Below are 55169 nucleotides of genomic sequence, written 5' to 3' on the forward strand. Positions count from 1 at the left end.
CGCTTCTCCAGCAGGCACACCGCGGGCCGCTCGCTCCCGCTGTGTTCGGGCGGCGGCTCCCAGCGCACGACCTCCATCGGGTCGTCGAAGGCCAGCCTCCCGAGCCCGGTACGCGCCACGAACCGGGTCCCCACGCCCGAGGGACCGGGGGTCAGCACCCGGGTCCGGGTCAGCGGCACCCGGGCGCCGTGGGCCGCCCAGTCGGTGAGCCGCCGCCACGCCTCCGAGGCCGGCAGAGCCGTGGTGCGTTCGATCCGGAAGACGCTCACCCGCTCACCCCCTCACTCCCGGTCCTCGCCCGCCACGACGAGATCCGGCAGATGCTCCGCCATCTCCGCCCGGACCCGCGGCGAGAGCCCGCGATCCGTCACGAGCGTGTCCACCTCGTCGAGCCGGGCGAACGAACTGAGGCCCACCGTCCCCCACTTGGTGTGGTCGGCGACCACCACCACCCGGCGGGCCGAGCGCATCAGCAGCCGGTTCGTCTCGGCCTCCGCCAGATTCGGCGTCGACAGACCCGCCTCCACCGAGATCCCGTGCACCCCGAGGAACAGCACGTCGAAGTGGAGCGAGCGGATCGCCTGGTCGGCGACCGGGCCCACGAGCGCGTCCGACGGCGTGCGCACCCCGCCCGTCAGCACCACCGTCGCCGCGCCGGGACGCGCCTCGCCCGTCGAACCGGTGCGCTGCGCCGCGTGGAAGACATCGGCGACCCGGACCGAGTTGGTCACCACCGTCAGATCCCGCACGTCAAGCAGATGCCCCGCCAGCGCGAACGTGGTCGTACCGCCCGACAGGGCGATCGCCGCACCGGGCGGCACCATCCGCGCCGCCGTCCGGGCGATCTCGTCCTTCGCACCCGACTCCAGGACGGACTTGGCCTCGAACCCCGGCTCGTGCGTACTCGCCTCGACCACCGGCACCGCGCCGCCGTGCACCTTCTCCACGACGCCCTGCCGCGCGAGCGCGTCCAGGTCCCGGCGGACCGTCATGTCCGAGACGTTGAGCCGTCGCGTCAGCTCGTTGACCCGGACACCGCCGCGGCGCCGGACCTCGTCCAGAATGAGGGCGCGCCGCTGCTCCGCGAGGAGATTCTGATGGTCGCTCACCGCCGGGGCCGTTCCTTCCGAAGGGGACAGGGGGATTGGTGACGGATTACGCGAGAGGCCCTGCGCAGCCGCACGGCCTTCCGCGATCCTGATGCTGCCGACGAATACTCCCATCCAGAGAGCGAGTCACCGAAGTGTCCCCTGCCACACCCGTCCCGCAGAGCGGTGGCGCGGCGCTCGAACTCCTCGTCCACGGTGTCGGCGGAGCCACCCCGCAGGACATGCTGGACGACCCGCGTACGGTACGGGTCACCGGGGACACCACCGCCGCCGTGTACCGCCGCGCCGACGACCTGGACGCGGAGGACCACCCCGAGCGTTACGCCGAACGGCCGGTCCCCGAGGCGTACTGCTGGTCCAACCTCACCTCCGGCAACGGAGCCCGCGCCCTGTGGCTGCTGCTCCTGCCCTTCATGGTCGCCAACCTCGCCCACTGGATGCGCCCGCCCGCCCACGGCCGGCCCGGCCTCGTCCGGACGTACGGCGTCCTGGTGCGGCTGGTCGCGCTCACCCTCACCGTGCTGCTCACCGCCGCCGCCTGCGAGGTCGCGCTCGATCTGACGGCCTGGCAGTGCGCGGGGGTCACCGCCTGCGCGGAGGACCGCTCCTGGCTGGGGTTCCTCTCCGCCGAGCGCGGCGGCTGGTGGTCCCAGCCGGGCCGCCGGCTCGCGCTGGCCGCGGTGGTCCCGGCGGCGCTGGTGGGCCTGCTGTGGTACCTCTCCAACCGGACCTGGAGCGCGTACGAGGCGCAGCGGCCGCCCGCCGGGTACGACGACACACCCGAGGCGCTCGCCGAGACGCCCGGCACGGCCGTGGCCGAGGTCCCGCCCGCGCCCGAGGTCCCGCTCGCGCCCGCGCCCGACGCCGACTCCGCCGAGGACGAGCTCGCCACCATCGACCCCGCCGAGGCCGACGCGGCGCCCGGCACCGAGCCCCCGCCCCGGCTCCGTCCCGCCCTCGGGCGCCCCGGCTTCTGGTACGGCCGCCGGCTCGTCGCGCGCCTCCGCGCCGCTCACACGGCCGCCGGCCTCCTGACCGTGGCCGCCGCCCTCGACGGCGCCGCCGCCCGCCACGACCGCGAGACCGCCTCCTCCCTCGGCGAGCCGCTCGGCTGGGCGCTCCAGGGCGCCTGCGCCGTCTTCGCCGCCGTCATCCTCTGGGTGGTGTGCCGCCGCGGCCGCAGCGAGAAGCGACTCGACCTGCGGATCGAACGCGCCCTCGTCACCTGGCTCCCCAGCGCCGCCCTCGTCCTGCTCCTGCTCTCCGTCCTGTACGCCGGATGGTCCCGCCCCGCCTGGCGCTCCACCGGCACCCTGCCGGGTGACATGACCTTCGGCGTGCTGACGCTGGCCCAGGGCGGCCTCGTCGTCGCCCTCGGCTTCGTCGCCCTCCTGCTGCACCGCCCCCGACGCCACCCGCGCACCGCCATGTTCGGACTCGGCGGACCCGCCGTCGCCATGCTCGCCTGCGCCCTCGCGGGCGTGATGACCGGCGGGGTCGCCCAGCGCGTCGCCGACTGGCTGGACGGGCCCGCCACCCCCGGCATGGGGGAGGGGCCGCTCATCGGACCGCCCGTGCTGCTGAGCTGGCAGGCGTCCGTCATCCCCGTCCTGCTGCTGATGCTGCTCGCGCCCGGCGCCTTCCTCGTCCTGCGGACCGCGCGCACCGCCCGCCGTCTCCGATCGGTCGTCGAGGCCGACTACGGCACGGAGGACCCGGACCCCGTCCGTACCGGAACGATCTCATCCGGCCGGGCCCGCGCCGGTCTCACCGACGCCGCCCCCGCCCTCGTCGGCATCGTCTCCGGCGCCACGCTGCTCCTCGGCGCCGTATCCGTGGCGGGCGCCTGGGCCAGCGAGAACGTCCCCGGCCGGGCCTTCGACGGCGCCCATCCCGCGATCGAGTCCGCCGCCGACACCGCCCAGGCCCTCGGCTCCTGGATGATCGGCTTCGGTTTCATACTGTTCGTCACCTGCGGCCGCCGCGCCTACAAGGACCGCGCCGCCCGCCGCACCATCGGCATCCTCTGGGACGTGGGCACCTTCTGGCCGCGCGCCGCACACCCCTTCGCCCCGCCCTGCTACGCCGAACGGGCCGTTCCGGACCTGACCTGGCGCATGCGCTCCTGGACCCGGCACACCGGCGGCCGGCTCGTCCTCTCCGGCCACTCCCAGGGCAGTGTCCTCGCCGCGGCCGCCGTCTGGCAGCTCCCGCCCGCCACACGCAAGCGGGTCGCGCTCCTCACCTACGGCTCCCCGCTGGAGCGCCTCTACGGCCGCTGGTTCCCCGCCTACTTCGGCCCGGACGCCCTGCGCGGACTGCATCGCGCGGTGCACTGCTGGAGCAATCTGTACCGCGCCACGGACCCCATCGGCGGCCCGGTCCGGGTGCCCGCCGAAGGGGACAAGCCCGCCGTGGACTGCCCCGCCCTGCTCGACCCGATCGTGTACGGCCGCACCCACGCCCACCCGCTGCCCGAACCGATCCTCGGCCACTCCGACTACCGGGCCGACCCGGCGTTCGCCGACGAACGCACCGGCCTCCTCGACCGGTTGCCGCCCGCCCTGCCCCGCCAGCGGACCGACGGCGCCGACGAGACCGTACGTCAGGGGAGTTCGGGCAGGTCCTCCGGATAGAGCAGGGTCAGCTCGTCCGTGCTCGCCTCGGCGAGCACGGCGACCCGGCCCGCGTGCCGCTCCACCATCGACTCGAACGTCTGGCGCGCCGTACGGCCGTTGCCGAACGCCGGCCCCTTGGGCAGCTCGGAGAAGTACTTCCGCAGGGCCTCGTCCGTACCCGGCGCGAGCCGGTACTCGTGCTCGTCGGCCTGCTGCTCCACGATCCGCACCAGTTCGTCCGGGACGTAGTCGCTGAAGGTGATGGTCCGTGAGAAGCGGGAGGCCACACCGGGGTTGACGGTCAGGAACCGCTCCATCTCCGCGGTGTAGCCGGCGACGATCACCACCACCGCGTCGCGATGGTCCTCCATCAGCTTCACCAGCGTGTCGATGGCCTCCCGCCCGAAGTCCCGGCCCGAGTCCTCCGGGGACAGGGCGTACGCCTCGTCGACGAACAGGACCCCGCCGCGCGCCCGGTCGAACGCCTCCTGGGTCCGGATCGCGGTCGAGCCGATGTGCTCGCCGACCAGGTCGACCCGCGACACCTCGACCAGATGGCCGCGTTCCAGGACGCCGAGGGAGGCGAGGATCTCGCCGTACAGCCGGGCCACGGTCGTCTTGCCCGTGCCGGGGTTGCCGGTGAAGACCAGATGGCGGCGGACCGAGGCCGCCTTCAGCCCCGCCTCCTGCCGTCTGCGGCCCACCTCGATCATGTTGGTCAGCGTCCGGACCTCGTGCTTGACGCTCTCCAGGCCGACCAGGGCGTCCAGTTCACCGAGGACGTCATGGGAGGACCGCGCGGCGACCGGGGCCGGTTCGGCGGCCGGCCCGGGCGCGGAGACGGCGGGGGAGCGCGGCGCCGGAACCGTCCCGAGCAGCCCCGCCGACCTGGTCGCCGTCAGCACGGCGCCCGGATCCGAGGCCGGGGCCGGACGCACCCCGCTCTCGTCGCTCGTGCAGTCCTCCGCGACCGGCCCGTCCTCGGGAAGGTCGTACCCGCCGCGCGCGCACCGTTCCGTACGGCACTTGCGCAGGGTGGTACGGCAGCCGTCCATCACATGGAAGCCGTACCCCCCGCTGCCGGTCACCCGGCAGCCGTGGAAGGTGCCCCGCCCCTCGGCCGAGACGTAGAACCCGGCCTCGGCGGGCGAGGTCACCACGCACCGGTCGATCGTCGGGTCGGCGCCCTTGGTGACGATCACCCCGGTCTGCACGGCGTCGATGGTGCAGCCGGCCAGCGTGCCCCCGCTGCCGTGGTCGCGGAACCAGGCGCCGGTGGAGGCCTCGCGGATCCGGCAGTCGTCCAGCTGCGCGGTGGCCCCGTCGCTCACCGAGACGGCCGTGTTCCGCACCTGCGACAGGTCGCTGTCGACGACATCGGCGCGTGAGCCCCGGTCGAGGACGAACAGCGCGTCGGGCACGTCGTGCACCCGGCACGCGTCGAGCACGACCGTCGCCCCGTCGCTGACCCAGACCGCCGGATAGTCGCCCGTACTGTCGTGGATCTCGCACTGGTTGGCGTCCACCCGGGTGCCCGGGTCCCACACGGACAGGCCGTTGCGTCCGAAGCGGCGCACGGTGGAGCGGGTCAGCGTCAGGACGGAGCGGGAGCGCAGATCGACGGCGTTCTCGGGGATGTCGTGGATGTCGCAGTCGGACAGGGTCAGGACCGCGTCCGTGTCCAGCGTGATGCCGTCGGCCGACGTGCGGTGCACGGAGGAGTCGGAGAGATGGACGGTGGCCCGCGCCGCGATCTGCAGACCGGCGCCCTTGACCTCGTACACCTCGCAGCCGATGCCCTCGAGGCCGCTGCCCTCGCCGTTGACGGTGATCCCGGCGCCCGAGGCGTGATGGACCCGGCAGCGTTCGAGCCGCGGATGCGCGCCCCCGCGCACGGAGACGCCGGACTGGCCCGCCGAGACGACCTCGCACTCCTCGAACACCCCGCCCGCGCCGTCCAGTACGGCGATCCCGACCCCGGCCGGATTGTCGACGGTGCAGCGCCGGACGGTGGGCCTGGCGGCGCCGCGGACCTCGATCCCGGCGGCCGAGCGGGTCACCACGCGCAGGTCGAGCAGCTCGGGTGTGCCGTCCTCGACCAGCAGCGCGGGGGCGGCCGCGTCCTGGCCCTCGACATGCAGGTCCTGCACGGTCGCCGAGGCGCGGACGGTGAGCGGCACGCCGTCCGCGGGCGCGATCCGCACCGAACCGATCCCGCCCTCCGGTCCGCGCAGGGTGACGGCCCGTCGGATGACGAGGTTCTCCCGGTACGTGCCGGGCGCGACGGTCAGGACGTCGCCGTCCCCGGCGGCCTCCAGGGCCGCGGCGAGGGAGGCGTACTCACCCGTGCGCCTCCGCCACCGGGATGTGCCGGTGTGCGTCACCTGGACCGTGCCCTGTGCCATGGGTGTGCTCTGCCCCCGCCTCATGCGTCGCCGCTGATCCGATGCCCCACCGTAGCGCGCGCGGCGGGGCGGAGTTGACGAGTCAGCCGCCCGCGCCCGTACGTCCCCAGTCGGGGCCCGCCTCGGCCCAGGCGCGGTCGAGCCGTTCGTACCGCCGGTGTACGAGACGCCGTACGATTCCGCGCCTGGCGGTCTCGATGAACACCGAGACCAGGGAGGCGGCGAGCAGTCCGACGAGGACCGCGTGGGCGCGGGCCGTCTCCGCCCGCATCGGCGGGGCCACCGGTCGTCCGCTCCGGTCGGTCCAGAGGCGGAAGGTGTCGCCGGGGTCGGAGAGGTCTCGCCGCACGGCCACCGTCCCGGTCCGGGGCGCGCCGTCGGGCGCAGTCCAGCGGGCGACGACGGCCCGGCGGAGGTGGGGTGCGCCGGCCGGCTCCGGGTTCCGCGGGCCGGCCGTGGGGGCGGCGGCGAGCCGGAGGACCTGTGCCGTCGTCTGCTGCCGCTGCTGATGCTGGGCCAGGACCGCGCTCCTGAGGGAGGCGTCGGTCCGTGCGCCGGAGATCCAGCCGACCGCGGGGACGGCGAGCGCGAGCAGTACGACGGCCGTCAACGCGACCCATGCCTCGATCAGGTCCGTCGTACGGCACAGGGGATTGTGCCTCCAGCGCCAGACTCCGGTGGCAGCTCGCACGCCTCGCACCCCCTCGCTCTCGTCGCTCTTCCAACGAGTCTGCCGGGGAGGGGGGTTCCCGCCGGTCGGGTGGGAGGTGCGGGGCGTCCCGTGGGCAGGGGTCAGCCGAGGATCTCGACCGGGTCACCGACCCGGATCGTGCCGGTGTGCTCGGGCACGAGGTTCTGGCCGAAGATCAGCCGGCTGCCGTCCTTGCGGTGCCGGGCGAGGGTCCGCAGCGGCTCCTTGCCGCGCTCGGCGGTCTCCTGGTCGGTGGTGGTCACGACGCACCGGCCGCAGGACTTGGCCACGCGGAAGGTGACCTCGCCGAGGGAGAGCCGGGTCCAGCCGTCCTCGGCCCAGGGCGCGGTGCCGTCCACGACCACGTTCGGCCGGAAACGGTTCATGGGCAGGGGGCCCTCGTCGGGTTGATCGCCTTGGGCGATCAGGGAGTTGAGGGCGTCGAGGGAGGACACCGTGGTGACCAGGAGCGGAAAGCCGTCCGCGAAGCTCACCGTCTCGCCCGGCAGGGCGTAGTCCGGGTCGATCGGACGACGGTGCGCGGGATCGTCCATGTGCACGAGCCGGACCTCGGTCTCCAGATACGCGCTGAACCACGCGTCCGCCGCGGGATCCGCCGGGACCGCCTCCACCGGAGTCTCGAAGACCTCCACCCGGATCGTGGACGACGGCCGCGGCACCTCGATCGTCAGCGGTTCGCGGCCGGGCGCGGACACCGTGATGCCACCGCCCGGCAGCGGCGCGGCCGAGGCCAACGCCATGCGCGGGTGACGGCGTTGGGTCACGACCTTGCCCGAGGCGTCCACGACGGTCCAGCGGCGGTCGCCCGCCAGTCCCCATGGCTGGACCTCCGCCTCGGCGGGCGCGACCCCGCGCATCGCCTTGACCGGGTGGACATGGACGGAGCGCACGACAGGATTCGGCATACGGTCATCCTGCCAGCCGCCCATGACACCGTGGCGGTCAGTACCCCCCGCCCTGGTACGGCCGGTTGTACGGGTCGTCGTACGCGGCGGGGGCCGGGGCGGGCCGTGCGGCCGCCGGGCGCATCGCCTCGTACCCCGTGGCCACCGGACGCTGCGGCTGCTGGGGCTGGACGCCCGGGTAGCCGCGCGGGCCGGTCGGCTGCTGCGGGATGTAGGGCGCGGGAGCGTGCTGCAGCGGCACCGGGGCCATCTGCTGCGCGGGCTGGGGATAGCCGTAGGAAGCACCGCCGCCGTAGGACGGCGTCGGATGGCTGGGTGCCGCCGGGAGGGCGGGCAGAGCCGGCAGGTAACTGTTACCGGTGTCGTACGCGGAAGGCACTCGGATCGGGGCGATCTGAGGCGTGCCCCGCTCCGCGACCAGGGAGTCGTAGATCGGGGTGTCGGGGAACGACGGCGCGGTGTAGTAACCGCCGCCGTAGGTGGAGCGGGGGGAGGTCATGGCACATAAGTTAAGCCCACGATGTGCTGGTTGGGGAGACCGATAAGAGGGTTGTTTGACGGGTTCTGAGGGACCGTCGATCCACAATGCGAGCGAACGCGACAAATGCGGTCGCCCGATGGAACATGGATCTTGAAAAGCCGAGCTGGGGAGGGGTTACCGGCGGGTCACCCTCGGAGCGCCCCGGATGCCCGGCATGAAGTCCGCGTAAAGAAATCCCCGCGTCCCGACGGTCATGATCGGGACGATCATGTCCACGCTAAAGAGCCTTAACTTCCGCGGGCACGCGCGGCCCGCGCCGGGAATTGGCGAGGCGTTCAGTCGCGGTGCGCCGGAAGTCGACGCTTCGTTGCTACTCCGTGTGCCGGAGAAATCGCGCTCCGGCGCGGACGTCGCATTTCCGCGGCCGGCGGAGCACCCTCGACACCTCGCGCCGACGCCTATCGGTCGGGTGCGGCCTCGGGGCGTGCGTACACGCGTCCCTTCCAGGCCGCCCCCCGGCCGCGGTAGTGCTGCACCGCCGAATCCACCGTCATCAGGAGGTAGAGCAGCGCGGTGAAGGGAAGCGTCACCGCGAGCCGGAGCGGCTGGCGGTAGTAGCGGAGCATCGGAAGGTACGTTCCGGCCATCACCGCCCAGGCGAGCCCGCCCGCCGCGCCCGCCACCGCGTCACCCGTCAGAGCCCCGGCCGCCACCGCGACCGGGGGAGCGAGGTAGACCACCGCGAGCCCGGCCACCGTGCCGGCCAGCACGACCGGATGGTGGCGCAGTTGGGCGTACGCGCTGCGCGACACCATCCGCCACAGGTCGGCGAGGCGGGGATACGGCCGGACGCTGTCGACCCGGTCCGCGAGCCCCAGCCAGATCCGCCCGCCGGTCCGGCGCACCGCCCGGGCCAGCGACACGTCGTCGATCACCGCCTGCCGGATCGCCTCCGGGACCCCGGCCCGCTCGGCGGCCTCCGCCCGCAGCAGCACACAGCCGCCCGCGGCCGCCGTCGCGCGGGGGCGGCGGGCGTTGATCCAGCGGAAGGGGTAGAGCTGGGCGAAGAAGTAGACGAAGGCCGGGACGATCAGACGCTCCCACCCGCTCGCCACCCGCAGCCGGGCCATCTGGGACACCAGGTCGAGACCGTTCGCCGTCGCCGCGGTCACCAGCAGGCGCAGGCTGTCGGGCTCGTGCGCGATGTCCGCGTCGGTCAGGAGCAGGAACTCCGGTTCACGCGCGCGTGCCCGCGCCATGCCATGGCGCAGCGCCCACAGCTTCCCCGTCCAGCCGGCCGCGGGCTCCCCCGGAACGACCACCGTCAGCGGCAGCCCGCCGTACCGCCCGGCCAGCTCGCGCGCGAGCTTCCCGGTGCCGTCGGTGCTGTTGTCGTCGACGAGCAGTACCTCCGCCTCACCCGGATAGTCCTGGGTGAGCAGCGACGGCAGGCTGAGCGGCAGCACCTCCGCCTCGTCCCGCGCCGGTACGACCACGGTGACGCGCGGCCAGCTCCGCGGCTCCACGCGCGCGTGGCCGGCGTTCACGGGGAGGCGCTGGTCGGTACGCCAGAAGAACCCCTGTCCCAGCAGCAGCCACCCCCAGGCGGCCAGCGAACCCATGGCGATCCAGGCAATGGCGCTCATTCGTCGCAGTCTGCCCCAGAACGGCGGCGACGCAAGGGTGGTCGGCTAGGGTGACCGGGTGAAGATCGCGCTCATGGACTCCGGAATCGGCCTGCTCGCGGCAGCGGCCGCGGTGCGCCGGCTGCGGCCGGACGCGGATCTGGTCCTCTCCTCCGACCCCGACGGCCTGCCCTGGGGCCCGCGAACCCCCGAGGACCTCACCGCCCGCGCGCTGGCCGTCGCCCGCGCCGCCGCGGCGCAGCGGCCCGACGCCCTCATCGTCGCCTGCAACACCGCCTCGGTCCACGCCCTGCCCGCCATCCGCGCCGAGCTGGAACCGACCATTCCGGTGATCGGCACCGTCCCCGCGATCAAACCGGCCGCCGCGGACGGCGGGAAGATCGCCATCTGGGCGACCCCGGGGACCACCGGCAGCCCGTACCAGCGCGGACTCATCCGCGAGTTCGCCGAGGCGGCCGAGGTCACCGAAGTGCCCTGCCCGGGCCTCGCCGACGCCGTGGAGAACGCCGACGCGGCAGCCGTCGAACGGACCGTCGCGGCCGCCGCGGCCCTCACCCCCCGCGACATCCGGGCCCTGGTGCTCGGCTGCACGCACTACGAACTCGTCGCCGAGGAGATCCGTACGGCGGTCCAGCACCCGGACCTCCCGCCGGTGGTTTTCCACGGCTCGGCCGGGGCAGTCGCCGCACAGGCGCTGCGCCGGATCGGCGCCGGACCCGCACCCTCCGCCGACCCCGTGGGCGGTCTGACCGTCATCCACAGCGGCCGGCCCTCCCGGCTCACGGCCGCCGCCCTGAGCTACCCGGAAGGCCGTCTGCTCTCAGTCGCGGCCGCGGCCCGCTGACAGGACGGACGCGGTGCGCCGACGGGGCGACAGCGGGCGCCGCGCGAGCGGAACGTGAGTAGGCTGCGAGCCATGAGGGACCTCTCTCGTCATCCCCACCACCCCCGGCCGCTGGACACCGACGTACCGGTACCGGAGGTGTGGACCGGCCGCGCCACCAACCGCGTCCAGTGGGTGCTGGCCACCGCCGGCGCGCTCTTCGTCGCGGTCGGCATCGCGCTGGCGGTCGACGCCCCGTGGACCTCGGGCATCATCCCGCTGCTCATGTCGGTGATCGGATGCGTGGCGGCGGGACTGCTGATGATGTTCGGCACGCTCGCCTTCGTCCATGTGGCGGTGAAGGTCGACGACCGGTCGCTGGAGGTCCGCTGCGGCCCTCTCGGACTGCCGCGCCGCAGGATCCCGCTGTCCCACGTCGTCGGCGTCGAGGCCGCCCCCGTCACACCGCGCCACTGGGGAGGCTGGGGGTACCGCTGGCGCCCCGAGAAGGGCACCGGGGTCATCGTCCGCCGGGGCGACGCGGTGGTCCTGGAACTCGGTGACGGGCGCGCCTTCACGGTCACGGTGGACGACGCGGAGACCGCGGTCCGGGTCATCCGCGACCGCCTCGGCCGAGCGAAGGACGGCACAAGGAACGGGTCGCCGGCGTCCACCCCGCCGGCGGCACACTCCTCTCCCACCCCGCCGACCTCACCTCCGGCGCCTCCCGTGCCGCCGACGACGACGGGGCCGACGAGCGCCTGACTCCCCGGTGGACGCCTGGGTCCGTGATGAATGCGAGCCCGTGCGCCACCGCGTCCCAGCTTCACGCAGGATTTACGGCATTCACGGGCACCGGGCACGGCCTACGGCCCGCCGGTGTCCGTCGCGGCCGAGCGGGCGGTCGCCAGGCCGGCGAGAAACCCGGCGCCCGCTGTGACGGGGGAGAAGCTCAGCGCGTTGCCGACGGTGGCCAGGACGGCCAGACCCGTCAGCGTGGCGCCCGCCGTCAGGACCACGGCGTTCGGCCGCGGCGACCGCCACAGGCCCCAGAGCAGCCAGCCGTACGCCGCGCCCAGCAGGACCACGCCGGGCACACCTTGCTCCGCCGCCTGCTGGAGCGGCGCCGAATGCGGTGTGCCGTCGGCGGCGGACGTCTCCCTGGACGTCGGGCTGAGCGCCCCGAACCGGTCCGGCCCGGCACCCAGAAACGGGTTCTCCTCGGCCAGCGCCACCGCGTCCCGCCACAGCAGGACACGGTGGCGGGTCAGCACGTCCTCCGCGAAGACCGTAAGACCCTCGGGCAGCGCCTCCTCCGCCACCGCCCAGGAAGCACCGACGACCAGACCCGTCACCAGCGCGAGGCCGGCGAGCCCCAGACCCCGGCGCCGTGCCCGTACGGCGACGAGCGAACAGAGCAGCACGCCCAGCGCCGCCACGCACCCCACCACCGAACCCAGGGCCAGCGCCACCCCCGCCACCGCCGCCGCGAGCAGCCGCGGCAGCAGCCGCCCCACCGCCGAACCGGCCGCCGCGGCCGCGCAACAGGCGGCCCCGGCCGCCAGCACCAGCAGCGCCGCGGCCGCTCCCGCGTGCCCCGGCGGTACGGAGGCGGCAGGCGCGGCACCGGGAACCCCCGGACCGGAGGCCAGCACCAGGCCGAGCGCGGCGAGCGACGCCGTCGCCGCGGCGGCGACGGGGAGCAGCGTGCCGAAGATCCGGCCGCAGGCGTATCCGGCGGAGACCGCGAGGACGGCCAGGAGGATCCCCTCGGGGCGCGCCTCGCGCCCGGCGGCGCTGAGGAGCGCCCACACCGCGCAGGCACCGAGCACCAGCACGCCGACGACATCCGCTGTCCGGCCGCGCTCGCGCACGACTCCGCGCTCAGCCGCAGGTACAGCCATCCCCGTCGCCCCCCGATCAGCCTGGCCGACACCGTAACGGCGTGGGCTGCGTTTGTGGAGGGACAGCGCAGGAACGTCACGGCGGGAGGCGAGGAGTGCTCCCGGCCGCACCGCCGGAGAGGTCTGGACCGGACGCCGTCGGCCCGGGGACCGCGCCGTAGACTCCGCATGTGAGCACCACCATCGCGCCCGTCGACGCCTCCGGCCCCACCGCCGCCTCCGAGACGGGGGCCGGCCGCCGGTTCCGGCGCCTCGTGCGGCCGGGCGCCGCCGCCCTGTCCGGGGCCCTGCTCTTCCTGAGCTTCCCGCCCCGCCCGCTGTGGTGGCTCGCGCTGCCCGCGTTCGCACTGCTCGGCTGGACCCTGCGGGGCCGCCGCCCGCGCGCCGGATTCGCTCTGGGCCACCTCGCCGGACTCGGCTTCCTGCTGCCGCTGCTGATCTGGACCGGCGCCGAGGTCGGACGGTTCCCGTGGATCGCGCTCGCCGCGGTGGAGGCGCTCTTCGTCGCCGCCGCCGGCCTGGGCATCGCGGCCGTCTCCCGGCTGCCCGCCTGGCCGGTCTTCGCCGCGGCGGTCTGGATCCTCGCCGAGGCGGCACGCGCGCGTGTCCCGTTCGGCGGCTTCCCCTGGGGCAAGATCGCCTTCGGACAGGCCGACGGCGTCTTCCTGCCGCTCGCGGCTGTCGGCGGCACCCCCGTGCTCGGATTCGCCGTCGCGCTCTGCGGTTTCGGACTGTACGAGGTGGTCCGCCAGATCCGCGCGTACCGGACGACCGGCACCGTCCCGCGCGGCCCCCTCGCCGCGGCCGCCCTCGCCGTCCTCGTCCCGGTCACCGGCGCCGTGGCCGCGCTGCCCCTGGTCGACGACTCCGCACAGGACGGCACCGCCACCGTCGCCGCGGTGCAGGGCAACGTGCCCCGCCTCGGCCTCGACTTCAACTCCCAGCGGCGCGCCGTCCTCGACAACCACGCCAACCGCACCAAGGAGCTCGCCGCGGACGTCAGGGCGGGCGAGAAGCCCCGGCCCGACTTCGTGCTGTGGCCGGAGAACTCCTCCGACATCGACCCGCTGGCGAATCCCGACGCGCGGGCCGTCATCGACGAGGCCGTGAAGGCGATCGGCGTCCCGACCGTGATCGGCGCGGTCCTCACCCCCGACACCGGCAAACTGCGCAACACCCTCATCGAATGGGACCCTGCGGGCGGACCCGTCGCCACGTACGACAAGCGGCATGTCCAGCCCTTCGGCGAGTACATCCCGATGCGGCCCTTCGTACGCCTCTTCAACAGCAACGTCGACCGGGTCAGCCGCGACTTCGGCCCCGGCGACCAGGTCGGCGTCTTCGACCTCGCGGGGACCCGGGTGGGCCTGGCGACCTGCTACGAGGCGGCCTTCGACTGGGCCGTACGGGACACCGTCACGCACGGCGCCCAGCTCATCACCGTACCGAGCAACAACGCGACCTTCGGGCGCAGCGAGATGACCTACCAGCAGCTCGCGATGTCACGGGTGCGGGCGGTCGAGCACAGCCGCTCCGTCGTCGTCCCGGTCACCAGCGGTGTCAGCGCGATCATCATGCCGGACGGCAGGATCGTGGCGAAGTCGGCGATGTTCACCCCCGACGTGCTGGTCGAGGAGGTGCCGCTGCGCTCCTCGCTCACGCCGGCCACGCGGATGGGCACCCTGCCGGAGGCGCTCCTGGTGGCGGTCGCGGTCGCCGGTCTCGGTTGGTCCGCGATGCGTACCGTCCGCGCCCGCCGGAACTCCCCGGCCGCCGGTTCTTGATCCGTAAGGCTTTAGGGTCGGGACATGGGTACTCCTGACTTCATCCGCGACCTGCGGGCCAGCGCCGGCCACCAGTTGCTCTTCCTGCCCGGCGTGAGCGCGGTCGTCCTCGACGACCGGGGGCGGGTGCTGCTCGGCCGGCGGGCCGACAACGGCCTGTGGTCGATCATCGGCGGTATCGTCGAGCCCGGGGAGCAGCCCGCCGACTGCGCGGTGCGCGAGGTGTACGAGGAGACCGCCGTGCGATGCGAGGCCGAGCGGGTCGTGCTCGTCCAGACGCTGCGCAAGCCCGTCGTCTACCCGAACGGCGACCAGTGCCAGTTCGTGGACATCTCCTTCCGCTGCCGGGCGGTCGGCGGCGAGGCGCGGGTGAACGACGAGGAGTCGACGGATGTCGGCTGGTTCGAGGTGGACCGGCTCCCGGAGATGAAGCGGTTCTCCCACTTCCGGATCGAGCAGGCGCTCGCCGACGAACCCACATGGTTCGACACCACGCCCCAGGGCTGAAGTATGGGCTCGGCGCACATCGGTCGGGGGTGGAGCGCTTCATAAGGTGCGGAGCATGAGCGCCCCCACCCCCTCAGGTCCCGCGTCGGCCCAGGCACCGGCTCCCTCACCCCGTCCGGTACGGGCGCCGGGCCCAGGACCGGCCCCCGCGGCGAGGCCCGAGCCGGGCCCGATTCCCGAGCCGAGCGCCGGACCGGGCTTCGCGTCAGCCGCCGGTCCGAGGCCCGCGTCAGCACCCGCGGCGAGGCCCGCGCCCGGCTCGGTCACGCTCGACCTCGCGGGCCGGACCGCGCTCGTGACCGGCGCGGCCGGCGGCATCGGACGTGCCTGCGCGCTCCGGCTCGCCGCCGCCGGGGCCCGGGTCAGAGCCGTCGACCGGGCCGCCGACGGCCTGGAGGCCCTCGCCCACGAGGCCACCGGCCTGCCGGGCGCGGTCGAGCCCCGGCTCCTGGACCTCACCGACCTCGACGCCGCGGAGACCGTGGCGGCGGGCGCCGACATCCTGGTGAACAACGCCGGACTGCAACTGGTCCGGCCCATCGAGGAGTTCCCGCCGGACGTCTTCCACACCGTCCTCACCGTCATGCTGGAGGCCCCGTTCCGGCTGATCCGAGGCGCCCTGCCGCACATGTACGCCCAGGGCTGGGGCCGGATCGTCAACCTCTCCTCCGTGCACGGTCTGCGCGCCTCTCCCTTCAAGTCCGCCTATGTGGCCGCCAAACACGGTCTCGAAGGACTCTCCAAGACCGCGGCCCTCGAAGGCGCGCCCCACGGGGTCACCTCCAACTGCGTCAACCCCGGCTATGTGCGCACCCCCCTGGTCGAGCGGCAGATCGCCGACCAGGCGGCCGCCCACTCCATCCCGCCGGACCGGGTCCTGACCGAGGTGCTCCTCAAGGACTCGGCGCTCAAGCGGCTCATCGAACCGGAGGAGGTCGCGGAGGCGGTGCTCTACCTCTGCACCCCGCAGGCCTCCTTCATCACCGGCACGTCCCTGACCCTCGACGGCGGCTGGACCGCCCACTGACGTTTTCCACAGGCGGTCGTCCACAGGGCTGGTGCGACCACCCGTACGGCAGGTATCCCTGTGTCCATGTCCCAGGAACAGGTCTCCTACCTGGAGCTCCTCGCACGAGGAGCCGCGGTGGAGGCGTACGACAGGCCCGTGCTGCTCGCCCGTGCGAGCGGCGCGGGCCCGGAGGCGCTGGCCGAGCTCGAACAGGCCAAGCAGCTCGCCCTGCGCGTACGGGCCGAGCTGGAGGGGCGGCGGCGCCGCGAGGCCGAGCTCTCCGCCCTCTTCGAGACCGCCCACGACCTCGCGGGGCTGCGCGACCTCGACGCGGTGCTCCGCGCCATCGTCCAGCGCGCCCGCTCCCTGCTCGGCACCGAGGTCGCCTACCTCAGCCTCAACGACCCCGTCGCGGGCGACACGTACATGCGCGTCACCGAAGGCTCGGTGTCCGCGCGTTTCCAGCAGCTGCGGCTCGGCATGGGCGAGGGCCTCGGCGGCCTCGTCGCCCAGACCGCCCGCCCCTATGTCACCGACGACTACTTCGACGACCCGCGCTTCCAGCACACCCGCACGATCGACTCCGCGGTCGGCGACGAGGGCCTCGTCGCCATCCTCGGCGTACCGCTGACCCTCGGCAGCCAGGTCATCGGCGTGCTGTTCGCGGCGGACCGGCGCGCACGCGTCTTCGAACGGGAACAGGTCGCCCTGCTCGGCTCCTTCGCCGCCCACGCCGCCGTCGCCATCGACACGGCCAACCTGCTCGCCGAGACCCGCTCCGCCCTCGCCGAGCTCGAACGCGCCAACGACATCATCCGCGAACACAGCGGCGTCATCGAACGCGCCTCGGAGGTCCACGACCGGCTCACCGAGCTGGTCCTGCGCGGCGGCGGCGTCCTCGACGTGGCCGCCGCGGTCTCCGAAGTCCTCGGCGGCACCGTCGAGTTCATCGAGGGAGGGCGCGGCCCCGCCCCGCTCGCCGACGGCCACGCGATACGGGACGGCGACCACTGGGTGGCCGCCGTCTCGGCCGGCGGCGAGACCTTCGGCGCCCTCGTCCTGCGCGGCCAGCCCGACCTCGACCCGGTCGACCAGCGCACCCTGGAGCGGGCCGCCCTGGTGACCTCCCTGCTGCTGCTCGCCCGCCGCTCGGCGGGCGAGGCCGAACAGCGCGTACGGGGCGAGCTGCTCGACGACCTCCTCGACGCCCCCGACCGCGACCGACGTCTGCTGCGCGAGCGGGCCGCCCGCCTCCGCACCGACGTCGACGCGCCCCATGTGGTGCTCGCCGCCCGCATCGACCGGACCGAAGCCGCAGCCGGGAACGACACCGGGGTACGGGAGAGCGCGGACCGGCAGCGGCTCTGGTCGGCCGCCTCGCACCTGGCCGCCACCCGCCACGGCCTCGCCTCCGCGCGTGACGGCGGGACCGTGCTGCTCCTCCCGCTCGGCCCCGGCGAGAGCGCCGCCGAGCTGGCCCGGCAGACCGCCAAGCACCTCGGCGGTGCGCTGCGCGAGCCGGTCACGGTCGGCGCCTCCGCCCCCGTCGAGGCACCCCTCGCCCGCCCGGGCGAGGTCGTCACCGCGTACGAGGAGGCCCGCCGCTGCCTGGCCGCACTGCGTCTGCTGCACCGCGCGGGCCAGGGCGCGGCCGCCGAGGACCTGGGCTTCCTCGGTCTGCTGCTCGCCGACAGCCGGGACATCGAGGGCTTCGTCGAGCGCACGATCGGTCAGGTCCTCGCGTACGACCGGCGCCGGGGCACGGACCTGGTGCGCACCATGGAGGCGTACTTCGCGAGCGGCATGAGCCCCGCGCGCACCAAGGACGACCTCCACGTCCACGTGAACACGGTCGCCCAGCGCGTCGAACGAATAGGCCGCCTCCTCGGTCCGGACTGGCAGTCCCCGGCCAGGGCGCTGGAGATCCAACTGGCGCTGCGCCTGCACGCGATGGCGACGGCGGTCACCCTCTGACCGTTCATGGCGGATTCGAAGTGGGCGGGGCTCACGGCGGTGCGGGCGAGGAGCGGCGCAGCCGGTCGAGGCGCCGGATGACCGGTGTCGCGGCGGCACCATGGAGGACGACGGAGAGCAGGACGGTGAAGGCGACCACCGCCCAGAGTTGTCGGGCGTCGGCTTCGAAGGCTTCGCTGTGGCCGAGCGCGTAGGCGAGGTAGAACAGCGAGCCGATACCGCGGATACCGAAGAAGGCGGTGACCGATTTCTCCTTCGGTCCCGCGGCGAAGCCGATCAGGCCGAGCCATCCCGCAGCCGGTCTGACGACGAGGACGAGCAGGACGGCGACGAGGGCGCCCTGCCAGGTGAGGACGTGGAGGCCACCGGTGACGAGGAAGCCGCCGAGCAGGAAGAGCAGGCACACGGTGAGCAGCCGTTCGATCTGTTCGGTGAACTCGTGCAGTACGCGGTGGTAGCCGTGGCTGCGCTCGGCAGCACGGATGGTGCAGGCCGTCACGAACACGGCGAGGAAGCCGTAGCCGTGGAGCAGTTCGGCCGCTCCGTACGCCAGGAACGTGGCGCCCAGGGCGACGAACCCCTCCATGTGTTCCGACAGCCGCAGCGCGTTCGTCCGCGCGCGGAAGAACATCCGGCCCAGCAGACGCCCGGCCACGATCCCCACCGCCACTCCGACCACGATCTTGACCAGGACGTCGATGAGCAGCCAGCGCCCGATCCAGTCGGCCGACCACCCGTCGCCGGCCGCCGTGGCGAGTGCGAGGGCGGCCAGGACGAACGGGAAAGCGAGTCCGTCGTTCAGTCCGGCTTCGGCGGTGAGGGTGAACCGGACCTCGTCCTCGTCGTCCTCCGCATCCGTGGGTTCCCCGACCCTGACCTCCGCCGCCAGTACGGGATCGGTCGGTGCGAGCACCGCGGCGACGAGCAGGGCGAGCGCCGGCGGCCAGTCGAGCAGGAGCGCGGAGATGAGCGCCGTCCCGGCGATGGTCACAGGCAGGCTGATGCCGAGCAGGCGCCAGGGCCCCGCCCATGCGCGCCGGCCGAAGGGCCGGTTGAGAGCGAGACCGGCTCCCATCAGCGACACGATCACGCACAGTTCGGTCGCATGCTCGACCCAGATCCGGTCGCGTACCGGGTCCACCGTCGGCACGGGCAACGGAAGCGCCGCCACCATGGCGCCGGCCGCGAGGAAGACCATCGGCATGGAGAGGGGCCGCTTGAACACGAGCCTCGGTACGACGGCCGCGCCGAGGGCGCCCAGGCCCATCGCAAGGTAGACGGTGTCGGAGACGATCACCCCGCACATCCTGTCCGAAACGGCCCGCTCCATGCGTGCTGTCGGTGGGCGAGCCCGAAGGACAGGCCGCACACGGGCGAGGCGACGGTCGTGTCCGGGGTGCCGGCCGTCCCCGGCCACCGTTTGCCGGACCGGCAACAGGAGTGGCGGGACCGTGACGCGACAGGCGACGGTTGGCCGATGACCGACAACATCGCAGCGGGATCGCCCGCGTCCACCAGCCCCTCGCCTGCCGACGGATACGTCGGAGATCCCGCCGTGCGCGCGGAGTGGGACACGCGCTATGCCGATCGGCAGCAGCTGTGGAGCGGTCGGCCCAACGGCGCGCTCGTGGCCGAGGTCGCCGGACTCACTCCCGGACGGGTGCTCGACGTGGGCTGCGGCGAGGGTGCCGACGCGGTCTGGCTCGCGCGCGGCGGATGGGACGTGACCGCGCTCGAGGTGTCGGGCGTGGCGCTGGAGCGGGCGGCCGGGCACGCGCGGGACGCCGGTGTCGACATTCGCTGGGTCCACGCCACACTGACGGACGCGGCGCTTCCGCCGGCCTCCTTCGACCTGGTGGCCGCGTTGTACCCGGCGCTCCTGAGCACTCCCGACGCCACGGCGGAGCGCGCGCTGCTCTCGGCCGTCGCGGTCGGCGGTGTGCTGCTGCTCGTCCACCATGCGGGCATGGACACCATGCAGGCGCACGAGAGCGGCTTCGACCCCGCGGACTACATCTGGCCCTCGACGGTCGCGCCTCTCCTCGACGACGACTGGGTGGTGGAGGTGGATGAGCAGCGGCCACGCGTGGCAGCCGAGGGCGGCGCCGGCGCGCACCATACCGACGACCTGGTGCTGCGCGCCCGACGACTGCGCTGAGCCTCCCCTTGACCTCAACTTTGGTTCAGGTCTTAGCGTGACGTTTCAGCGAACACCGAGGGCCGCCCTGCAGGGGCTGGACCACCGCGACCGGGGAGAGAGTGACCGCGATGAACACTGCCTCAGAACGTACCGACGCCCAGCCGGCCGTGACCGTGATCGGGTTGGGCGAGATGGGCTTCGCGCTCGCCGGCGCCTTTCTGGACGGCGGTCACCCGACCACGGTGTGGAACCGTACGCCGGAGAAGGCCGCCCCCCTGGTCGCCAGGGGCGCTGAGCGGTCCGCGACCGTCCGCGACGCCGTTGCCGCGAGTCCCCTGGTGGTCGTCAGCGTGAAGGGCAATGCGACGGCCCGCGCGATTCTGGAATCGTCGGGCGACGCGCTTTCCGGTCGCTCCGTGCTCAACCTCACGGATGGGACATCGGCAGAGGCGCGAGCCGTCGCCGACTGGGTCGTGGACCAGGGCGGGCAGTATCTCCATGGGCAGATCATGACGATCGCTCCGGGCATCGGGGGAGCGGAGACCGTGGTCTTCTACGGCGGTTCCGACGCCGTGTTCGACCACTTTCATCCGACGCTCCAGCTCATCGGCGGCCGGGGAACGCTCATCTCCGCCGACGCCGGCGTGCCGGCCCTGTACGGCATGGCCGTGCACGGCACCATGTGGGGCGCGCTCAACGGATTCCTCCACGCGGCCGCTCTGCTGTCCAGCGAGGGCATTGAGGCGAAGCGGTTCCTGGACGACGCCGGCCCGTCCGTCGCCGCACTCCTGGCGTCCTTCCCGATGATCGCCGACGAGGTCGACCGTGGTGAGTACGCGACGCGATACGGAGCGCTCAAGCACCACCGCCCCTCGGTCGAGGACCTGGTCCGCGAGAGCGGGGCGCGGAACATCGACGTCGAACTCCCCGCCTACACGCTCGGCCTGGTGAACAAGGCCGTGGAGGACGGCCATGCCGATGACAGCTACGCGCGTCTGGTCGAACACTTCACGAAGCGGTGAGTGCGGGGGGACGAGGAGTCCATGGCCGGCGGACTGAGATACTCCGGCCATGGACGCTGGAGTGCTGGGGAGCGGTACGCGACCGGACACGACAGTGCCCGAACGGACCACGTCGGCGCAGGCCGCGGGCTGGGAGCTGCGTTCAGCGGTGGCGGCGGACATCGAGGCGATCGCGGAGTTGCGGGCCACGGTCATGCGCGCGGACTTGGAACGCCTCGGGCGCTACGACGAGCACCGGGTACGGCAGCGGCTGCGGGACTCCTTCTCCCCGCGTCACATGTCGATCATCATGCTCGACCGTGAACTCGCCGGATGCGTCACGGTCCGGCCCGCCGGAGACAGGCAGTGGCTGGAGCACTTCTACCTTGCTCCGCACTGCCAGGGCCGAGGGCTCGGATCCGCTGTCCTGCGCACAGTGCTGGAACGAACGGACGCGCAGGGCATGACCGTCGGCCTGAACGTCTTGCAGGGCAGTGCTGCCCGTCGACTCTACGAGCGCCACGGATTCGTCGTGGAGGCCCAGGACCCGATCGACGTCTTCATGACGCGCCCACCGGGCGCGATGGCGAGCGCTCCCGCGAAGACCTGACCTTTCAACGGTGCGAGCGCCGGTCTGCTGGTCCACCACATGCTCCACTCCACCGCCCTCGGCGGCATCGCCGGCCTCCTCGCTCAGCCTCGCCGGGCAGGACGCACCGGGGAGGGCCCGGCACGGTGGTGGCCCGCATCGCCGCACGCGGAACTATGGTGTCCCACCACGTACGCGGCTGACCTAGGTTCGGTCCACGTAAAGCACCTTGCGGCATATCCTGCGCGACATCCGCATCAAGATCGCAGCGGCCGAGCAGCGCCGGCCGCCTTGACGCAGCGGGCGGGCGAGGCGACGACATGGGGCCCTCTAGGGTGGCCTGACAGGGGCCGGTTGTTCGATGCCAGCCCGATGAGGAGGGCGTCAGGGTGTCGGAGTCGGAGCAGGGGCTGGCCGAGGGGCAGCGTGCGCACTGGCAGAAGACCTACGGCGAGCATCCCGGCATGTACGGCGAGGAGCCGTCCGGGCCGGCGGTCCATGCCGCTGCCGTCTTCCGGGCCGCCGGTGCCCGCGAGGTGCTGGAGCTGGGTGCCGGCCATGGCCGTGACGCGCTCTACTTCGCCCGCGAGGGTTTCTCCGTGATGGCCACCGACTTCAGTCCCGTGGGTCTGGAACAGCTGCGTGAGGCCGCGGTGGCCCAAAACGTGGCCGGTCGGGTCACCACGGCGGTTCACGACGTCCGCGAGCCGCTGCCACTCCCGGACGCCTCGGTGGATGCCGTGTTCGCGCACATGCTGCTCTGCATGGCGCTGTCCACCCAGGAGATCCACGCCCTGGTCGCCGAGGTGCGACGGGTGCTGCGGCCGGGCGGTTCCTTCGTCTACACCGTCCGCCACACCGGAGACGCCCACTACGAGGCCGGTACCGGGCACGGGGACGACATCTGGGAGCACGGTGGCTTCGCCGTCCACTTCTTCCCCCGCGGCTTGGTCGACGACCTCGCCAAGAGCTGGATTCTGGATGAGGTCGCCGCGTGCGAGGAAGGCAGCCTCCCCCGGCGGCTGTGGCGCGTCACGCAGACCGTCCCCCGGTGACCGCCGCTGAAGCCTCAGTGCCGTCCCATCACGTGTTTCGACCACGGACTGTTCCGACCCTGCGGTCCAGCCGGCTGTGGCATGTCGGCGTATTGGGTTGACTTGAGCACGGCGGCCTCGCCGGAAGCCTTGATGCGGGCCGATGACCGCGCTGGAAAGGGACTTTCTTCGTAGGTGGGGATCTGCGACTGGATGTTGAAGGTGATCGACCCCGCCTTCTCGAACCGCATGGTGAACTTCATGAAGTCACCGCCCCGGATGATCTCGCGCACGTCCCGCAGCACCATATGGGCCTTTCCCCGCTCCAGCTCCACAAGCTGGTTCGCAGGGAGATCCACCCCGCCCTGAAGCGCCTTGAGAAGGTGGCTCTATGCGTGTCACCTACGACGACGCCATCGCGGACCTGGCCGCAGGGCTGGTGGGTTCCGCGCTCGGTGGGCTCACGCCGGCCTTCGCCCGCCACCTGCTACGGCAGCGAGACGGTTCGAGCCCATAATGCCCCGCACATCGGGCACATGCTCACGGAAGCGATACGGATCCAGCCTTGGTTCATGCCCGCGGGAGGAACGGATGCGCGCTCTGACTGTCCGACCTATGTCCGCTGATTCTCTGGAGGTCAGGGAGGTGCCTGAGCCGCTGCCCGCCGATGGGGAGCTCTTGGTGGAGGGCCTGGCCGTCGGAGTGTGCGGTACGGACAAGGAGATCGTGGCCGGACAGTACGGCTGGGCTCCTCCGGGCCAGGAGCGGTTGGTCCTGGGTCACGAGTCCCTTGGCCGTGTCCGCCACGCCCCTTCCGGCAGTGGGTTCAAGACCGGTGATCTGGTGGCGGGTGTGGTGCGGCGCCCTGACCCCGAGCCGTGCGGGGCGTGCGCGCGGGGCGAGTTCGATATGTGCCGCAACGGCCGGTACACCGAGCGTGGCATCAAGGAGCGCGACGGGTACGGCAGCCAGTTGTGGACAGTGGAGACCGATTACGCGGTCGGAATCGACCCACGTCTGGAGGACGTGGGTGTGTTGGTGGAACCGGCCAGTGTGGTGGCGAAAGCGTGGGAACAGGTCGAGCGGGTAGGCGGCAGGTCGTGGTTCGAGCCCCGTCGTGCGCTTGTGACGGGGGCAGGGCCCATCGGTCTCCTGGCCGCGCTTCTGGGGGTGCGGCGCGGTCTGGAGGTACACGTCATGGACCGGGTCACCTCGGGCCCCAAGCCAGGCCTGGTGACCGACCTCGGAGCGGAGTATCACAGCGAGGACGTGGAACAGGTGACGGCTGCGGTTCGTCCGGACGTGGTGATCGAGGCGACCGGAGCGGGGTCTGTGGTGTTCGGTGCGATGGCGGGGACGGCCCACTACGGGGTGGTGTGCCTCACCGGTGTCTCCTCAAGGGGCCGCACTCTGACGGTCGACGCGGGGAGCGTCAACCGGGAGCTCGTCCTGGAGAACGACGCGGTGATCGGCTCTGTCAACGCCAATCTGCGCCACTACCGCGAGGGGGCCGACGCTCTTGCCAAGGCCGATCGCACCTGGCTGGAGCGCATGATCACGCGGCGCGTCGGCCTGGACCACGCCACCGAAGCCTTCAGCGCGCGGGAGGACGACATCAAGGTGGTCATCTCTCTGGGCTGAGCCCGCTTTTCTGATCGGCTCATCGTGGTTGTGGAGGGGGACAAGTGCTTGCCGGGCAGACGGAGGAAGTGGTGTACGAGATGGAAGCGCCCTTGGTCGTCGTCATGGGGGTGTCGGGCTCGGGCAAGACCACGATCGGTCAGGCTCTGGCCCTGCAACTAGGGGTGCCCTATGCGGAAGGCGACGACTTCCATCCACCCGCGAACGTGGCGAAGATGAGCGCCGGTATCCCGCTGACGGACGAGGACCGCTGGCCCTGGCTGGACGCGATTTCCGGGTGGCTCTCCACGCACCGTGACTCAGGGGGTGTCGTCGCGTGTTCGGCGCTCAAGCGGGAGTACCGGGACAAGCTGGCCTCGGTTGCCGGGAATGTGTTCTTCCTTCACCTGCACGGTGCACCCCAGCTCATCGCCGACCGCATCTCCTCCCGGCGCGGCCACTTCATGCCCGTCGAGCTGCTGCGTTCGCAGATAGAGGCATTGGAGCCGCTTGCTCCCGGCGAACGGGGCGCGCGCATTCCCATCGACGGCACGCCGGCTGAAACAACGGCTCTCGCCGTGGCCGCCGTACGCTCCGCAGACCGCTTCGAGCATTGACGTGCGGGGCAGCGGGATCGGAACGGCCGAGCAGCAGCCGCGGCAGGGCGCCAGGTGCGCATGGGATCGCGGAAGCGTCGCTGCTTGCGGCTGCGTCGAGCCGTCGGACAGCAGCTCCATGAACGCGCTCCCTGAGAGCGCCGAGCCGATGGCACGGCGCTCTCTCACCCCGGCTCTCCACGTTGGTGCCCCGGGAACGGCCGAGGTCACTCCTGCTCGGGAACCACCGCCACCGGACACTCGGAGTGGTGCAGCACCGTGTGTCCCACCAGGCCGAGCTGCGGGCCGAGACGGCCGCGACGCCGATGAGCCCCGATGACCAGGAGGTCGGCCGCCCTCGACCGGGCCACCAGCGCATGGCGTGCGGAGCCCTCGACGAGCGAGCGGTTCACGGTCACGCCGGAGTACTCCTCGGCGACGCCGGCCAATGCCTCGTCGAGGACAACCGAGGCGTGGTTCTCCTCGGCATGGGCCGGCTCCCCGGTGAGCAGCGGATGCGGCGCGGTTCTGTGCGCCGGGCGCCGCCACGCCCGAACGGCCTCGACCTCGCACCCGCGTACCGCGCCCTCCCGGAGGGCGTACCGGACCGCTGCCGGGGCCGTGGCATCGCCGACACCTACGACGACGCGCCCGTTCGCGGCTTGTCCGTTCTCGGCCCGACCCCGTACGACGACGACCGGGCAGGGGGCCCGGGCCGCCAGAGAGAGGCTCACCGAGCCGAGCAGGAGCTCCTTGATCGGGCCCCTGCCTCGTACCCCGGTCACGACGGCATGGGCGAGGTGCGCCTCGCGCAGCAGCGCCGACACGGGGTCCTCCGGCGCCAGGCCGGTGGTGATCTCCAGCTTCGGCGCGCGCTGCCGGGCGGCCTGGGCCGCCCGCTCCAGGACACTCTCGGCGAGTTCGTGCTCGGTCACCCCGTCCGCGACGGCCTCGGAGGTGTCCGCCGGGGCCGCACCCTCGTACCGCTCCCACAGCGAAGCGTGGATGATCCGCAGGGGGAGACCGTGGAGCACCGCCTCGTCCACGGCCCAGTCGACGGCGTGGAAGCCGGGCACGGAGCCGTCGACACCCACGACCAGGGGGAGCACCATGGTTCCCACCGCCTTCAGCGCGCAGGATGCTCTTTCATTCTCTCAAAGGCGAAACCTGTGGGGTGCTGCTCACCCAGCGGGTGCGGGGCGGCCCCGCCTGACCACATACATGCCCGATGAACGGACCTCACTCTCCGGATAACGGTCTGATCTCGCGCGCTGGGGCTTTGAAGATCACCGTGCGTTGTGTGATCTGCATCACTAAAGAATCCGTAAAGCGTGTGGTAGAACTGCGCAACTCCGCAGGTGGCACCACCCCTCGTCACAGCGCGGAGCGGCCGGCACGCACCGGCAGTACGACCAGGTGGTCACGGTCCGAGTCCGCGGACCGCGCGCCCAGGGTCGCCGATCGGACAACGGCGTTCGCTCAAAGCCCGCACCCTCACCGGCGCAGCCTCCCGCGCGCCGGTCCGTCCCCGACCCGGCCGCGGCCGAACGCATCAAGGCCGCCGTTCTCGTCGGCTCCCTCGTCGCCGCCTGCCTGGCGGCCCTCCTCATCAAGCGGCGCAACGGCATCTACCGCCGCCTCTACGAGGAGGAGACCCGCGACGACGACCACGACGGCATCCCCGACATCTACCAGCGCACCAGTGCCTCCGAGCGCTGAGGGCAGGGCGCGCCTTCAGGAGTGCGGTCGGTGGTCCCGGTCGTCGCCCGCGGGAGGGTGGTCGGTGTCCGTGGGGTTCGGGCGTGTCCGGTGCCGGCGCTCGTCGGCGTCGTCCTGCTGGTAGATGTCCGGGATGCCGTCCTCGTTCCGGTCGGCGGTCTCCGTCTCGTACAGGCGCCGGTATGTGTTGTTCCGTAGCCGCAGCAGCAGACAGGCGACGACGGCGGAGGCCAGGGAGCCGAGGAGGACGCCGGCCTTGATGTGCTCGAGTTCGGCCGGGTCGGGGTAGGCCAGTCCACCGATCAGCAGGGAGACGGTGAAGCCGATGCCCGCCAGCATGGCCACGGCGACGACGTCGGCCCATGCCAGGTCCTCGCTGAGTCTGGCCCGGGTGAAGCGCACGGCGAGGTAGGAGCCGCCGGCGATGCCCAGGACCTTGCCGACGGCCAAGCCGAGTGCCACGCCCAGGGGTTCAGGGCGCTCGACGACGTCGCCGATCGTGTCACCGGAGAGGGTCACGCCGGCCGCGAAGAGTGCGAAGAGCGGGACAGCCACCCCTGCGGACAGGGGACGGACCAGGTGGGCGATCCGTTCGGCCGGACGTCTGCCTCTCTCACCGTCCTTCGTCACCCGGAGCAGCAACCCCATGGCGACGCCGGCCACCGTGGCATGGACGCCGCTGGCGTGTGTCAGACCCCAGATGACGAGGGCCAGGGGGAGGTACCAGTACCAGCCGTGCACTTGCCTGCGGTCGTGCAGATGGAAGAACAGCCCGAGGCCGAGCACGGCGCCGATGAGGGCGGGAAGGTGGATCGTCGAGGTGTAGAAGACGGCGATGACGACGATGGCGCCGAGGTCGTCGACGACGGCGAGGGTGAGCAGGAAGGCGCGCAGGGCGGAGGGCAGGTGCGTGCTGATCACCGCGAGCACGCCGAGCGCGAAGGCGATGTCCGTGGCCATCGGTACGGCCCAGCCGTTCCACGTACCTCCCAGGGAGGTGGCGACGAGCCCGTAGACCAGTGCCGGCACGAGCATGCCGCTCGCCGCCGCGACCACGGGCAGGAGCGCGGTATCCCGATGCCGCAGTTCGCCGATGACCAGCTCGCGCTTGAGCTCGGCGCCGGCGACGAAGAAGAAGATGGTCAGCAGTCCGTCCGCCGTCCAGTGGGCCACGGAGAGGTTCAGGCCGAGGGCCTCGACACCGAAGTGGAAGTCCCGTATCGACTCGTACGCGTCGCTCAGGGGAGTGTTGGCCCACACCAGCGCGACGAACGCGGCTGCGAGCAGGATGGTGCCGCCGACGGTCTCCGTGCGCAGGGCGTCCGCCACGAAGGTGCGCTCGGGCAAGGGGAGCCGCCCGAGGAAGGTGCGGGCCTTTCGGTTGCTGCGGGGCATATGGCTGGTCTCTCGCTGGTCGGCGTCGACAGAGCCTCGGGCCGGGAGGTCGCCGGAGGCGGGGAGGCGCGCGGGCGTCGCGCGTGGTGGGCGGTTCGCCGATCAGGGTCGTGGTCGTGGGGTGCGCCAGGCGCCGTACGCGTGCGGCTGAGTTCGGGTGATCGTTGGACGGCTGTTCGGCGGGCTGCCAGGACGCGTAGGGCGCGAGGGTCGGTGTGTCCGCCTGTCGGCGGCGTCGAGCCGTAGTGCCCTCCGCACTGTGGGGGTGCGTGCGCCGCGGCCTCCGCGAGGGTGTCGGCATGACGCGACGCCGGAGGTGGAGCGAGTGTGCCGGAGTGACGCCTTCCGATGGACCCTTGTTGTCGTCGGGTGTCGTCTGCCGGCTGAAGAGGGCGGTGAGGATCATCCCGACCACCGCGAGTACGGCGCACACGAAGGCGGCCTTCCGACGCCAGTCGCTCGATGCCCCCTTGTCGCCGCTCCGGTGGTCACCTTCCTTTTCGGGGAATTGCTGGTTGAGAGCGTCCATGAGAGACACCAGGTCGGGGTCGTCCCGTGCGAGTCGACGCTCCATCTCCGCGAGGATGTGCCGGTCGTCCATCGAGGGGTTCATATCGGTCACCTCGTCTCATCCCTGAACGGGCCGAGGAGCGCTGTGCCCGGCGCCTGGCGGGCCATGGCGCGGCGCATGGCCTCCGGCAGCTCGACGTCCTTCACCTCGACGAGGCTGACGTTGACGCCCCACGGGTCGGTGACGTCGTCGATGATCCGCTGGAGCCGCTGGTTCATCTCGTCTCGGTTGATCAGCAGCTCGTCCAGGTCGACCTGGCCGAGGATGCTGCGCAGCGTGGTCCGGGCTATCTGCGAGCTGCCCTTGAGGTGGTCCTCGATCGCCGGGACAGAGCGGTTGGGATCGACGACGTTGCAGTACGTCACGGCGTTGACGCGTACCGTCACGCGCGCCGGCCTCCGTATCGACGCCGGGGAGCGGTTAAGGGGCACGGGGCAGGACCCCCTTCACGTCCGGGGCGCGGACCTCGCCGCACGAGCGTCGTACTCTCGCGCTACCCGCAGCTTTCCGGCGGACGCCTGCCGAGGACGACAAGGGACGGCCGTTTCGCCACAGAGTTCGTTGCCGTGGTTCGGCAAAATGGGACCATGGCAGCAGACGAGCGAGCTGACGCACCGCATGGCGCTGCGGGAGCCGCGGCAGCGGATCGCGTCCTGCCGTCGGCCGGTGTGCGGGAGGGCTGCGAGCAGCGACTCGCCGAGGTATCCCTCACCAAGGGCCGGCTGACGGAGGCGGATCTCGAGCCCTTCAAGGAACTGGCGGCCGCGGCGGCGGCCGACGGCACCGCGCTGCGGACCCTTGTCGGCGACTGTCTGGACTCCGTCAGCCGGAACTGGGGAGACCTGCCCGGCACCGACCAGGCACAGGACCGTGAAGCCCTGGAACAGGTGGTCTCCGCTCTCGTGTGGGCGGTCGGGGACATGACGGTGGCCTTGACGGAGGGGTACGAGACCGCTCACCGAGCGGCCATCCGTGGGGAGGAAGCGGCGCGGCGCGAGTTCGTCGACGACCTCCTCGAAGGCCGCACCGACCTGGGCCGGCTCGCGGAGAGAGCGGAACGCTTCGGACTCCGCCTGCTCGGCCCCCACGTCGTCACCGTCGCGCGAGCCCCGGACGGCTTCGGAGCGGGTGACGCCGCCACCCGTTACATCGAGGAGGCGCTGACCGCCCGGTTCAGCGCCCATGACGTGCTGATCACCACCAAGGACGGACTGCTGGTGTGCGTGGCCCCCGGCGCGACCGCGGAGGTCTCGCCCTTCCTCGCCGCGAAGGTGCGCGATGCGGTCGGCGACAAGCACCGCATCGCCATCAGCAGGCCCCGGCTCGGCCCCAGCGGCATCGTCCGCTCCTACCAGGAGGCACTCAGCGCCCTCGACCTCGCCGCCACACTCGGACTGAGCGCCCAGGTGGTGTCCGCCTCGGACGTTCTGGTCTTCCAGGTACTGGGAAGGGACCGCGCGGCCATCACCGACCTGGTCGCCACGGTGCTCGGCGGGCTGGCAGGCGCCCGCGGTGGGCCGCAGACTCTCCTCGACACCCTGAGCGCCTACTTCGCCAGCGGCTGCCTCAACACCACCACGGCCCGGCTGCTCGGGCTGAGCGTACGAGCCGTCAGCTACCGGCTCCGTCGCATCCGCGAGCTCACCGGCCACGACCCCACCGACCCCGAACAGCGCTATGTGCTGCAGACCGCCGCCCTCGGCGCCCGCCTCCTGGGCTGGCCGTCCACTCCGCTCCAGCCCGCCGACTGACCTCTTCCCAGATCACCGATGCAGGACCTCCGCCGCGGCGAAGAGCACGACGGCCAGAGGCAGAGACCGCCAGACGAACGCCACGCCCGTCAGACGGCCTGCTCGACCCTGGGGCCGCAGGTCGGAGTGGCGGGCGAGCACCGTCAAGGTGTCCGCCGCGTTCCTCCCGCGGTTGGAACGACGCAGCAGGCGGCTTGCCCATGGCGGCAAGAACGAACCCGCCAGGGACTCCGTCCCGGGCCCGACAAACCCGAGGAACCCGTCGCGGCGAAGCTCGACGTGACTGATCATCAGCCACGGCATGCATCGCACCGCCCAGAACCTGCGAACGTGCACCCCCTTTTGGTCGGCGACGATGCGCCACATGCCCAGACGGCAGCACACCCACGCGGCGACCACCGAGGACCACGCGGCGAAGAACGACACACTGGGCTGTGGTTCGGCCAGGACGCCGCCCACCGGACGGTCGACGAACGCGACGAACGCGACACACCAGCCCACGGCGGTGACCCGGCCCGGTAGGCCCGCACGCCAGACGATCGGCGCCGCAGGCGCTTCCACGCGGGCCGCCGACTCACGCTCCACCTACCGGCCTCCCTGCATGACGGTCGACCAGTTGGCCGCCCGACGGCGGTGCGATCGGTCGCAGCGCGTCGCCCCGACGATGAGTCCGTGTCCGGCGACAACGCACATGGGTACCAGCACCATGCGCACGAGCTCCGCGGCGTCGGCTCCGATTCCGGAGAGCGCGGTGACCGGCGGAACGAGCAAGCCGACGTACAGAACGAACGCCGCGATCCCTTTCACCCTGAGCATCGCGCTCATCGCCGCCGGTCAACCCTGTTGTCGTCGTCCTTGTCCGGGATCCCGGCGAGGTCGTCCACGTCGAAGAGCCGGGCGATCGGTACATCGGTGCTGCTGTGGGCGACGATCGAGAACGCGATGCAGACGGCGATGAGGGTGTACGCCTGCTCGCCCTGCGGAATACCGGCCTGGAGCACGAGCAGCCCATAGACGACCGAAGCGAACCCCTTCGGCCCGAACCAGGCGGCGACGAGCTTCTCGCGACGGTCGAACCTCGTGCCGATGAGGGAGAGCAGGAGCGATGCGGGCCGAATGAGCACGATCGCCACGAACACGGCCACGTACCCGCCGAAGGAGAGATCTCCGAAGAGCTGCGGGGTCAGCAACGCGCCGAAGACCAGCAGGGCGGCGAACTTCGCCAACTCCGCCAGCGCCTCGCCGAGCGGCTCGAACGCCGCCTTGGCCTCCGGCGACACGGCGACGATCACCGCGCCCGCGGAGAACGCCGCGAGGTAGGGGTTGGCGTGCGTGAGGTGGCACAGGGCGTACAGGAGGATCCCCGTGGCCAGCGGCAGCAGCGGTTGCAGCTTCGGCTCGGCACCCAGCAGGCGGAAGCGTACGAGTCCGTTGACGAGCAGGGGAAGCAGCACACCGAAGACGAGCCCGAGCCCCAGCTCCAGTCCGATCATCCCGAGAGACGACTGGGCGTGGCCGCTGGTGGGACCGGCGGCGGCGATGAGGATCAGGACGACCGGGAGCGCGAGCCCGTCGTTGATGCCGCTCTCCACGTTCAGCAGTTGCCGCAGTTTCGCGGGCACCTGCTTGCGGTTCACGATGGCGGAGGCGAACACCGGGTCCGTGGGCGCCAGGACGGCACCGACGAGGAAGGACGTCGTCCAGTCCAGGCCGACGAGGTAGTGGGTGACCAGCGCCATGCCCACGAAGGCCAGCGGCATCCCGAGACCCAGGGCCCGCGCCGGGTTCTTCCAGTGGGCGCGCAACGTGGGGAACGACACGTGCATGCCGTCGGTGAACAGCACGGCGAACAGCGCCAAGTCGGCGGTGACGGCGACGATCTCGCTGTCCGGGGTGATGTGGATCAGACCCAGGAAGCCGTCACTGACGAGCGCGCCGCCGACGAGGAAGAGGAAGGAGGTGGACAGCACGGTCCGGGCCGCGATCCTGGACTGCGCGTTCCAGTGGGCCGCAACCGGCGGCCGCCTCGGCGGCAACCTCTGGAACCGCCTCACGGTCCTGGCCGAAGAGGCCCGCCGCGCTTGGAACACCCCCGACCGCGGCATCTGGGAAGTACGAACGGCAGGCAGACCCTTCACCTACTCCGCCGCCATGTGCCAAGTGGCCCTCGACCGGGCCGCCCGGCTCGCCCGCCGACTGGACATGCCCGGTGACGCGGATAGTTGGGCCACGGAGGCCGAGCGGCTGACCGAGCACATCCTGCGCGAAGCATGGGACGAAGACGCAGGAGCCCTCACCGAGCACCTCGGCCCCGGAGGCGGCCTGGACGCCTCGCTGCTGGCGCTCCCGCTGCGGCGCGTGGTCCCGGCGGACCACCCACGCATGGTCGCCACCAGCGGGGCCGTGGCGACGAGGCTCGGCGCCGGCGGGGGCCTGCTCCACCGATACCTTCCGGAACAGTCACCAGACGGACTGGCACAGCCCGAGGGCGCCTTCGTCCTGTGCAGCTTCTGGATGGTGGACAACCTGGCGGGTCAAGGCCGCACTGATGAAGCCGCGGAGCTCTTCGACACGCTGTGCTCATACGCGAGTCCCCTCGGTCTGCTCGCGGAGGAGATAGACCCGGCCACCGGAGAGTTCCTCGGCAACTTCCCGCAAGCGCTCAGCCACGTCGGTCTCGTGTCGAGCGCGGTCGTGCTCGGCCGAGTCCAGCGCGGTGTCCGGCCGGAACTGTCCACTCGAGCGTGCTTCTCCTGACCGGGCAACGGGAGCGAGCGCCGCAGGACTCCGCCGGGTGAGGGGAGGCCAGGACCAGACCTGGGTATGGCCCTGGTCGGTGGCGTATGCGTGGAAAATCTCTTCCTGCCCTCCATGACATCGAGCACGGCAATCGGGTCGGCGCCCACTCCGGAGACCGCTGCTCTCCCGTTCGGTGACGAAGCGTCCGGTTTCGCGCCCGCTCTTTGGTGTTACGCGTACAACGTGGCCACCGCCACGTCCGTACATCACCGCATCCTGGAGGAACCCATGGCCACTGCCGTGAAGGACATGCTCGACACGTACCCCGCCGACCTTGGCGGCGTGGATCGCGAGAAACTGGCACGCTGCATCGAGGAATGCGTCGCCTGTGCTCAGACATGTACGGCCTGCGCCGACGCCTGCATGTCGGAAGAGATGGTGAACGAGCTGACAAAGTGCATGCGCACGAACGCCGACTGCGCCGACATCTGCAACGCCACCGCCGCCGTGCTGTCCCGGCACACCGGCTACAACGCCGATATCACCCGCGCGATCCTTCAGGCCTGCGCCACCGCATGTAAGGCGTGCGCCGACGAGTGCGCGGGCCACGCGGACCAGCACGACCACTGCCGCGTGTGCGCTGAAGCGTGCCGTCGCTGCGAGCGAGCCTGCAACGACCTGCTCACCTCCCTCGGCTGACAGAAGCCGGGACCGCGCCTCACCGGTGAGCTCGCCCCGGCCGATCGCCTGCGAGGCGCCGGCCACGGACCGCTCGGCCGCCCGATATGCGCCGGCAGCGAGTGGACATGACGCCTGCCGCCCCACCCGACAGGGCGTGCTGACCGATTCGGTGGGGTGAACCGATGCGGCTGGACCCGCTTCTGACCACAGTGGGAGCGCTCGCGCTTCTGCTATCCGCGGTCTCCGCCTACATGCGGAGACTGCCGTTGTCGGGGCCTTTGGTGGCTCTCCTGACGGGCGTTGTGCTGGGGCCGGCCGTCTTGGACGTACTGCGTCTTCCTGTGTTGCCGGAAGGCCACTTGGGTCCATGAACTGTGCCGCGTGCTGCTGGCCGTCTCCGTGATGGCGGTGGCCCTGCGTTACCCCATCCGCGACGTGCGATCGAACGTGAAACCGGTCGCCTTGCTCCTGGCTGTGGCCATGCCGTTCATGGCTCTGAGTACGGCTGGGGTAGCGGCCGTCACTCTGGGGGTGGGTCTCGGTGTCGCGGCACTGCTCGGTGCGGCCCTGTGCCCGACCGACCCTGTCCTGGCCTCGAGCGTGGTGACCGGTGATCTCGCCGAGCAGTCGGTTCCCGCGCGAACTCGACAGATTCTGTCGCTGGAGTCGGGCGGTAATGACGGGTTGGCGGTGCCACTGGTCATCGCGGCTCTGGCGATCGCCGGACCGTTGACCGGCAGCCAGGCGCTCGGTGAGGCCCTGTGGCAGGTCTGTGTCGCGGTAGGAGTCGGGGCGGCCCTGGGGTGGGTCGCCGGCAAGGCCGCTCGCATCGGAGAGAGGAGCGGAGCCATGGAGCCTGGACCGCTGCTGGTCTTCACGCTTCTCCTCGCCCTCCTCGTGCTGGGGGCCGCCGGGTGGCTGGGCGCAGGCGCTGTTCTGGCCGTCTTCGTCAGCGGTCTGACGTTCAACGCGACCAGCTCCGTCGGTGAAAGGATGAAGGATGCCGAGACGGACGAGGCGGTCAACCGCTTCGCCGTGCTGCCGCTGTTCGTGATTTTCGGCGCCATGCTGCCATGGGAGCACTGGTGGCGTATGGGCTGGCAGGGGCTGCTGTTCCTGATCGGCGTACTGCTCCTGCGCAGGCTTCCCGTGCTGCTGCTCCTGAAGCGGCCCCTCGCCCTGCGCTGGAGGGACGCGGTCTTCCTCGGCTGGTTCGGACCTGTCGGCGTATCGGCACTGCTGTACCTCACCCTGGAGGTGCACAGGCTCACCCTGGACCCGCGGCTGCTCGCCGCCGGGGCCCTCGCCGTAGCGGGAAGCACACTCGCGCATGGCCTGACATCCTCGCCCGGCCCCTACATGTAGCGCAGGGCGGCCGCGCGACGGAAACAGGGCGGCGGCGCCTAGCCTCAACGGATCACTTCGCCTCCCCGCCGGCCGACGAGCCCCCCTCCACCGCGACGTTGCCTTCGCCGAACCGAAGTCGGACGGTGGCTCAGCGGCGGCGGCCGCCACGTCGGAATCGCAGCGCGAAGTAAGTGAGGGCGCAGACGAAGACGACCACACCGATGACGAGCAGATAGAACAGCCCTTCGACGACGACTCCGATGAGGCCCAGGACCACTGCGGCGAGGACCAGGAACAGGAACAGGGCCATAAGGATCATCCTCCGACATCCGAAGGCACCCACCTTGCCACTACATGACTGTTATTTCCCAGTATGCGACTTCAGTAAGCGAGGCCTGGAGCGTTCCGCGCCCGCCGCGTCTGAACCTGACACCCCTATGGGTGGCGCCTTCCAGCCACCCCTGCCGGCCGGTCGCGGGCCCGGCATGGTGGCGCCCCGCATCGGCGTCCGCGGAACTATGGTGTCCCACCACATACGCGGCTGACCTGGGCGTTTCTACGGTATGGCGACACGAACACGTCCCCGTCACCCCGCTCGGAAGTGGTGCACATGGCCGCCGCGACAACCGCTCCCACACCCCCGGTTCCCTGAAGCGCATCGTCGCCGCCAGCCTCATCGGCAGCACCATCGAGTGGTACGACAACGCATTCGGCGGGGGCTAGGTCGTGCGTCTCTTCTGCCTGTAACTAACGGGCGACGAGCAGCACCGAACCAGCACGGGAAAGGGGAGGTGCCGGTCCGGGCCGGAGAACGGGCCGAGGGAGGAACTGGCGCGAGAGGCAACAGCGGTGTTCTCCGTCGAAATCAGCAGCGGGGACTCCTGCTCCCCCTGCGGGGCGGTGTAACCGCGCGCGGGTCGCGTGTCGTCATGCCCCTACTCGTCGAGGCCAGTGGACGCGGACCCCTTTGCGACGACATCAGGCTACTCGCAGTCCAGGGAGGCAGGGCAGGCTGCACGGCGGCTTCCGGCACAGCTCTCCTCCGGCGTGCTTGAGATGCGGCCCGTGGCCGGGGCGCGGACATTGGAGGTAGTGCCTGCTCGTCCGGTGGGCGTTCAACGAAGGAGCACGCCATGACTGATCAGCGGGGTCCGGCCTCTCAGAGCCGGTCGGTACGTGACTCGGGGAACGGGCGGGCGTTCGCCACAGGGCTGATGGTGCTCGCCGCGGTACTGATGATCCTCGGCGGGATCATGGCCATCCTCCAGGGCATCGCCGCGATCGCCAATGACGACGTCTTCGTGAACACCCGTGATTACGTCTTCGAGTTCGATCTCACCGTATGGGGCTGGATTCATCTCATCCTGGGCCTCATCACCTCGCTGGCCGGGGTCGCGTTGCTGAAGGGTTCCACTTGGGCGCGGATCGTCGGTGTCGCGCTGGCCTCTTTGCTGGTGGTCGCGAACTTCATGTGGCTGCCCTACCACCCGCTGTGGGCGCTGGCGCTCATCGCGGTCGACGTGCTGGTCATCTGGGCGCTGTGCACGGCTCCCCGCTCACCGGTGGACTGATCGGCCAGATCGGTCTGCCGACCGTGCCGGCAGCGAACGGGCAGAGCGTCAGCCCTGGTGTCCCAAGCCGGTTCTTCGCTTCAGAGGGTCGCGCCGGGGCGTGAATCTCGCGATGCAGATCCCTGTCGGTCCGGATGCGCGGGGAGTGCCGCTCGCGGCGAGGAGTGCGGATGAACCAGTGGGCGGTGGTGGTGGCGGCGGGCGCGATCGCCGGGTACGGGGTGTTCTCGCGGCGGCTCGCGACCACGGTGGTCTCGGGACCGCTCGTGTTCGTCGTATGCGGCCTGGCGATCGGCCCGCTGGGCTTCGACCTGCTGAACCGGGAGCGGGATCCGGAGCTCACTCGGGCGCTTTTCGAGAGCGCGCTGGTGTTGATGCTTTTCACGGACGCCGCTTCGATCCGGCTCGGGGCTCTGCGGCGGGAGGGCTTCCTGGCCCTGCGGCTGCTGGCCGTGGGGTTGCCCGCCACGATCGTGGTGGGATGGCTGCTGGCATGGCCGCTCCTCCCCGGTCTGGGCGTGTGGGAGCTGGCTCTGGTCGCCATCGTCCTCGCGCCGACGGATGCCGCGCTCGGGCAGCAGGCGGTCTCCAACAAGCGGGTCCCGCCGCTGATCCGTCACGGCCTGTCGGTGGAGTCCGGACTGAACGACGGTTTGGCCCTGCCCTTCTTCCTGCTGGCCCTGGCGGCTGCCGGCGGAAGCCATGCGCACGCAGGCGTCGGCGAGACGTTCCTGCGTGCCCTGCTGCTCAGCGCTGCGCTGGGCATCGCCGTCGGGTGGGGCGGGGCACACGTGCTGCGTCGGTCGGCACTGTGGGGCTGGAGCAGCCCCACATGGTGGCCGTACACGACACTCGCCGTCGCGGCGATCGCCTACGTGCTGTGTGTGGCGGCCGAAGGCAGTGGCTTCATCGGCGCGTGGGCCGCGGGCCTTGTCTTCGGCCACTGGATGCGCCGGGCACCGTCGGGACGGCAACCTCGAGCGGACAGCCCCGATCCCGCACGCAGTACAGAGTTCAGCGAACGGCTCGGCCTCCTCCTCGCCTCGCTGAGCTTTCTCGTCTTCGGCGCGGTGATACTGGGGCCGGTACTCGCGAACCTCACCTGGCGTATGGTCGCCTACGCGCTGATCAGCCTGACCGTCGTCAGGATGTTGCCCGTCGCGCTCGCGCTGGTCGGCACCGGGCTGCGCCCGGCCTCTCTCGCCTACTTGGGCTGGTTCGGGCCTCGCGGGCTGGCGTCGCTGGTGTTCGGGCTGCTCGCCCTGGAGGAGGGGATGCCGGGGTCGACCCAGTTGAGCGGCGTCATCGCGGTGACCGTGGCGCTGAGCGTCTGCCTGCACGGTGCGTCGGCCCCGTTCCTGGGAGAGCGCTACGGCGACTGGTACGCCAGAAGGCTTCGTACCGACCCCGCCGGCCTGCGGGAGAACACTCTCGCCGACACGCGGCACCTTGCACCACCACAGACGGGAGACAGCTGAGATCGTCCCGGCGGCATGGCAGTACACGGAGCCCGTGGCCGACGCGTCGCCGACGCGAGCCACGGTGCTCACGTGCCGAGGATCAGCGCCTTCTGCGCTTCGAACTCAGCCTCGGTCAGGACACCCTGCTCTTTGAGCCGGCCGAGGTCTTTGAGCTGGCTGATCTTGCTGTCCATATCGCCGGCCGGGCTGGCTGCCGGGGTGGCTTGAGGGGGAGCCTCCTGGTAGGCCGGTGGTTGCGGCGGTGCCGTCGGTGTTTCCTGCGCGGCCCAGCGGCCGGCCTGGCGGCGCGAGACCCGGTTGGAGACGGCGGTGGCGGTTCCGGAGACCACGGCAGTGCGGGCGATTCCGCGGAGCAGGCCTGGCATGACGGTTCTCCTCGGCTGGGACGAACGGGACTTGGGCGGGGTTCAGGCCGTGGTCTCGGCAGCATCGAGCGCGGCCAGGATCTCCTGTACGGGGATGCGGCCGCTCGCGACGAGTCGGCCGCCGCCGCGCCGCAGTGCCGCGGCGAGCGGCGCGGCCCACACGTTCTCGTACACGAGGATGCCCGCGGAACTGCCTGCCTCCAGGACGCCGCTCACATCGTCGATCTCGGCCTGGCCGAGCAGCCCTGAGGAAACGCCGTCGAAGACGCTGAGGTCGAGCCGGTCATCGCCGGTCAGCTCGGCGAGTTCCACCCCGACGACCGACCCGTCCGGTTCCTTCCGCACGAACAGCAGGTCCAGAATGCGGATGACGCCCCGGTCGACGAGGTCGACCAGAAGAGGCAGCCCCTCACCGGTCATGCGGCCCTGGGGGAACTCGATGACGAGGTAGTCGATCGGTCCCGTCTCGCCGGTAATGGCTTCGCTGCTCACGTCGGCTCCTCATCGAGTCGGGTCAAGGGCCGGACGTCGAGCTCGGGCGAGTCGTCCACCCCGAGCCGTCGTTCCCGGCAGTGAGAGTGGACGGTGCGGTGGCGGCACCTTCGTACAGCGCCCCTGTGTCCCATTGCACCAGCGGGCGGCCCTGCGCGCATCTCGGCTGGACCTGCTTGATCAGGCGGTATGACCGGCACGGCGGGATAATCGAAACCATGTTGATCGCACTGCTCGCTGTCCTGGGTGTGGATCTGGTGGTGATCGTCGTCCTGCTGGCCGCCGTGCTGGCACGTCGACGCTGGGTCAGCCGCCGGCCAGGGGCTTTCAAGGGCGCGATCCGGGTGGTCGAGGGCCAGGTACCGGGGCTGGGCGGGAAGTGGCGGCGGGGTTACGGCCGCTGGGTGCGCGACGTCCTTGTCTGGGAGAAGGCCCCCTTTCTCTTCCGTAGCGAGTTCGTCCTGGCCGATGAGGTCGCGGGTCCCGCTCGTACGGCCGAGCCCGGCGAGGTGAAACGGCTGGGTAAGAGCGTCACGGTCGTGTTCCTGGCCGTCGAAGGCGGAGCGCGGATCGCGGTCGCTGTCGCGTCGGGAGCGCGGGAAGCGGCGGTGGGCCCCTTCGCCGCGCACGGGCGTCGAGCGCGCCGAACCTGATGACGCCCACAGCTCCCTGGCGGCGCACGAACCGTCTGCACGCGGGACGCACCCAGCTGCTGTTCACCCTCACGGGACTGGGACTGGGCCTGGCATTGCCGAGAGTCTCCGTCGGCCCACAGCTGGCAGCACGCCAGGTCACGGACATGCTGCTGGGGCTGGGCTTCGGTGTTCTGGGCGTGAGCGGCATCATCTTCTCGCTGCTCTTCCTGGTGGTGCAGTGGGCCCACACCACCTTCACCCCGCGCCTGACCCTCTTCCGTCAGGAACCGGTCGTCTGGCGGACGTTCGCCTTCGCCCTCGCTCTGGCCGTCTTCTGCATCACCGCCGCCCTCACCATCGGCACTCGCCCCAGCGTGTCGGTGTCGGTACCGGTGCTCGCCGGAATCCTGTTGCTCATCCTGCTGACCCTGCTCCGGAGCCTGCAGATGCACGCCTTCGCGTCCATCCAGATCGCGCCGGTTCTGCATGAGGTCACCGCTCGGGGCCGCGCCATTCTTGAACCGCTCCGCCCCCAGGAGCCTGAGAGCGGCCCATCCCCGACGAAAGCGACCGTGCTGCCCCCGCTCACCTCCGCCGTCACCTGGCCCGCCTCCATGACCGTGCTGCAGCAAGTCGACGGGGAGCGGCTGCTGGAAGCCGCCCAGGAGGCGAACGCGGTCGTCGTCCTGCACACGATTCCGGGTACCACTGTGCACCGCGGCACGCGGGTCGCCGACGTGCACGGCGGGCAGCTGGCGCCGCCGGCCGTCCTGGACGCTCTTGTCACCGGAGTGGAGCGGACCTTCGAGCAGGATCCACTGCTCGCCTTCCAGCTGCTGGCCGATATCGCGCTGAGGGCGCTTTCTCCGGCGGTGAACGACCCCGCCTCCGCCGTCCACGCACTGGACTGCCTTCAGGACCTGCTCAGCGCGCCGGGGCCGGGACGGGAGACCGCGGGGTGGCTGCGGATCACCGACCCCGAGGGGGTGGTGCGGGTGCTGATGCGGCTCCCCGACGGGGAGGCCTTCCTGCGCACCAGTCTCGACGACATCATCGCCGCGGCGAATTCACCGGCTGTACTCCTCCGCCTGCGAGGTGTGCTCCAGTACTTGCGCGCCGGCCACACGTTTCGCGACGAGGCCCTGACCCGCCGCCTGGCCTGGGTCGAAAGCGAGCTCGCCGAACGCTTCCCCGTGGTGTGGAGCGAAACCGTGACCGGCCCGGGGCGGGAAGCGAGCTGAGACCACCCCACGATGCGTCATGAACCCGCGTCGATGGTGGGGAAGGTCCAGGAGCCGTCGAGAATTTCCTGGTGGGGCCGGTAGAGCCGGACCAGGTAGTTCCAGCCCTCCATGATGGGCAGGCAGTTGGCCCGGCCGTCTGCGCAGCCTCCGAAACGGACGGTGATCGAACCGTCGTCGTTGGGCACTCCGGTGACGCTGTTGACGCTGTAGGCATCCCGGTCGTTGGCCTCGAAGAATCCGTCCGCGTTGTACAGCGAGATCGACCAGAAGGCGTCCACGGGGACGTCGCGAACCGTCAGTTCGTACTCGCCGACGGGCAAGCCCGGGTTGACGGTGATGTAAGACGCCTCCGTCTCAGGCAGCCCGCCCCACCCGGCCGCCGTTCCGAGGAGATGGCGTACGGGGTCCACGGCGTCGCGCGTGCCGAAGGCGCGTTCCACTCCACTGAGGCCTTTGGCGAGTTCGAGCAGGGCCTGACGGGTGGCGGTGAGGCTCTCCTCGTCGTAGTCGGTCGGTTCGAACGGGTGGTCCGACACGGCCGTGAGTCCGAACCTGTCCTGCAGCTCGCCGACCGCTGCCAAGTCGTCGGAATCGGTGGGGTCGACGAGCACCCGAAGGGCGACCACCACGAAGGGAGTGTCGAACTCCTCCACGGTCAGCTCGTACTCACCGGGCTCGCGGAAGATGCGGTTGACGTAGTGATCCTGGTTGACGACCATCGCCGAGATGTAGCGACCACCGGGGTCCGGGATGCTCAGGGTCGCGCCGCGGCTGATGTCGACTACCGCGAAGCTGTAGAGCGTGTCCCGGTTCATCCGGATGACGGGCTGCTGGTCGATGGGGGTGGGGGTGCGGTTGTGACACCAGGTGTTCACGCCGCCGGCTGCCCGCTGGAGGTCGTTGAACATGCGGTCGGTCTCGGCGCGCACGAAGTCGTCGACGTTGACTCGTAGAGCTTTTGACATTATATCCTCCCAAGCTCCCCTATTCTCGGATCCTTGCATGGGGGCATGGCTACGGCAACACAGGGTGATCACTCGCCTTGCGATCGCTCGCTCGGGCCCTCCAGACTTCGTCCGCGGCCGGTCAAGGGGGCGGACGGCCGGTTCGAGGGCCCGGCGGCTGGTGAGGCGGCCACGACAGGCATTGGGTGAAGTGCGGTGGTATGACGGATATGAACGCCGCCCACTTCAGGGTGACGCGTATCGCCGCGTGACCGCTGCTCCCGGCAGCCCGTCGCGGCAGGGAGCGCCATGGATGACTACCCTCTGCTGAACCTCTTCCTGACGATGCTGGAATTCTTCCTCTTCGTCGTCTGGTTCTTCCTGCTCTTCAAGATCATCACGGATATCTTCCGCAGCCACGACCTGGGCGGCTGGGGCAAGGCCGGCTGGTCCGTCCTCATCATCGTGCTCCCCTTCCTCGGCGTTTTCATCTACCTCATCGCCCGCGGCAAAGGCATGGCTTCGCGCGACGTTGAGCAAGCCCGAGCGGCCGACGCGGCGTTCAAGGCCTACATCAAGGACGCCGCCGCCACACCGGGCAGCAACGGCGTCACCGACAACCATGTGGAAGACCTGGCGAAGCTGGTCGACTTGCGAGCCCAAGGGGCGATCACCGAGGTCGAGTTCCAGAAGGCGAAAGACAAACTGCTCGCCTGACGACGGTCGGTGGTCGCAACCGCGTGGTCCGCTGAGTCGAGAGTCGGCGAGGCCGGTCACAAGAGGTTGCGGCCAGGAGAAGGGGATGGAGCGATGTTCGAGGAACGCAAGGACCGCCGCCGTGCGAACCAGGCTTTCGATCGCGGTGAGGGTGTCACCCGCTACCGCATGCGGCAGAAGGCGATCTCGTTCGGCAACGACTACTGGATCGACAACGAGGCGGGCGAGCACCTGTACAAGGTCAACGGCAAGGTCCTGCGCGCCCGCCGCACGTACAAGATCGAAGACCGCTCTGGACGGAACGTCGCCACCGTCCAGAGCCGCCCCCTGCGAATCAAAGACTCGATGGCGATCGAGGACGCCGACGGTCGGCGCGTCGCCCTGGTCAAGAAGGCCCTCGTCAGCCCCTTGCGCGACCGCTGGGTCATCAAGCCCGAGAACGGGGAGGAACTCACCGTCCAGGGCAACATCGTGGACCATGAATACGCGATCGAACGCGACGGCTACAAGATCGCCGAAGTCTCCAAGCGATGGTTCCGCGTCCGTGACACCTATGGCCTGGACATCGGCCCCGCAGCCGACCCCACCACCGTCCTTGCCGCTGCCGTCGCCATCGACGCCATGACCCATGAGGACTGACCCCGGTACGCGGTTCCAGCGGCGCCTCCGGCCTGCCGCGCCGCGGGAGGTAGAGGTGAGAGCAATGGGCCGCTCCAGGAAGAGCGCCGCACGATCTGCCGTCGTGGGCATCCCCGTCAGCACCTCCGTGGCCGCGGGCATCGCACGAGCTCTTTCCAGCCGCGTCACCCGGCACCGCGCCGAGAAGCAAACCCAGCCCTTGGACACCGACCGACCGGACACGCAGAGCACCGCACACAAGCCGACCGGCCGGGAAAAGCCTGAGCCATGAAGCGAGCGCTTACCGTCAACGTTCTGCCCCAGAAGAGCGTCGAGGGGAGCGAGGGCGCCTCTCGGCGTGCTCCGCAGCCGGCACCCCCCGACGCCGACACCTGCCGGGCACCGGTTCGTCGACCGATGCAGCGAAGGGCCGATCAGGATGGCTGGGTGGGGTCATGACACTCGACCTGATCCTCATCGGCCTCGGCCTCACCCTCTATCCGCTGCCGATCATGGCCTTCATCATGGCGGTCTCCGCGCCCCGGGGTGTGTGGAACGGACTGGCCTTCGTTCTCGCCTGGCTCGCCTGCCTCGTCGCTGTGATCACCATCGTCCTGGCCCTGACCGGCGGACAGCCGCCCCCGCCCAAGTCACCCCCCTCGACCGCCGCACTCGCCGCCAAGCTGGCCTTCGGGATCGCCCTGGTCATCTACGGCCTCTACCGGCGCCACCTCCGCGGCACCGCCCGCGACTCCGCGGCGCCCTCGGCGCCCGATTCCCCCTCCCCACGGACTTCCCGGATGTACCGCGGCACGATCTGGTCCTCCGCGGTCGTCGCCGTGCTCCTTCAGCCCTGGGGCATGGTCGGCGCCGCCGCGGCAACCGTCGTCCAGGCCGACCTCTCCCGTGCGGAGTCCTTCCTGGCCCTGCTCGGCTTCTGCATCCTGGCCTCCTTCAGCCTCCTGGCCATGGAAACGTCCCTCGTCCTCGCGCCCCAGCCGACGCACCTGGCGCTGACAAGACTGACCACCTGGCTGCAACGACACCAGGAACAGGCCATCATCGTGCTCTGTCTCCTCCTAGGACTGTGGGTGGCGGCAAGAAGCCTCTACCAGCTCACCAGTTGACACACTTCACGGCGCCCAAGGGCGGGAAGACGCACTCCGTCGGCATCCGACCCGTGTGCGAATGCCCGAGTTCAACGCTCCGTGGTCAGCACCGAACCAGCACGGGTGTCGGCACGCCACCGTCAAAGTAGGGCGCACCACGTAGACCTGGCACCTGCCCATTGGCCCAGCAAGCGCCGCTCGGCGGGGCTCCGCAGCCTGGCATGGGGACGGCGCGCACTCTCCCACCCAGAACTATGGTGTCCCACCACATACGCCGGTGACCTGCGCTTTTCTACGGTGTGGCGACACGAAACAGTCCCCGTCACCCGCTCGGAAGTGGTGCACATGGCCGCCGCAAAAACCGCTCCCACACCCCCCGGTTCCCTCAAGCGCATCGTCGCCGCCAGTCTCATCGGCACCACCATCGAGTGGTACGACTTCTTCCTCTACGGCTCGGCCGCCGCGCTCGTCTTCAACAAGCTGTTCTTCCCCGACTCCGACCCGCTGGTCGGGACGCTGCTGTCCTTCCTGACGTACGCGGTCGGGTTCGCCGCACGGCCGCTGGGCGCGCTGGTCTTCGGGCACTACGGGGACCGGCTCGGGCGCAAGAAGCTGCTGGTGCTGAGTCTGCTGCTGATGGGCGGGGCGACCTTCGCCATCGGTCTGCTGCCGACCCACGCCACCATCGGCTCGGCCGCGCCCCTGCTGCTCACCGTGCTCCGCCTGGTGCAGGGCTTCGCGCTCGGCGGTGAGTGGGGCGGTGCCGTGCTGCTGGTCTCGGAGCACGGGGACGCGAAGCGGCGCGGGTTCTGGGCGTCGTGGCCGCAGACCGGGGCGCCGGCCGGGCAACTCCTCGCGACCGGAGTGCTGTCCGCTCTGACCGCGCTGCTCTCCGAGTCCGCGTTCCTCTCATGGGGCTGGCGCATACCGTTCCTGCTCTCCGGTGTGCTGGTCATCGTCGGCCTGTGGATCCGTCTCTCGGTCGACGAGTCGCCCGTCTTCAAGGCGGCGCTCGCCGCCGCCGCCGAACGCCAGGCCGCCGCCGGCGTGGTGGAGAAGATGCCGCTGGTCGCCGTCCTGCGCCACCACTGGCGCGACGTGCTCATCGCGATGGGCGCCCGCATGGCGGAGAACATCAGCTACTACGTGATCACCGCGTTCATCCTCGTCTACGCCACGACCTCGGCGGGCCTGAGCAAGCAGACCGCGCTGAACGCCGTCCTCATCGCCTCCGCCGTCCACTTCGCGGTGATCCCCGCGTGGGGCGCGCTCTCCGACCGGATCGGCCGCCGACCGGTCTATCTCATCGGAGCCGTCGGTGTCGGCGCCTGGATGTTCCCCTTCTTCGCCCTCATCGACTCCGGCGGCTTCGGCGCCCTGCTGCTCGCCGTCACCGTCGGACTCGTCCTGCACGGGGCGATGTACGCGCCGCAGGCCGCGTTCTTCTCCGAGATGTTCGCCACCCGGATGCGCTACTCCGGGGCCTCCATCGGAGCGCAGTTCTCCTCCGTCGCCGCGGGCGCCCCGGCGCCGCTGATCGCCACCGCGCTGCTCGCCGACTACGGCAGCTCGACACCGATCGCCCTCTACGTGATCGCGGCCGCGCTCCTCACGGTCGTCGCCCTCGCCTGTGCCAGCGAGACCCGCGACCGCGACCTCTCCGAGGTCGCCGAGGACGCGGCCCCGGCCGCGGCCCCGGTGCGCGCCGACGTCTGATCCGGGCACGACCGGGCACATGGCCCCCTTCGCCGCGCCGGTGGAGGGGGCCCGCTGATGTGCCGGGCCGGCTTCCTGCCCGGCATTCGTGTGGAACACGCGTCTCGCGGCATCGACAGGGCATCACCGGGTAGGCGGACGGTACACGGCCCGAAGAAGGAGACGGACATGTCCGGATTGATGGCACGTATCAAGCAGTTCACCCGCAGCCCGCAGGGACAGCGGGCGATCGCGTCGGCGCGGCGGGCTGCCGCGGACCCGCGCAAGCGCTCTCAGGCCCGCACCCTGCTCGGCAGGCTGCGCGGGCGGCGGTGACCGACAGCCGGTGACGAGGAGCGGAGGGCAGACGTATGGCCAGGGGAAGGCTGACCCGGTGGGAGCGATCTCTCGAGCGCTGGCAGAGCGCTCTGCTCTCCAAGGCCCGCCGGCGCGAGCCCGTCGAGCTGCTCGACGCGCTGCGCCGTGAGTGCGACGCCCACGCCGTGGTGTGCAGCGAGAGCAGAGTGGTCGTGCCCAACGCCTACGAGGTGGAACTGGACACGAAGGTCCACGAGACGTTGATGCGCCACGGCGGCGCCGACGTGGGGCAGGCGCTGACGGACGACCTGGCCCGCCACGGCGAGCGGAAGGGGTACGAGTGGGCCGGGCCGCTCGCCGTACGCGTCACCCCGACGCGACGCCCGTCCGGCGACCCGTACCGCGTGAGCAGCGGCCCCATGGCGCACGTGCGCGCCGACGCCTTCCCGGCGGCCGACTGAACCCCCGGGCACGGCGGCGCCGGCCGGCCCTGGGGCGGCGGCCGGCGCCGTCGGTCTGGGGTGCGCCGTCGACCGGAAGACTGTGAAGAAAGTGGCGGCCCGGGGTGGCGATCGGTCTTCGTCGGCGGATTCCCCCCTGAGGTGGAGCGAGAGGTCTGTGCCATCCGTTGAACCGATGGGTAACTTCCGGCAATGCCCGGGTTTCTCGGCGTCGAGACTCCGGAAAACCGGGACACAAGGGTGGTTTGCGCCGCCGAGGATCCCGTTCATGAATTCGGACGGGCGGGGTAGGGTCGAGCCCGCGAAGAGCGACCGAAAGACGTTCGAGGCGAGGCAATCCGATGGACGGCAGTAATGGGGGCGGGGGCTGGTTCAGTCCAAGTCCCAGCAGGAAATCGACCGGTACGGCACAGGGAACTCGGACGGAAGAAGGCCCGATACCCGCGGGCCCCGCGGCCAACGGCCACCCCATACCCGACCGTCCCGTGCCCGACGCTGTCGGCGGTCAGGACGAAGGCGGTTCCCCCGAGGCCGTCCTGATCCGTCGGACCATGGCCGAGATCGAGCCGATCGCCGACAAGGTCACGTCGTATTTCTACGCGCTGCTCTTCCTCCAGCACCCGGAACTGCGCGGCCTGTTCCCCGCGGCGATGGACGCCCAGCGCGACCGCCTCTTCAAGGCGCTGCTCACCGCGGCGAGACACGTGGACGACGCCGACACCCTCACCACGTACCTCTCCCACCTCGGTCGCGGTCACCGGAAGTACGGCACCCGCCCGGAGCACTACCCGGCCGTGGGGGAGTGCCTCATCGGAGCCCTCTCCCGCCATGCCACGCGGAGCTGGAGCCCCGAGACGGAGGCCGCCTGGGTCGGCGCGTACACCGCCATCTCCCAGATCATGATCGACGCCGCCGCCGAGGACGAGCTGCGGGCACCCGCCTGGTGGGAGGCGGAGGTGGTCGCGCACGAGATGCGGACGGCCGACATCGCGGTCGTGACCGTGCGCCCCAACCACCCGTACCCCTTCCTCGCCGGGCAGTACGCCGCGCTGGAGACGCCGTGGTGGCCGCGCGTCTGGCGGCACTACTCCTTCGCCTCCGCGCCCCGCTCCGACGGGCTGCTCTCCTTCCACGTCAAGGCGGTGCCGGCCGGCTGGGTGTCCAACGCCCTCGTGCACCGCGCCCGTCCGGGCGACGTGATCCGCCTCGGCGCCCCCGCCGGGTCGATGACCGTGGACCACAGCACCGACAACGGGCTGCTGTGCGTGGGCGGTGGCACGGGCATCGCACCCATCAAGGCCCTGATCGAGGACGTGGCCGAGCACGGCCGCCGCCGCCCCGTCCAGGTGTTCTACGGCGCCCGCCGCGACCACGACCTGTACGACATCGACACGATGCTCCGGATGCAGCAGTCCCACCCCTGGCTCTCGGTCCGCCCGGTCGTCGACGACGGTCCCGGTGGCGACCTCTGCGGCCAACTGCCCGACGCCGTCTGCCAGTACGGCCCATGGCACACCTATGACGCCTATCTGTCCGGCCCGCCGGCGATGATCCGTCGCAGCGTCGACACCCTGGTGGGGATCGGCATCCCCTCCCACCGCATACGGCACGACTCCATCGAGGAACTGGTCGGAGCAAGGAATTGAGCACTTTCGAACAGGCCGGGCAGCAGCAGGCGGCGGCGGTGCGCACGACCCGTCCCGGCAGCGACGGCGAACATTTCGTCCAGCAGCGCATGGGCACGACGGAGCGGGCCGACAAGTTCTACGCCGAGCAGGTCCTCGACCGGCTCAACGCCCGGATGCGGGAGTTCGCCGCCCGCCAGGAGATGTTCTTCCTGGCGACGGCCGACCGGCACGGGGAGTGCGACAACACCTTCCGGGCCGGCCCGCCCGGCTTCCTCCAGGTCCTCGACGAGCTGACCGTCGCCTACCCGGAGTACCGGGGCAACGGCGTGCTCGCCAGCATCGGCAACATCGAGGAGAACCCGCACGTCGGCATCCTGATGGTGGACTTCCTCCGGGACCGCATCGGACTGCACATCAACGGCAGGGCGCGGATCGTCGCCGACGACGTCATGCGGCGGGCGCATCCCGGGCTCGCCGTGGATCCCGTACCCGGCCGCCGCGCCCAGCTGTGGGTGGAGGTCACGGTCGAGGAGGCGTACATCCACTGCGCCAAGCACATCCCCCACCTGCAGAAGGTGCCGGTCCAGGGCGGCAGCCGCGCGTGGGGAACCGACGACTTCAAGCGCAAGGGCGGCGACTTCTTCGGAGCCGGCGCCGAGGCGGCCGAGCGGGGACCGTTCCTTCCCCCGCCCCGTGCGGACGCGGAGGCGTGGCGCGAGGAGGCGTCGAAGGCCCTGGCGAGGGCGGAGCGACGCACGGGCGCCACGCGCGACGAGGTGTTCAGCGGCTGGTTCAGCAGAAACGCGGGAAACGTGTCCGTCTGAGGCGGGTGACGTACGCCCCGTCGGCGTCCCCGCACCCGCGGGGGCGCCCCGGCGGCACCGCGCCGCACCCGCACCCGGCGCGCCACGGCGCGCCGGACCGGCCCCGCGACGCCGTCCCGAATTTTTTTCTGGCGTTCACAAAACGCGGGCCCCTTCCGTGCTACAGTCGACAGCAGTTGCAGTTGTGGTTCCCATAAGACTTCAAGTGCCCGAGACGATCTCGCATCGTCGGGCACTTTTGTATTTTCGGTGCTTTTTCCGGACGGGGTAATCATCGCGGCGACGCCGGGATTCGCACAGTGCGGGCCCGGGTAATGCCCCGAAGGAGATATGGCATGGCTACTGGCACCGTGAAGTGGTTCAACTCGGAAAAGGGCTTCGGCTTCATCGAGCAGGAGGGTGGCGGCCCCGACGTCTTCGCCCACTACTCGAACATCGCCACCCAGGGCTTCCGTGAGCTGCAGGAGGGCCAGAAGGTGAACTTCGACGTCACGCAGGGCCAGAAGGGCCCGCAGGCCGAGAACATCGTTCCCGCCTGACGCACACGCTGAGGCGTAACGACGCAGCTGGGGTCCCCACCGCGAGGTGAGGGCCCCGGCTCGTTCGTTTTTCCACGGTCCGGCTCACTGAACCGGATCCGCAATTCACCCGGGCGCCTTTTCCGCCCAGGCCCCCGTTCATTCCCCGTGCATTCGCTCCATGGCCGCATCGAATTCCCCGAAACCGCCATGTCGAGGAAGGTGTCCATGAACCGCTCGTCCGCGACGAACCGTCCCTCCGTGAAGCGTTCGGCCCGCTCCGACGAGTTCGCGCTCCCGGAGACCCTGACGCCGGCCCTTCCCGCCGCGGCGAGCTTCGGTGACATGGAGCTGCCCACCGCCCTGCGGAACGTGCTCGCCGAGCTCGGCGTCGAGACGCCGTTCCCCATCCAGGCGGCCACCCTGCCGAACGCCCTCGCGGGCCGGGACGTGCTGGGCCGCGCCCGCACCGGATCGGGCAAGACGCTCGCCTTCGGCCTCGCGCTCCTGGCGCGGACGGCCGGACAGCGGGCGGACGCCAGAAAGCCGCTGGCCCTGGTCCTCGTCCCCACCCGCGAACTGGCCCAGCAGGTCACCGAGGCGCTCACCCCGTACGCCGGCGCGCTGAAGCTGAGGCTGGCCACCGTCGTCGGTGGCGTGTCGATCGGGCGGCAGGCGACCGCGCTGCGCACCGGGGCGGACGTCCTCGTCGCCACCCCCGGCCGCCTCATGGATCTCGTCGAGCGCAAGGACTGCCGCCTGGACCGGGTGGCCGTCACCGTCCTGGACGAGGCCGACCAGATGGCCGACATGGGCTTCATGCCGCAGGTCACCGAACTGCTCGACCAGGTGCGCCCCGACGGCCAGCGGATGCTGTTCTCGGCCACGCTCGACCGCAACGTCGACCTCCTGGTGCGCCGCTACCTCCAGGACCCGGTCGTCCACTCGGTCGACCCCTCCGCCGGCGCCGTCACCACCATGGACCACCACGTCCTCCAGGTGCACGGAGCCGACAAGTACGCCACCGCCACGGAGATCGCCGCTCGGGACGGGCGCGTGCTCATGTTCCTGGACACCAAGCACGCCGTCGACCAGTTCACCCGGCACCTCCTGGGCAGCGGGGTACGGGCCGCGGCCCTGCACGGCGGCAAGGCACAGCCGCAGCGCACCCGGACCCTGGAGAGGTTCAAGACCGGCGAGATCACGGTGCTCGTGGCGACGAACGTCGCGGCCCGCGGCATCCACATCGACCACCTCGACCTCGTCGTGAACGTCGACCCGCCGGCCGACCACAAGGACTATCTGCACCGCGGTGGCCGTACCGCCCGCGCGGGCGAGTCCGGCAGCGTCGTCACCCTGGTGACGGCGGGCCAGCGCCGGGACATGGCGCGCGTCCTGTCCGAAGCGGGCATCCGCCCCCTGATCACCCAGGTCCGCTCCGGCGAGGCCGAACTGAGCCGCATCACCGGCGCCCAGGCCCCCTCCGGCGTCCCCCTCGGCGGCAACGCGCCCGCCACGGACCGCACCAAGCGCGGCGGCGCAGCCTTCCGGGGCATGGGAACCGTCCCCGGGAAGCCGGGCCGCGCCAAGAACGAGTCCCGTCGGGCCGCCGAGGCCCGGCAGACGGCCGAGGCCCGCAAGGCCGCCCGCATCCGCCGCGGCGCGTGAACCGCGGCGCATGACCCGGCGGGCTTGAACCGGGGTGCGTTACCCGCGGCGCGTGACCCAAGGGGCTTGAACCGGGGTGCGTTACCCGCGGCGCGTGACCCTGGGCGTGAACCCGGCCGCGTGAGGGCCGAGGGCGTCAGTCCCGACGGGTGACCCCACGCGTGTGACCCCCGACGCGTCACCCCCTGGAGGCGTGCCCCACGCCTACCCCCCCGGCAGCGAGACCGCCCCGCCGCCGGGCCGTTCGGCGTACCCGTAGGTCCCCACAAGCGCGGGCATGGACTTCTCGTACGACTCCATGGACTCTTCGTCGCACCCCGCCACGACCGGCCCGCCCGCCCCTACGGTGAACCCGGCCGTGAGGACGCCCCCTTGGTTCCGCGTTCATGACCTGTACCGCGCCCCCACGCGTCGACGACACGCCCCCGTCCCCTCACCCCGCTGATCTTGGGCTCGCTCGGACCACCGTCCCCCATCCCGCAGAGGTGCTCGGACCCATGACTGAACTCCATCGGCGCCGCTTCCTCCAGATCGCCGGCGCCATGGCCGGCGCCACCGCCGGCTTCACCGCGCTCGGCGGCAGCATCGCCCGGGCCGCCGCCATCCCCGCCGCCCGGACCTCCGGCACACTCGCCGACGTCGAGCACATCGTCGTGCTGATGCAGGAGAACCGTTCCTTCGACCACTACTTCGGCTCGCTCAACGGGGTCCGCGGCTTCGGCGACCCCCGCCCGGTGACCCTCCCCAGCGGTAAGCCGGTCTGGTACCAGGCGGACGGCAACAAGGTGGTGCTGCCGTACCACCCGACCGCCGACGACCTCGGCATGCAGTTCATCGCGGGCCTCAACCACGACTGGGCCGGCGGCCACAGGGCCTTCAACAACGGCAAGTACGACCAGTGGATCCCCGCCAAGTCCGCAGGGACGATGGCGTACCTGACCCGCGACGACATACCGTTCCACTACGCGCTCGCCGACGCGTTCACCGTCTGCGACGCCTACCACTGCTCCTTCATCGGCGCCACCGACCCCAACCGCTACTACATGTGGACGGGTCACACCGGCAACGACGGCACCGGCGGCGGCCCGGTGCTCGGCAACGACGAACTCGGCTACGGCTGGACGACGTACCCCGAGCGCCTGGAGCGGGCGGGGGTCTCGTGGAAGATCTACCAGGACATCGGCGACGGCCTGAACGCCGCCGGCCACTGGGGCTGGATCGACGACGCCTACCGCGGCAACTACGGTGACAACTCGTTGCTGTACTTCAACTCCTACCGCAACGCCCAGCCCGGGAACCCGCTCTACGACAAGGCCCGCACCGGCACCGACGTCAAGAACGGCGACGGGCTCTTCGACATCCTCCGCGCGGACGTCGCCGCGGACCGGCTGCCGCAGATCTCCTGGATCGCCGCCCCTGAGGCGTTCACCGAGCACCCCAACTGGCCCGCCAACTACGGCGCCTGGTACATCTCCCAGGTGCTCGACGCGCTCACCTCCAACCCCGAGGTGTGGAGCAGGACCGCGCTGTTCATCACGTACGACGAGAACGACGGCTACTTCGACCACGTCGTCCCGCCCTACCCGCCGGCCTCCGCCGCCCAGGGGCTGTCCACCGTCGACACCACCCTCGACCACTTCCCCGGCGACTCCCGCTACGCCGCGGGCGTCTACGGCCTCGGCCAGCGGGTGCCGATGATCGTCGTCTCGCCGTGGAGCAAGGGCGGCTACGTCTGCTCCGAGGTCTTCGACCACACCTCGATCATCCGCTTCATGGAGCGGCGCTTCGGGGTCACCGAACCGAACATCTCGCCCTGGCGCAGGGCCATCTGCGGCGATCTGACCTCGGCCTTCGACTTCGGTCTCGAGGATGCGACGCCCGAGGTGCTGCCCGACACCAGCGGCTACCGGCCGCCGGACGGCGACCGGCACCCCAGCTACGTACCGAAGCCGCCCGCCAAGCCGGCCCTGCCCCCGCAGGAGCCCGGCGCCCGCCCCACCCGGGCGCTGCCGTACGACCTCGTCGTCGACGGATCGGCCACTCCGTCGACCGGCCGCTACACGCTCACGTTCGGCTCCGGGGCCAGGGCGGGCGCGTTCTTCCACGTCACCGCACGGAATCGCACCGACGGGCCGTGGACGTACACCACGGAGGCGGGCAAGACCCTGTCCGACACCTGGAACAGCGCCTACTCGCAAGGGGTCCACGACCTGACGGTGAGCGGCCCCAACGGTTTCCTGCGCACCTTCAGGGGGCCGGGCAAGACCGCCGGGCCCGAGGTGACGGCTCGTCACGACGGGGCCACCGGCTCCCTGTCGCTCACCATGACCAACCCCGGCGCCGTCGACGTCCACCTGACGGTCACTCAAGCACGCGCGTACGGCGGTCAGTCGCAAACCTTCAAGGTGGCCAGAGGGGCCACGGTGCGCCACACCATGGATCTTCGCGGCAGCAGGCGGTGGTACGACGTCACCGTCGTCTCGGACCGGGAGAGCACCTTCCTGCGGCGCTTCGCCGGACACGTCGAGACCGGCGCCACCGGTGTCAGCGACCCCGGGATCGTCACGGGCTGAGCGCCGAGGGGGAGTCGGTGCGGCCGGTCAGACGGTGACGACCCGCACCCCGGCATCCGTGAGGTGCCGCACCGACTCCGCCGGGATCGCCGCGTCCGTCACCAGGACGTCCACCCGGTCGAGGCCGCAGATCCGGGCGAAAGCGCGCCGGCCCATCTTGGAGGAGTCGGTGACCACGACGACCCGGCTCGCGTGTTCGGCGAAGAGGCGGCTGATCGCCGCCTCGTCCTCGTGGTGGGCCATGACACCCAGCTCGGGGTCGACGCCGTCGACCCCGAGGACGACGACATCGAGTACCACTTCGTCGAGCACACTGGCGGCCAGCGGCCCGACCAGTTCATAGGTCTGCGGGCGGGCCACACCGCCGGAGACGACGATCTTGATCTGCGGGCGAACCGCCAGCTCACCGGCGATGTTGAGCGCGTTGGTGACCACGGTCAGCGCGGGGGCGGGCGACGCCCCGTGCGTCTCGGCCCGGCCGGTGCCGAAGCGCAGCGCCAGCGCCCGGGCCACCTCCGTCGTCGTGGTGCCGCCGTTGAGTCCCACGACCTCGCCCTCGTGGACCAGGTCCGCCACCGCGGCGGCGATGCGCTGCTTCTCGGAGGCGTGCCGCGACGACTTGTAGCGCAGCGGCAGTTCGTACGAGACCCCCTGCGGAACGGCCCCGCCGCGGGTGCGGACGAGGAGGCGCTGCTCGGCGAGCTCGTCCAGGTCCCGGCGGATCGTGGCGGGGGAGACGGCGAGCGCGGACGCGGCCTCGTCGACCTCCAGCCTGCCGGTGGACGCGAGCAGTTCGAGGAGCGTGTTCCACCGCTCGTGTTTGGACATGATCGCGATTTTAGCGCCGTACGCCGTCCGGGCCCTGGACCGTACGGCCCGGCTCAGGGATACTGCGCACCATGTCGTTGCTCGAAGGTGCTCGAAATAGCGAACCTGTGAGCATGATCGAGCATCGCTTGTCTGTGAAGGAGCCGTACGTGCCCACCTCGGGACCCTCCCGCACCGCCGCCGAGATCGCCTCCCAGCCCGCCACCTGGCGCCGGGCCGCCGAGACCCTTCCCCGGCACCGCGCGGCCCTGCCCCGGCGCGGGGAGCGCGTCGCCGTGGTCGGCTGCGGCACCTCCTGGTTCATCGCCCAGGCCTACGCACAGCTGCGGGAGACCGGCGGGCACGGTGAGACCGACGCCTTCGCCGCCTCCGAGTTCCCGCTCGGTCGCGGCTACGACCGGATCCTCGCCATCACCCGCT

The 55169-nt window shown here is 71.2% G+C and carries 53 protein-coding genes and 3 pseudogenes (2 of these 56 only partly in view); 34 read left to right on the top strand and 22 right to left on the bottom strand.

The genetic code is table 11. The features are described from left to right. On the bottom strand, positions 1-269 hold the 5' portion of the coding sequence (locus tag ACIRB4_RS17625) for an SRPBCC family protein (protein ID WP_403292168.1). It extends 181 nt beyond the left edge of the window; 269 of the gene's 450 nt are visible here — the first part of the coding sequence; it begins with the start codon at positions 267-269; its stop codon lies beyond the left edge, outside the window. 12 nt (positions 270-281) lie between these two features. Beyond that, positions 282-1109 (bottom strand): DeoR/GlpR family DNA-binding transcription regulator, encoded by an 828-nt coding sequence (locus ACIRB4_RS17630; protein ID WP_403292170.1) that lies wholly within the window; start codon positions 1107-1109, stop codon positions 282-284. A 134-nt stretch (positions 1110-1243) separates the two neighbouring features. Here ACIRB4_RS17630 and ACIRB4_RS17635 point away from each other — a divergent pair, with 134 nt between their 5' ends. Then, entirely contained in the window at positions 1244-3745 is a 2502-nt protein-coding gene (locus tag ACIRB4_RS17635; protein ID WP_403292172.1) for a hypothetical protein, read from the top strand. Here ACIRB4_RS17635 and ACIRB4_RS17640 read toward each other — a convergent pair. The 5 genes from ACIRB4_RS17640 to ACIRB4_RS17660 all read right to left on the bottom strand — a co-directional run bounded on the left by ACIRB4_RS17640 (position 3715) and on the right by ACIRB4_RS17660 (position 9876). Next, entirely contained in the window at positions 3715-6132 is a 2418-nt protein-coding gene (locus ACIRB4_RS17640; protein ID WP_403292173.1) for a right-handed parallel beta-helix repeat-containing protein, read from the bottom strand. The genes ACIRB4_RS17635 and ACIRB4_RS17640 overlap by 31 nt on opposite strands. Positions 6133-6214: 82 nt before the next feature. Further along, positions 6215-6823 carry a hypothetical protein gene (locus ACIRB4_RS17645; RefSeq protein ID WP_403292175.1) on the bottom strand — a complete coding sequence of 203 codons (609 nt, stop codon included), beginning with the start codon at positions 6821-6823 and terminating at the stop codon, positions 6215-6217. Positions 6824-6924: 101 nt separating this feature from the next. Next, the gene (locus tag ACIRB4_RS17650) at positions 6925-7749 is read right to left on the bottom strand and encodes an MOSC domain-containing protein (protein ID WP_403292177.1); all 825 of its coding nucleotides are present in this window, start codon (positions 7747-7749) and stop codon (positions 6925-6927) included. A 37-nt stretch (positions 7750-7786) separates the two neighbouring features. Beyond that, the gene (locus tag ACIRB4_RS17655; protein WP_403292179.1) at positions 7787-8248 is read right to left on the bottom strand and encodes a DUF6643 family protein; all 462 of its coding nucleotides are present in this window, start codon (positions 8246-8248) and stop codon (positions 7787-7789) included. Positions 8249-8688: 440 nt separating this feature from the next. Further along, positions 8689-9876 carry a glycosyltransferase gene (locus ACIRB4_RS17660; RefSeq protein ID WP_403292180.1) on the bottom strand — a complete coding sequence of 396 codons (1188 nt, stop codon included), beginning with the start codon at positions 9874-9876 and terminating at the stop codon, positions 8689-8691. 58 nt (positions 9877-9934) lie between these two features. On the opposite strand from ACIRB4_RS17660, the gene ACIRB4_RS17665 reads away from it, so the two are divergent. Beyond that, positions 9935-10720: a glutamate racemase gene (locus ACIRB4_RS17665; protein WP_403292182.1), complete on the top strand. Its 786-nt coding sequence runs from the start codon at positions 9935-9937 to the stop codon at positions 10718-10720. Positions 10721-10792: 72 nt separating this feature from the next. Beyond that, a pseudogene (locus tag ACIRB4_RS17670) lies at positions 10793-11350 on the top strand (hypothetical protein); the annotation flags it as partial. Positions 11351-11565: 215 nt separating this feature from the next. On the opposite strand, the gene ACIRB4_RS17675 reads toward ACIRB4_RS17670, so the two are convergent. After that, positions 11566-12603 carry an O-antigen ligase family protein gene (locus tag ACIRB4_RS17675; RefSeq protein WP_403292184.1) on the bottom strand — a complete coding sequence of 346 codons (1038 nt, stop codon included), beginning with the start codon at positions 12601-12603 and terminating at the stop codon, positions 11566-11568. 170 nt (positions 12604-12773) lie between these two features. Here ACIRB4_RS17675 and lnt point away from each other — a divergent pair, with 170 nt between their 5' ends. The 4 genes from lnt to ACIRB4_RS17695 all read left to right on the top strand — a co-directional run bounded on the left by lnt (position 12774) and on the right by ACIRB4_RS17695 (position 17877). Further along, complete coding sequence (gene lnt, locus ACIRB4_RS17680) at positions 12774-14387, top strand: apolipoprotein N-acyltransferase (protein WP_403292185.1); 1614 nt, start codon at positions 12774-12776, stop codon at positions 14385-14387. Between the two features lie 24 nt (positions 14388-14411). Further along, positions 14412-14894 carry an NUDIX hydrolase gene (locus tag ACIRB4_RS17685; protein ID WP_403292187.1) on the top strand — a complete coding sequence of 161 codons (483 nt, stop codon included), beginning with the start codon at positions 14412-14414 and terminating at the stop codon, positions 14892-14894. Between the two features lie 55 nt (positions 14895-14949). Next, positions 14950-15921: a 3-hydroxybutyrate dehydrogenase gene (locus ACIRB4_RS17690; protein ID WP_403292188.1), complete on the top strand. Its 972-nt coding sequence runs from the start codon at positions 14950-14952 to the stop codon at positions 15919-15921. A gap of 66 nt (positions 15922-15987) precedes the next feature. Continuing rightward, the gene (locus tag ACIRB4_RS17695) at positions 15988-17877 is read left to right on the top strand and encodes a helix-turn-helix domain-containing protein (protein WP_403292190.1); all 1890 of its coding nucleotides are present in this window, start codon (positions 15988-15990) and stop codon (positions 17875-17877) included. Positions 17878-17908: 31 nt separating this feature from the next. On the opposite strand, the gene ACIRB4_RS17700 is transcribed toward ACIRB4_RS17695, so the two are convergent. Further along, positions 17909-19144, bottom strand: a complete 1236-nt coding sequence (locus ACIRB4_RS17700; RefSeq protein WP_403292418.1) for a cation:proton antiporter — start codon at positions 19142-19144, stop codon at positions 17909-17911. 210 nt (positions 19145-19354) lie between these two features. On the opposite strand from ACIRB4_RS17700, the gene ACIRB4_RS17705 reads away from it, so the two are divergent. The 4 genes from ACIRB4_RS17705 to ACIRB4_RS17720 all read left to right on the top strand — a co-directional run bounded on the left by ACIRB4_RS17705 (position 19355) and on the right by ACIRB4_RS17720 (position 22662). Further along, entirely contained in the window at positions 19355-20035 is a 681-nt protein-coding gene (locus ACIRB4_RS17705; protein WP_403292192.1) for a class I SAM-dependent methyltransferase, read from the top strand. Positions 20036-20145: 110 nt separating this feature from the next. Then, positions 20146-21039 carry an NAD(P)-dependent oxidoreductase gene (locus tag ACIRB4_RS17710; RefSeq protein WP_403292194.1) on the top strand — a complete coding sequence of 298 codons (894 nt, stop codon included), beginning with the start codon at positions 20146-20148 and terminating at the stop codon, positions 21037-21039. Between the two features lie 49 nt (positions 21040-21088). Continuing rightward, on the top strand, positions 21089-21628 hold the full coding sequence (locus tag ACIRB4_RS17715) for a GNAT family N-acetyltransferase (protein ID WP_403292195.1): 540 nt from the start codon (positions 21089-21091) through the stop codon (positions 21626-21628). Between the two features lie 368 nt (positions 21629-21996). After that, the gene (locus tag ACIRB4_RS17720; protein ID WP_403292197.1) at positions 21997-22662 is read left to right on the top strand and encodes a class I SAM-dependent methyltransferase; all 666 of its coding nucleotides are present in this window, start codon (positions 21997-21999) and stop codon (positions 22660-22662) included. Between the two features lie 14 nt (positions 22663-22676). On the opposite strand, the gene ACIRB4_RS17725 is transcribed toward ACIRB4_RS17720, so the two are convergent. Further along, on the bottom strand, positions 22677-23000 hold the full coding sequence (locus tag ACIRB4_RS17725) for a hypothetical protein (protein WP_403292198.1): 324 nt from the start codon (positions 22998-23000) through the stop codon (positions 22677-22679). Positions 23001-23232: 232 nt separating this feature from the next. Between ACIRB4_RS17725 and ACIRB4_RS17730 the strand changes: the two genes are divergently transcribed. Together ACIRB4_RS17730 and ACIRB4_RS17735 are read left to right on the top strand one after the other, a co-directional pair. Then, on the top strand, positions 23233-24282 hold the full coding sequence (locus ACIRB4_RS17730) for a glucose 1-dehydrogenase (protein WP_403292200.1): 1050 nt from the start codon (positions 23233-23235) through the stop codon (positions 24280-24282). An 80-nt stretch (positions 24283-24362) separates the two neighbouring features. Next, positions 24363-24878 carry a gluconokinase gene (locus ACIRB4_RS17735; protein ID WP_403292420.1) on the top strand — a complete coding sequence of 172 codons (516 nt, stop codon included), beginning with the start codon at positions 24363-24365 and terminating at the stop codon, positions 24876-24878. A gap of 206 nt (positions 24879-25084) precedes the next feature. Here ACIRB4_RS17735 and ACIRB4_RS17740 read toward each other — a convergent pair whose 3' ends face one another. Further along, positions 25085-25969 (bottom strand): universal stress protein, encoded by an 885-nt coding sequence (locus ACIRB4_RS17740; protein ID WP_403292202.1) that lies wholly within the window; start codon positions 25967-25969, stop codon positions 25085-25087. Between the two features lie 418 nt (positions 25970-26387). Here ACIRB4_RS17740 and nhaA (ACIRB4_RS17745) point away from each other — a divergent pair. Next, positions 26388-26576: pseudogene (gene nhaA / locus ACIRB4_RS17745) on the top strand (Na(+)/H(+) antiporter NhaA); the annotation flags it as partial. Between the two features lie 15 nt (positions 26577-26591). On the opposite strand, the gene nhaA (ACIRB4_RS17750) reads toward nhaA (ACIRB4_RS17745), so the two are convergent. The 3 genes and pseudogenes from nhaA (ACIRB4_RS17750) to ACIRB4_RS17760 form a co-directional block, all read right to left on the bottom strand. Further along, positions 26592-27971, bottom strand: coding sequence for a Na+/H+ antiporter NhaA (gene nhaA, locus ACIRB4_RS17750; RefSeq protein WP_403292204.1), 1380 nt, complete (start codon positions 27969-27971; stop codon positions 26592-26594). Between the two features lie 406 nt (positions 27972-28377). Continuing rightward, a pseudogene (locus ACIRB4_RS17755) lies at positions 28378-28584 on the bottom strand (DUF3040 domain-containing protein); the annotation flags it as partial. Between the two features lie 5 nt (positions 28585-28589). Then, positions 28590-28928, bottom strand: coding sequence for an SPFH domain-containing protein (locus tag ACIRB4_RS17760; RefSeq protein ID WP_403292206.1), 339 nt, complete (start codon positions 28926-28928; stop codon positions 28590-28592). A 201-nt stretch (positions 28929-29129) separates the two neighbouring features. Here ACIRB4_RS17760 and ACIRB4_RS17765 point away from each other — a divergent pair, with 201 nt between their 5' ends. Beyond that, positions 29130-30293 (top strand): PucR family transcriptional regulator, encoded by a 1164-nt coding sequence (locus tag ACIRB4_RS17765; protein WP_403292208.1) that lies wholly within the window; start codon positions 29130-29132, stop codon positions 30291-30293. A gap of 12 nt (positions 30294-30305) precedes the next feature. On the opposite strand, the gene ACIRB4_RS17770 is transcribed toward ACIRB4_RS17765, so the two are convergent. From ACIRB4_RS17770 to ACIRB4_RS17780, 3 genes are read right to left on the bottom strand one after another with little or no spacing between them, the layout of a single operon-like run. Beyond that, complete coding sequence (locus ACIRB4_RS17770) at positions 30306-30878, bottom strand: hypothetical protein (RefSeq protein WP_403292210.1); 573 nt, start codon at positions 30876-30878, stop codon at positions 30306-30308. Continuing rightward, a complete protein-coding gene (locus tag ACIRB4_RS17775; protein ID WP_403292211.1) occupies positions 30879-31118 on the bottom strand; it encodes a hypothetical protein in 240 nt (79 codons plus the stop codon). It abuts the gene before it with no gap. Beyond that, positions 31115-32263 carry a cation:proton antiporter gene (locus ACIRB4_RS17780; RefSeq protein ID WP_403292213.1) on the bottom strand — a complete coding sequence of 383 codons (1149 nt, stop codon included), beginning with the start codon at positions 32261-32263 and terminating at the stop codon, positions 31115-31117. Before ACIRB4_RS17780 ends, ACIRB4_RS17775 begins: the two co-directional genes overlap by 4 nt. Between ACIRB4_RS17780 and ACIRB4_RS17785 the strand changes: the two genes are divergently transcribed. The 3 genes from ACIRB4_RS17785 to ACIRB4_RS17795 all read left to right on the top strand — a co-directional run bounded on the left by ACIRB4_RS17785 (position 32253) and on the right by ACIRB4_RS17795 (position 35078). Beyond that, entirely contained in the window at positions 32253-33050 is a 798-nt protein-coding gene (locus ACIRB4_RS17785) for a glycoside hydrolase family 15 protein (RefSeq protein WP_403292214.1), read from the top strand. The genes ACIRB4_RS17780 and ACIRB4_RS17785 overlap by 11 nt on opposite strands. A 270-nt stretch (positions 33051-33320) precedes the next feature. After that, positions 33321-33731, top strand: a complete 411-nt coding sequence (locus ACIRB4_RS17790; RefSeq protein ID WP_403292216.1) for a four-helix bundle copper-binding protein — start codon at positions 33321-33323, stop codon at positions 33729-33731. A gap of 282 nt (positions 33732-34013) precedes the next feature. After that, positions 34014-35078, top strand: coding sequence for a cation:proton antiporter (locus tag ACIRB4_RS17795; RefSeq protein WP_403292217.1), 1065 nt, complete (start codon positions 34014-34016; stop codon positions 35076-35078). Between the two features lie 130 nt (positions 35079-35208). On the opposite strand, the gene ACIRB4_RS17800 is transcribed toward ACIRB4_RS17795, so the two are convergent. Beyond that, positions 35209-35370, bottom strand: a complete 162-nt coding sequence (locus ACIRB4_RS17800) for a hypothetical protein (RefSeq protein ID WP_403292219.1) — start codon at positions 35368-35370, stop codon at positions 35209-35211. Positions 35371-36193: 823 nt separating this feature from the next. On the opposite strand from ACIRB4_RS17800, the gene ACIRB4_RS17805 reads away from it, so the two are divergent. Together ACIRB4_RS17805 and ACIRB4_RS17810 are read left to right on the top strand one after the other, a co-directional pair. Beyond that, entirely contained in the window at positions 36194-36631 is a 438-nt protein-coding gene (locus ACIRB4_RS17805) for a hypothetical protein (RefSeq protein WP_403292220.1), read from the top strand. Positions 36632-36801: 170 nt separating this feature from the next. Then, positions 36802-38109: a cation:proton antiporter gene (locus tag ACIRB4_RS17810; protein ID WP_403292221.1), complete on the top strand. Its 1308-nt coding sequence runs from the start codon at positions 36802-36804 to the stop codon at positions 38107-38109. A gap of 68 nt (positions 38110-38177) precedes the next feature. On the opposite strand, the gene ACIRB4_RS17815 is transcribed toward ACIRB4_RS17810, so the two are convergent. Both ACIRB4_RS17815 and ACIRB4_RS17820 read right to left on the bottom strand, forming a co-directional pair. Next, on the bottom strand, positions 38178-38477 hold the full coding sequence (locus ACIRB4_RS17815; protein ID WP_403292222.1) for an SHOCT domain-containing protein: 300 nt from the start codon (positions 38475-38477) through the stop codon (positions 38178-38180). A gap of 42 nt (positions 38478-38519) precedes the next feature. Continuing rightward, entirely contained in the window at positions 38520-38969 is a 450-nt protein-coding gene (locus ACIRB4_RS17820) for a DUF6325 family protein (protein ID WP_403292224.1), read from the bottom strand. Between the two features lie 218 nt (positions 38970-39187). On the opposite strand from ACIRB4_RS17820, the gene ACIRB4_RS17825 reads away from it, so the two are divergent. After that, positions 39188-39622: a DUF2550 family protein gene (locus ACIRB4_RS17825; protein WP_403292225.1), complete on the top strand. Its 435-nt coding sequence runs from the start codon at positions 39188-39190 to the stop codon at positions 39620-39622. Further along, positions 39622-40845, top strand: a complete 1224-nt coding sequence (locus ACIRB4_RS17830) for a DUF2254 family protein (protein ID WP_403292227.1) — start codon at positions 39622-39624, stop codon at positions 40843-40845. The genes ACIRB4_RS17825 and ACIRB4_RS17830 overlap by 1 nt, the downstream gene beginning before the upstream one ends. A gap of 17 nt (positions 40846-40862) precedes the next feature. On the opposite strand, the gene ACIRB4_RS17835 is transcribed toward ACIRB4_RS17830, so the two are convergent. Next, positions 40863-41813 (bottom strand): DUF1214 domain-containing protein, encoded by a 951-nt coding sequence (locus ACIRB4_RS17835; RefSeq protein WP_403292229.1) that lies wholly within the window; start codon positions 41811-41813, stop codon positions 40863-40865. A gap of 288 nt (positions 41814-42101) precedes the next feature. On the opposite strand from ACIRB4_RS17835, the gene ACIRB4_RS17840 reads away from it, so the two are divergent. The 11 genes from ACIRB4_RS17840 (at position 42102) to ACIRB4_RS17890 (ending at position 53921) form a co-directional block, all read left to right on the top strand. Further along, positions 42102-42509, top strand: coding sequence for an SHOCT domain-containing protein (locus ACIRB4_RS17840; protein WP_403292230.1), 408 nt, complete (start codon positions 42102-42104; stop codon positions 42507-42509). A gap of 93 nt (positions 42510-42602) precedes the next feature. After that, a complete protein-coding gene (locus tag ACIRB4_RS17845) occupies positions 42603-43148 on the top strand; it encodes an LURP-one-related/scramblase family protein (protein WP_403292232.1) in 546 nt (181 codons plus the stop codon). A 434-nt stretch (positions 43149-43582) separates the two neighbouring features. Beyond that, entirely contained in the window at positions 43583-44254 is a 672-nt protein-coding gene (locus tag ACIRB4_RS17850) for a GAP family protein (RefSeq protein WP_403292233.1), read from the top strand. Between the two features lie 327 nt (positions 44255-44581). Beyond that, entirely contained in the window at positions 44582-45952 is a 1371-nt protein-coding gene (locus ACIRB4_RS17855; RefSeq protein WP_403292235.1) for an MFS transporter, read from the top strand. 168 nt (positions 45953-46120) lie between these two features. Then, positions 46121-46267: a hypothetical protein gene (locus tag ACIRB4_RS17860; RefSeq protein WP_403292237.1), complete on the top strand. Its 147-nt coding sequence runs from the start codon at positions 46121-46123 to the stop codon at positions 46265-46267. A 35-nt stretch (positions 46268-46302) separates the two neighbouring features. Next, positions 46303-46710, top strand: a complete 408-nt coding sequence (locus ACIRB4_RS17865) for a DUF3662 domain-containing protein (RefSeq protein WP_403292239.1) — start codon at positions 46303-46305, stop codon at positions 46708-46710. A 341-nt stretch (positions 46711-47051) separates the two neighbouring features. Continuing rightward, complete coding sequence (locus tag ACIRB4_RS17870) at positions 47052-48356, top strand: globin domain-containing protein (RefSeq protein WP_403292241.1); 1305 nt, start codon at positions 47052-47054, stop codon at positions 48354-48356. Next, complete coding sequence (locus tag ACIRB4_RS17875; protein WP_403292243.1) at positions 48353-49162, top strand: pyridoxamine 5'-phosphate oxidase family protein; 810 nt, start codon at positions 48353-48355, stop codon at positions 49160-49162. The genes ACIRB4_RS17870 and ACIRB4_RS17875 overlap by 4 nt, the downstream gene beginning before the upstream one ends. A gap of 335 nt (positions 49163-49497) precedes the next feature. Further along, positions 49498-49701, top strand: coding sequence for a cold-shock protein (locus tag ACIRB4_RS17880; protein WP_100598391.1), 204 nt, complete (start codon positions 49498-49500; stop codon positions 49699-49701). Positions 49702-49908: 207 nt separating this feature from the next. Next, complete coding sequence (locus ACIRB4_RS17885; RefSeq protein WP_403292245.1) at positions 49909-51348, top strand: DEAD/DEAH box helicase; 1440 nt, start codon at positions 49909-49911, stop codon at positions 51346-51348. 497 nt (positions 51349-51845) lie between these two features. Then, a complete protein-coding gene (locus ACIRB4_RS17890) occupies positions 51846-53921 on the top strand; it encodes a phosphocholine-specific phospholipase C (protein WP_403292246.1) in 2076 nt (691 codons plus the stop codon). Positions 53922-53948: 27 nt separating this feature from the next. On the opposite strand, the gene ACIRB4_RS17895 is transcribed toward ACIRB4_RS17890, so the two are convergent. After that, the gene (locus tag ACIRB4_RS17895; RefSeq protein WP_403292248.1) at positions 53949-54749 is read right to left on the bottom strand and encodes a DeoR/GlpR family DNA-binding transcription regulator; all 801 of its coding nucleotides are present in this window, start codon (positions 54747-54749) and stop codon (positions 53949-53951) included. Between the two features lie 149 nt (positions 54750-54898). Here ACIRB4_RS17895 and ACIRB4_RS17900 point away from each other — a divergent pair, with 149 nt between their 5' ends. Further along, on the top strand, positions 54899-55169 hold the 5' portion of the coding sequence (locus tag ACIRB4_RS17900) for an SIS domain-containing protein (RefSeq protein WP_403292250.1). It continues 689 nt past the right edge of the window; only the first 271 of its 960 coding nucleotides appear in the window; its start codon is at positions 54899-54901; its stop codon lies beyond the right edge, outside the window.

This window comes from Streptomyces sp. NPDC093600 (assembly GCF_044764755.1).
GTDB lineage: Bacteria > Actinomycetota > Actinomycetes > Streptomycetales > Streptomycetaceae > Streptomyces.

What these genes read in the sequence shown, in the direction of transcription:
- ACIRB4_RS17640 (WP_403292173.1), bottom strand. Translation starts at nt 6,132, where the DNA reads ATGGCACAGGGCACGGTCCAGGTGACGCACACCGGCACATCCCGGTGG.
- ACIRB4_RS17650 (WP_403292177.1), bottom strand. Translation starts at nt 7,749, where the DNA reads ATGCCGAATCCTGTCGTGCGCTCCGTCCATGTCCACCCGGTCAAGGCG.
- ACIRB4_RS17655 (WP_403292179.1), bottom strand. Translation starts at nt 8,248, where the DNA reads ATGACCTCCCCCCGCTCCACCTACGGCGGCGGTTACTACACCGCGCCG.
- ACIRB4_RS17660 (WP_403292180.1), bottom strand. Translation starts at nt 9,876, where the DNA reads ATGAGCGCCATTGCCTGGATCGCCATGGGTTCGCTGGCCGCCTGGGGG.
- ACIRB4_RS17675 (WP_403292184.1), bottom strand. Translation starts at nt 12,603, where the DNA reads ATGGCTGTACCTGCGGCTGAGCGCGGAGTCGTGCGCGAGCGCGGCCGG.
- ACIRB4_RS17685 (WP_403292187.1), top strand. Translation starts at nt 14,412, where the DNA reads ATGGGTACTCCTGACTTCATCCGCGACCTGCGGGCCAGCGCCGGCCAC.
- ACIRB4_RS17690 (WP_403292188.1), top strand. Translation starts at nt 14,950, where the DNA reads ATGAGCGCCCCCACCCCCTCAGGTCCCGCGTCGGCCCAGGCACCGGCT.
- ACIRB4_RS17695 (WP_403292190.1), top strand. Translation starts at nt 15,988, where the DNA reads ATGTCCCAGGAACAGGTCTCCTACCTGGAGCTCCTCGCACGAGGAGCC.
- ACIRB4_RS17700 (WP_403292418.1), bottom strand. Translation starts at nt 19,144, where the DNA reads ATGGGCCTGGGCGCCCTCGGCGCGGCCGTCGTACCGAGGCTCGTGTTC.
- ACIRB4_RS17705 (WP_403292192.1), top strand. Translation starts at nt 19,355, where the DNA reads ATGACCGACAACATCGCAGCGGGATCGCCCGCGTCCACCAGCCCCTCG.
- ACIRB4_RS17710 (WP_403292194.1), top strand. Translation starts at nt 20,146, where the DNA reads ATGAACACTGCCTCAGAACGTACCGACGCCCAGCCGGCCGTGACCGTG.
- ACIRB4_RS17715 (WP_403292195.1), top strand. Translation starts at nt 21,089, where the DNA reads ATGGACGCTGGAGTGCTGGGGAGCGGTACGCGACCGGACACGACAGTG.
- ACIRB4_RS17730 (WP_403292200.1), top strand. Translation starts at nt 23,233, where the DNA reads ATGCGCGCTCTGACTGTCCGACCTATGTCCGCTGATTCTCTGGAGGTC.
- ACIRB4_RS17735 (WP_403292420.1), top strand. Translation starts at nt 24,363, where the DNA reads ATGGAAGCGCCCTTGGTCGTCGTCATGGGGGTGTCGGGCTCGGGCAAG.
- ACIRB4_RS17740 (WP_403292202.1), bottom strand. Translation starts at nt 25,969, where the DNA reads ATGGTGCTCCCCCTGGTCGTGGGTGTCGACGGCTCCGTGCCCGGCTTC.
- nhaA (WP_403292204.1), bottom strand. Translation starts at nt 27,971, where the DNA reads ATGCCCCGCAGCAACCGAAAGGCCCGCACCTTCCTCGGGCGGCTCCCC.
- ACIRB4_RS17765 (WP_403292208.1), top strand. Translation starts at nt 29,130, where the DNA reads ATGGCAGCAGACGAGCGAGCTGACGCACCGCATGGCGCTGCGGGAGCC.
- ACIRB4_RS17775 (WP_403292211.1), bottom strand. Translation starts at nt 31,118, where the DNA reads ATGAGCGCGATGCTCAGGGTGAAAGGGATCGCGGCGTTCGTTCTGTAC.
- ACIRB4_RS17790 (WP_403292216.1), top strand. Translation starts at nt 33,321, where the DNA reads ATGGCCACTGCCGTGAAGGACATGCTCGACACGTACCCCGCCGACCTT.
- ACIRB4_RS17800 (WP_403292219.1), bottom strand. Translation starts at nt 35,370, where the DNA reads ATGGCCCTGTTCCTGTTCCTGGTCCTCGCCGCAGTGGTCCTGGGCCTC.
- ACIRB4_RS17805 (WP_403292220.1), top strand. Translation starts at nt 36,194, where the DNA reads ATGACTGATCAGCGGGGTCCGGCCTCTCAGAGCCGGTCGGTACGTGAC.
- ACIRB4_RS17810 (WP_403292221.1), top strand. Translation starts at nt 36,802, where the DNA reads ATGAACCAGTGGGCGGTGGTGGTGGCGGCGGGCGCGATCGCCGGGTAC.
- ACIRB4_RS17815 (WP_403292222.1), bottom strand. Translation starts at nt 38,477, where the DNA reads ATGCCAGGCCTGCTCCGCGGAATCGCCCGCACTGCCGTGGTCTCCGGA.
- ACIRB4_RS17825 (WP_403292225.1), top strand. Translation starts at nt 39,188, where the DNA reads ATGTTGATCGCACTGCTCGCTGTCCTGGGTGTGGATCTGGTGGTGATC.
- ACIRB4_RS17830 (WP_403292227.1), top strand. Translation starts at nt 39,622, where the DNA reads ATGACGCCCACAGCTCCCTGGCGGCGCACGAACCGTCTGCACGCGGGA.
- ACIRB4_RS17835 (WP_403292229.1), bottom strand. Translation starts at nt 41,813, where the DNA reads ATGTCAAAAGCTCTACGAGTCAACGTCGACGACTTCGTGCGCGCCGAG.
- ACIRB4_RS17840 (WP_403292230.1), top strand. Translation starts at nt 42,102, where the DNA reads ATGGATGACTACCCTCTGCTGAACCTCTTCCTGACGATGCTGGAATTC.
- ACIRB4_RS17845 (WP_403292232.1), top strand. Translation starts at nt 42,603, where the DNA reads ATGTTCGAGGAACGCAAGGACCGCCGCCGTGCGAACCAGGCTTTCGAT.
- ACIRB4_RS17850 (WP_403292233.1), top strand. Translation starts at nt 43,583, where the DNA reads ATGACACTCGACCTGATCCTCATCGGCCTCGGCCTCACCCTCTATCCG.
- ACIRB4_RS17855 (WP_403292235.1), top strand. Translation starts at nt 44,582, where the DNA reads ATGGCCGCCGCAAAAACCGCTCCCACACCCCCCGGTTCCCTCAAGCGC.
- ACIRB4_RS17860 (WP_403292237.1), top strand. Translation starts at nt 46,121, where the DNA reads ATGTCCGGATTGATGGCACGTATCAAGCAGTTCACCCGCAGCCCGCAG.
- ACIRB4_RS17865 (WP_403292239.1), top strand. Translation starts at nt 46,303, where the DNA reads ATGGCCAGGGGAAGGCTGACCCGGTGGGAGCGATCTCTCGAGCGCTGG.
- ACIRB4_RS17870 (WP_403292241.1), top strand. Translation starts at nt 47,052, where the DNA reads ATGGACGGCAGTAATGGGGGCGGGGGCTGGTTCAGTCCAAGTCCCAGC.
- ACIRB4_RS17880 (WP_100598391.1), top strand. Translation starts at nt 49,498, where the DNA reads ATGGCTACTGGCACCGTGAAGTGGTTCAACTCGGAAAAGGGCTTCGGC.
- ACIRB4_RS17885 (WP_403292245.1), top strand. Translation starts at nt 49,909, where the DNA reads ATGAACCGCTCGTCCGCGACGAACCGTCCCTCCGTGAAGCGTTCGGCC.
- ACIRB4_RS17890 (WP_403292246.1), top strand. Translation starts at nt 51,846, where the DNA reads ATGACTGAACTCCATCGGCGCCGCTTCCTCCAGATCGCCGGCGCCATG.
- ACIRB4_RS17895 (WP_403292248.1), bottom strand. Translation starts at nt 54,749, where the DNA reads ATGTCCAAACACGAGCGGTGGAACACGCTCCTCGAACTGCTCGCGTCC.